Raw genomic sequence first — 55,337 nt, 5'->3', positions numbered from 1 at the left:
CTGTACGCAAGGCTTCCGAACCGATGGTGGTCGGATAGCTGGCCAGGCCATGGATATTGTCGACCAATGCCTGCTCGATGAAAGCCGGCGTCGGGTGCTTGGGTTCGCCCATGCCCAGGCTGATGGGCGCATACTCGGGATTGACCGTCACGCCAGCAAACAGCTGGCGCAGCTTTTCAAAGGGATATGGTTGCAGTTTAGCAAGAAGTGGATTCACGGAACGGACCAGGGCAAGAGTGGAAAGACGATGTTGCTCAGCGATTGCTAGGCGATTGCTTGGCGCGGCAGACTTGATGCCGGTCAAATAATGAGCCGCGTCTTTCATTATAGCCGTCCTCGCGGGGCCGCTGTGCAAGCCGCATCGGCGTGAGGGCTGCCCGGCTTGCCACGGCATGTCGCGGCGGGGAGTGCCATGCCATGGCGCGGCAAGGTAAAATACGCTATGTCTACCTTACTTCCCACCCTGCTTGCCATTGAAACCTCGTCCGAACTCGCCTCCTGCGCCTTGTTGCGCGGCGATGTCGTCCTGTCCCGCGCGTCGTCGGGCGTGCGCACCCATTCCCAGTCCATCTTGCCGATGGTGCAGGAATTGCTCGCTGAAGCGGGCGTGACCCTGGCCGACGTCGATGCCATCGCCTACGGCTCCGGCCCCGGCTCGTTTACGGGCGTGCGCACGGCTTGCGGCATCGCGCAAGGCCTGGCCTATGGCGCCAAGCTGCCTGTCGTGCCCGTCGTCACCCTCGACGCCATGGCGCTGGCGTGCCACCAGCAACATGGCGCGCAACGCATCGTGACCGTGCTCGACGCCCGCATGGGCGAAGTGTACTGGGCGCAATATGATTACCAGGATGGCTTGCAGATTGTTGCGCCGCCGGCCCTGAGCGCGCCGGCCGGCGTGGCGCCGCAAGGCGACGTGGCCGCTTGCGGCAACGGTTTTAGCGCCTACGCCGAAGCGCTGGCCCCGCTGCCATGCGCCGCCACGGCCGACGCCGCCATCATGCCGCACGCCGTGCAAGTGGCGCAGCTGGCGCGCATCGCGTTTGCGGCCGGCCAGTTCGTGACGGCGACCGAGGCGCAGCCTTTGTATTTGCGCAACAAGATCGCCTTTACCAGCGCGGAACGGCAAGAGATGCAACAGGCCAAGGCCGCGGCGGAGTCCGCGCAATGAGTGTGGCGGACCAGGACCGCGCTGCCGGCTGGGACTTGCTGCGCCTCGACTATCAGCCGATGGGCGAAGCGGACTTGACCGAGGTGCTGGCGCTGGAGCAGCGCGTGTATCCGCATCCCTGGACGCACGGCAACTTCGTCGATTCGCTCAAGAGCGGCTATCCGGCCTGGGTGCTGCGCGACGTGGATGGCACCTTGCTTGGCTACTTTTTGCTGATGCTGGTCGTCGATGAGGCGCACTTGCTCAACGTGGCCGTCGAAGGCGCCATCCAGGGCCAGGGACTGGGCCGCTTCCTGCTGAACCAGTCCTGCGCCTGCGCGCGCCAGCTGGGCATGGAATCGATGCTGCTGGAAGTGCGCCCGTCGAACGTGCGCGCGCTCGATATTTATCAGCGCTATGGATTTGAACAGATCGGCCGGCGCAAGGGATACTATCCGGCCAGTAACTCGCAACGTGAGGACGCCATCGTGATGCGTTATACCTTATGAGCCGCAGCGCCGTTTTCCTCGATGAAATGGGCGTCGGTCCCCTGTGGCGCTTGCGCCAGGGTGGCGCACCCGAGGCCGCTGAAGCGGCTGACGTTGCCGAGATCGTAGAGGAAGCAGCAGCGGCACCGGTGGCCGCCGTGGTTGAACCGGTCGCGCCGCGCGTACCCGCAGCTGAGGTTGTTGCTGAGGTGAAAGCCGTTGACGTTGCTGCGCCTGTCGCCGTCGCTCCCGCTCCTGCCACGCCTGCCGCTCCCGCCGCGTCCGACGACACGGCCTGGTTCGACGATGCGCCGCCACCGCCGCCCGCCAGACAGCTGAGCGATGCCGATATCGCCGCCCTCGACTGGGAAGGCTTGACGGCCGCCGTCGCCAAATGCGCGCGCTGCGACCTGTGCAAGACGCGCAAGGGCGTCGTCATGGGCCGCGGCGACCGCCAGGGCGATTGGCTGATGCTGGCCAGCAGCCCGTCGCGCCTGGAAGAGCGGGAAGGGCGCGCCTTGCCGGGCGAGCAGGGAAAATTGCTCGACAATATGCTCAAAGCCATCGCCGTCGATGCGGGCAGCGATGTGTACATCACGCACTTGCTGAAATGCCGTCCGCTCGACGAGGCGGGCCAGGAACGCCTGCCGACAGAAGCCGAGTCCGCCGCCTGCCGCCCGTATTTCGAGCGCGAACTGGCCCTGCTGCAGCCGCGCACCATTTTGACGCTCGGCTCGATGGCCGCCGCCGGCATCAATCCCGGCGAAAAACCCGTGCGCGGCACCGTGCGCAAGCTGGGCAAGGCCTCCGTCGTGGCCACCTTCCACCCAGAGCAACTGTTGCAGGACGGGACGGGCAAGGCCAAGGCGCGCGCCTGGGCCGATTTGTGTCTGGCGAAAAGCGCGCACGGTGGTTGATACGGCCGTCGCTACCTTCCAGGCCTGTTTCGAGCAGCGCTGGGGGCATCTGACGCACCCCCGCGTGCGGGCGCTGGCCTGGCTGCTCGACTCTCCCGACTTGCTGGACCCGTCCAGTTCCCACTGGGGCGGGCGCATCGCCAGCTTGCCTCCCGTCACGCCTGCCGTGGCCGCCTGGCTGGGGGCGCTGCAGGATGATCCGTCGCCGCTCGATGCGGCGTTGGGGCCGAAATTCTATTCCCGCCTGGGCCTGTACGCTGAAAAGCTGCTGGCCTTTTATTTTGAGCAACACGGCTTGCTGGCCGCGCATGGTTTGCAGGTGCAGGTGAACCGCAACGATACGGTGGGCGAGTTCGATTTCCTGCTGCGCGATGGGGCGGAGGGTGACGCGTTGCTGCACTGGGAATTCGCCACCAAGTTCTACCTGCTGGAAGGCGCGCCCGATCCCGGCGTCTTCAATCACTTGATCGGCCCGAACCTGGCCGATACCCTGGGCTTGAAGATGCGCAAGATACTCGACAAGCAGCTGGCCCTGTCCCGCCATCCGGCTGCGCAAACCCTGCTGGCGCAGCCCGTGCGCGCGGCGCAGGCGCTGGTCAAGGGCTGGCTGTTCTATGCACCGGGAGCCACGCCCGCCCTGGACGGTATTTCCGAAGAGCATGGACACGGCTTCTGGTGCACGCCGGCGCAATTGCCGGCGCGGCGCTATGTCGTGCTGCCGCGATTGCAATGGCTGGCGCCGTTCAAGGGCCGCGACGTGGAAGTGCTGGACGTGGAGGCCTTGCGGGCGCGCTTGTTTGATCTGGCGCAACCCGTGATGGTGGCAACGGTGGATACTATCGAAGGCTGGGAAGTAGAGCGCACGCGCGGTTTTGTCGTGCCGCATGACTGGACGCAGCAGGCTGCCGTGCGGCGGCTGGCTGGCATGCTGCCAGCGTAATGCCGGGGTCAGTCGCTTTGCGATCGGAATGCATCCCATTGGGATGCATTCCCCCGTCGGGACTCGGCGTCCCCGTCTGACCCCAGCCCTTGCTTGGGGTTAGTGTTGGGCTTAGTCATGTAGGTCGGATTAGCGGGGCCGCCGAGGCGCATAGCGCGTAATCCGACGCCACATTGTTTAATGCTTCTGCTCGCCAATCAGCGACAAGTTGTCGTGCTCAGCCTGGTTCAGCTTGTGCCTACGCATGATCATGTACATGGTGCCGGCGACGAACAGGCCGAACAGGGTGATGATGATGTTCAGCGGCAGGTGCAGGCGGATCATGATCGAATACACGGCCAGCATGGTCAGAATGGACAGGTTTTCATTGAAGTTCTGCACGGCAATGGAGTGGCCTGCGCTCATCAGCACGTGGCCGCGATGTTGCAACAAGGCATTCATGGGCACGACAAAGAAGCCGGACAGGGCGCCGATCAGTATCAGCAGCGGATAGGCGATCCATACGGAATGTACTTGCGTCATCATCATGACGATCACGCCCATGGCGATGCCCAGCGGAATGACGGTCAGCGATTTGCGCAGCGGAATGAAGCGGGCCGACAGCACGGCGCCGGCGGCCACGCCGATGGCCACCACGCCCACCAGGCTGGTTGCCTTGTCGAAGGGCATGTTCAAGGATTGCTTGGCCCATTCCAGCACGATCAGTTGCAAGGTGGCGCCGGCGCCCCAGAACAGGGTCGTCACGGCCAGGGTGATCTGGCCCAGCTTGTCTTTCCACAGGATGGAATAGCAATTGGCAAAATCGGTAATCAGTTTGATAGGATTGCGTTCCTGGTGCGGATACACGCAGCCCGTGTCGGGAATCTTCAGGTTGGCTAGGGTCGCCAGCACATAGATGCCGACCACCACGCACAGGGCCGCTTCCGTCTTGTTGGTGATGCCCGTGTCGATCAGGGGGAAGTCGAAGGACAGCAGCATGTCGGACACGTGGCCGCTGACGAGCGCGCCGCCCATGACGGTGCCGAGGATGATGGAGGTGACGGTCAAGCCTTCGATCCAGCCATTCGCCGCCACGAGCTTTTCCGGCGGCAGCAGTTCCGTCAGGATGCCGTACTTGGCGGGCGAGTACACGGCCGCGCCAAAACCGACGACGGCGTAGGCCAGCAGCGGGTGTACGTGGAAGAAGACGAGGGCGCAGCCGAAGATCTTGACCATGTTGGCGATGAACATGACCTTGCCTTTTGGCAATGCATCCGCGAAGGCGCCGACAAAAGCGGCCAACAGCACGTAAAACAGGACGAACGACAGTTTGAGCAGCGGCGTGATCCACGCCGGGGATTTCATGGACACCAATAAATCGACGGCGACAAAAAAGAGGGCGTTATCTGCCAGCGAGGAAAAGAACTGCGCCGCCATGATGGTATAAAAACCACGATTCATTCTGGATTGCCTGAAATCATATCTGGCTTGCTTTATACCACGAAAAAACGGCAAACCCCAAGTTTGGAAGGGGCCGCTTTGCATACTCTTGCCTAAGCGAACCTTAATTTTTCTGCCGTAGAAAAATACACATACATGTGAGCATTTTATAAATGATGTCCTCTGCATACGACCTTGGGCGTCTGCCGTGTCCGTGTACTGTGCATCCGGTAAAATACGGCTTTCCCACCCGCCGTGAACGACGCATATGCCCAGGCCCCTTCTCGCCACCATCCATCTCGATGCCATGCAACACAATCTGGCGCGCGCCCGTGCCGGCGCCCGCGGCGCCAATGTGTGGGCCGTCGTCAAGGCAAATGCCTATGGCCACGGCCTGGAACGGGCCATGCGGGGCTTTGCCGGGGCCGATGGCCTGGCGCTGGTCGAGGTCGACTACGCCGTGCGTTTGCGCGAACTGGGCTGGACCAAGCCCATCCTGCTGCTGGAAGGTTTTTTCGACGCCAGCGATTTGCCCGTCATGGCGCAATATGGCTTGAACGGCAGCGTGCATTGCGAGGAACAGATCGCCCTGCTGGCAGCGGCGCGCCTGCCGCACGCCATCGATGTGCACCTGAAAATGAATACGGGCATGAACCGCCTGGGCTTTACGCCAGACGCCGTGGCGGGGGCGTATGCGCGCCTGCGCGCCATGCCGCATATCGGCACGATCACCCTGATGACGCACTTCGCCAATGCGGACGAGGCGGCGCCCACGCGTTTGCCCCTGGAGCAGCAGATGCTGCGTTTCGAAGCCGGGGTAGCCAGCATTACGGCCAGCATCGGCGCCGGCGTCGGCACATCATTGCCGCGCAGCCTGTGCAATTCGGCCGGCCTGCTGCTGCACCACCTGGACAGCGACTGGGTGCGCCCCGGCATCATGCTGTACGGCGGCACGCCCAGCGGCGCTCCCGGCGGCACGTCCGCGCAGGCGTTCGGCTTGCTGCCCACCATGACCTTGCGCAGCAGCATCATCGGCATCCAGGATATCGCCGCCGGCGAAGTGGTGGGTTACGGCAGCCGCTACGAAGCGGCCGGCAATATCAAGGTGGGCGTGGTGGCGTGCGGCTATGCGGACGGCTACCCGCGCCATGCGCCCGAAGGCACGCCCGTGCTCGTCGACGGCGTGCGCACGGGCCTCATCGGCAGGGTGTCGATGGATATGCTGATGGTTGACCTGACGCACGTGCCCGGTGCAAAAGTCGGCAGTGCCGTCACCTTGTGGGGCCAGGGCATGCCGATCGACGAGGTGGCCCTGGCCGCCGGCACCATCGGCTACGAGCTGATGTGCGCACTGGCGCCCCGCGTGCCCGTGCTCGAAGCGGCACAGTGACGGCGGCCCGCCGTTTGTATATACTGTATATATAGACAGCAGTTTCACCTTACCCGGGCAAAGTACACCATGGCAAAAGTCAAGACCATCTACACGTGCAGCGATTGCGGCGCCATCAGCAACAAATGGATGGGGCAATGCACCTCGTGCAACCAGTGGAACACCATGGTGGAAACCCTGCCCGAGACGGGCGGTAACAACCGCTATTCGAATCCGCAGCACATGTCGCTGGCGCAGACGGCGCCCGTGCTCTCGCTCGACGATATCGACGCCATCGACGTGCCCCGCTTCGGCACGGGCATCGAGGAATTCGACCGCGTGCTGGGCGGCGGCATGGTGGCGGGCGGCGTCGTGCTGATCGGCGGCGACCCCGGCATCGGCAAGTCGACCCTGCTGCTGCAGGCGCTGGCCAACATGTCGCATCACAAGCGCGTGCTGTACGTCAGCGGCGAGGAATCGGGCGCGCAGATCGCCCTGCGCGCCAAGCGCCTCGTCATCGACGCCAAGGAACTCAAACTGCAGGCCGAGATCCAACTGGAAAAGATCCTGTCCACCTTGAACGACCTGAAGCCGGAAGTGGTGGTGATCGACTCCATCCAGACCGTGTATTCGGACGCCCTCAGCTCGGCGCCCGGTTCCGTGGCGCAAGTGCGCGAATGCGCGGCCCAGCTCACGCGCGCGGCCAAGCAGACGGGTGTGACCATCATTTTAGTCGGCCACGTGACGAAAGAGGGCGCGCTGGCCGGCCCCCGCGTGCTCGAACACATCGTCGACACGGTGCTGTACTTTGAGGGCGACGCCCATTCCAGCTTCCGCCTCGTGCGTGCCATCAAGAACCGTTTCGGCGCCGTCAATGAACTGGGCGTGTTCGCCATGACGGAAAAGGGCTTGAAAGGGGTGTCGAACCCGTCCGCGCTGTTCCTGTCGCAGCACGACAACCAGGTGCCCGGCTCGTGCGTGATGGTGACGCAGGAAGGCACGCGTCCGCTGCTGGTGGAAATCCAGGCCCTGGTCGACACCAGCCACTTGCCGAATGCGCGCCGCTTGTCCGTCGGCCTGGAGCAGAACCGCCTGGCCATGCTGCTGGCCGTGGCGCACCGCCACGCGGGCATCGCTGCCTTCGACCAGGATGTGTTCATCAACGCCGTCGGCGGTGTCAAAATTACGGAACCGGCGGCCGACCTGGCAGTGTTGCTGGCGATTAACTCGTCGATGCGCAACAAACCCTTGCCGCGGGGCCTGGTGGTGTTTGGCGAAGTGGGCCTGGCCGGTGAAATCCGTCCCGCGCCACGGGGCCAGGAGCGCTTGCGCGAAGCGGCCAAGCTGGGCTTTACCCTGGCCGTGGTGCCCAAGTCGAACTTGCCGAAACAGGTCATCGAGGGCCTCAAGGTCATCGGCGTCGAGCGCATCGATGAAGCATTCAACAAGCTACGAGACCACGAGTAAAAGTTGGTATGGTTTAAATGCCAAGCTTGAGACAAGTCAAACAAAATTTCCGTTTAGAACTATAATATTTGTCCGATGGATGCGCCTCGCGCATCCGCATCGACAATGCATAGATAGAGAAGCGGAATACAGTGTCAGTTGAGCAAAGGCAGGGCGCACGCAAGATATTGCGTGCCAAGGCAATGTTGGTAATGGATGGCGCGGGCCCCGTGGCGGCGCGCACCCTCGATGTGGGGCCGGGCGGCATGTCGGCCGTCATCGCGGAACCGGTGCCGACAGGCAAGAAAGGCAAGGTGCTGTTCGAGTTGTTTTACGATGGCGCGGCGCACATCATCGAGGCGCGCGTGTCCGTCTCGCACTGCATTTTCAGCAGTGCAGGTTTCAAGGTGGGACTCACTTTCCAGCAGCTGGACATGGCCGTCAGCAGCGCCATTTCGAAATTCATGCGCTGAGGCGCGTCCGCGATAAGCGGCAAGTGATTGCGCTAAAATGGTGCATATGGGTTTGCAGTCAGGAAAAACCTGTTCTGTTCGCTGTTTTGATATTCCGGTAATACTGCATAATTATCAACCAGAAGAGGGACCTTGCCGCGCCACGCGCGCCTGCCGTCCGTTTCCAGCGCAGCACGGTCACGACCTGAACCGTGTGCCATGACCTTACACCCGACGGGAACGCCTACCATGTTTAATTCGACCATCAACAGCAGGGCCTACACCAACAACACGCAGCAGACGACGCAGGGCAATATCTCGGCCGATGTGTATGCGAAGGTGGAGCGCCAGATGCAGTCGCAGAACACGGGCGTCGTCAAGCTCAACGCCAGTCTGGCGCGCGACCAGGCCAAGTTCTCCGGCCTGGGCCAGCTGCAATCGGCGCTGGCGAAATTCCAGACCGTGGCCAAGAACATGGCCGGCAGCGGCCTGGCCACGTCGGCCACGTCCAGCAGCAAGGATGTGCTGAGCGCCACCACCACCGACAAGGCGGTCAGCGGCAGCCATGAAATGAACGTCAAGCAACTGGCGCAGGGACAGACCTTGCTCAGCGGCGCGCAGAAATCCTCGAGCGCGGCGATTGGCACCGGTGCGCCCGCGCTGGTCAAGATCGAAGTGGGCTCGGCCGACGGCAAGCAATTTACGCCCGGCAGCGGCAAGATCATTGCGGTGACCATCGACAGCAGCAACAATAGCCTCGACGGCATCGCCGCCGCGCTCAAGCAGCAGGGCATCGACGCCAGCGTGGTGAAAGGTGCCGATGGCTACTCGCTGGCCATCAATGGCAAGAGCGGCGCCGACAGCAGCATGCGCATCAGCGTGTCCGGCGACGCGGCCGTCAGCAATCTGCTCAGCTATGCGCCCGGCGCCGGCAAGGGCATGCAGCAAACGGCCGCCGCGCAGGATGCGCTGCTGACCGTCGACGGCAAGGAAATCAAGAGCGCCACGAATACCCTGACGACGGCCGTCGAGGGCGCCACCATCGAATTGAAGAAAAAAGGCACGACCGATCTCGTCATCGCCAAGGACAGCAGCCAGATCGCCAGCAACGTGGCCAGCTTCGTCACGGCCTACAATGAACTCAACAGCAAGCTGCAGAGCCTGCAGCAGGGCGATTTGAAGTCCGACACGGCCCTGGGGCAAGTGCGCTCGCAGATGGAGCAGGTGCTGCGCACGGCCAGCACGGGCGTGCCTTCCTCGGTCTTGAGCAGCGCCGGCGTGACCCTGGGCAAGAGCGGCGAGCTGGTGCTCGACGATAAAAAGCTCAAGGCCGCCATCGCGGCCGATCCGGACGCCGTCAGCAAGATGTTCACGAATAACGGCAAGGGTGTGGCGGACCAGTTCGCCAGCAAGATCGGCGAGCTGACGGGCGAAACGAGCATCATCCGCAAGGAAGTGCAAACGGTCGGCAAGGACATCACGACGCTCACCAACAAGAAAGCCGTGCTGGCCAAGGCGCTGACGGCCCAGGCGCAGGCGCTGGTGAAAGCGTATTCCGCCCAGGAGCAGATGGGAACGAACTCGGCTTTGCCGGGCTATACCGGCAAGAATTCGCTCTTCGACTTCATGGCTTAAGAGCGCACCGCTAAAGCGCCCATGGCGGCGTTGCATCGCCTTGCAGCGTACTGCCTGCGGCGCTGCGCCTTGCCCTGGGCGCTGTATCGGCGCGCTTTCCAGTTGGCTAGATTCTGTCGCCCTGGGCAAAGAAGGCTGACGGCGAACTGCCGAAAGTCTTCTTGAACATGGCGGAAAAGGCCGACTGGCTGGCGTAGCCCAGTTCCTCGGCCACTTGCGACAGCGGCACGCCGCGCGCGATCAGGGGCGCCGCGTGCGCCAGGCGCACTTGCTGGCGCCACTGGCCAAAACTCATGCCCAATTCCCGTTCGAACAGCCGCGCCAGGGTGCGCTCCGAGGCGCCGACCTGCTGCGCCCAGTGTTCCAGGGTCTGGTTCAAGCCCGGTTTCTCGATCAGGCTGTCGCACAGGCTTTTCAGGCGCTTGTCGCCAGGCAAGGGCACGCGGATGGGGCGCGTGGCCGAGCGTTTCAATTCATCGAGGATCAATTCGGCCAGCAGCGCCTCGCGCGCCGGTTCCTGTCCGGGATCCAGCTGTTCCAGCGCCATGATCAGCTGGCGCAGCAAATTCGATACTTCCAGCACCTTGCAGTCGTGGCCCGCAAAGGGCGCGCGCGCGGCATGGATGCACAGGGGGCGCAAGCGGGTTTTTTCCAGTATCGTGACGGCATGCTCCACGTTGGGCGCGATCCAGATGGCGCGCATGGGCGGCAGCACCCAGCTGCTGTTGTTGGCAGTGATGCGCAGCACGCCTTCGAGCGCCATCGTGACCTGGCCCCAGGGGTGGGTATGCGGTAACAAGAATTCATCGGGTTGCAGGTCGCGCGCGATCATCGTCACGGGGATGGTCGCGCTGGGCGCTTCCCGTGGCGGACACATGCGGGTATGGTGGAGGATAGGTACACCCATCAGCTTGGCCTTAATTCGATAAATTATGTCGTTCTGTCGGAAAACAGACGATGGTATTTTGCATACACTTGAGCTTCACCAGTATAAGACAGGGTATGACATGATAACAACTAACTCGGCATCCGGACTTCCCACCTTGCGCGGCGATGCGCGCGTCATCGCCCTGGTGGGGCTGGCGCATGGCGTGTCGCACTTTTATCACCTGATCCTCGCGGCCCTGTTCGTCTGGCTGAAACCCGCCTTCGACCTGTCGTATGCGGAACTGGGCTTGCTGATGACGGTGTTCTTCATCATCTCGGGCGTGGGGCAGGCGCTGGCCGGCTTTGTCGTCGACCGCTTCGGCGCGCGTGCCGTGTTGTTTTCCGGCATTTTCTTGCTGGGCCTGTCGGCGCTGGCCCTGTCCGCCGCCCACAGCTATGCGGCGCTGATGCTGGGCGCCATGCTGGCCGGCATGGGCAACAGCGTGTTCCATCCGGCCGACTACACGATTCTCAACCAGCGCGTGTCGGCGGCCCGCGTGGCCTACGGCTTTTCCGTGCATGGCATCAGCGGCAATATCGGCTGGGCGCTGGCGCCCCTGTTCATGACGTATGTCGCCACCCATTACGACTGGAGAATCGCGCTGCAGTGCGCGGCCGTGCTGCCGTTCGGCGTGCTGCTGATCCTGTTCCTGAACCGCCACGCCATCCGTCCCGAGCCGGTCAAGAAGGCGGCGCCGGGCCAGCCGGCCGGCGGCGAAGGCACCCTGGACTTTTTGCGCCTGCCGGCCGTATGGATGTGCTTTGCCTTCTTCTTCATTACCGCCATCGCCCTGGGCGGCATCCAGAGCTTTGCCAGCGTGGCCCTCGTCAAGCTGTACGGCATGAGCCTGGCGCTGGCCACCAGCGCCTACACGGCGTATATGCTGGCCTCGGCCGTGGGCATGCTGGCCGGCGGCGTGGTGGGCGCGCGCAGCAAGCAGCCGGACCGCAACGTGGCGATCGCCTTTGCCGCCGCCGCGCTGCTGGCGGTGCTGCTGGCCATGGCCGTCGTGCCGGCCTGGGGCGCGGTGGTGCTGATGGGCGCCATCGGCCTGATGTCGGGCGTGGCGGGGCCGTCGCGCGACCTGATGATACGCGCGGCGGCGCCGAAGAATGCCACCGGGCGCGTGTATGGCGTCGTGTATTCGGGTCTCGACAGCGGCCTGGCCGTGGGCCCTTTGTTCTTTGGCGCGCTGATGGATGGCGACCATCCGGCCATGCTGTTCGTCTTCATCGGCCTGTTCCAGGCGCTGGCGATTGCCACGGCCGTGGGCGTGGGCGGCAAAACACGTGCCGCGGCGCTGCAAAAGGCATAGAATCGTTGCCATCTGCCACGAAAGGAATCCCCATGACCTTTGCCACCACCGACCTGTGCGACGACTATGCAGCCATGCTGGACGATGGCACCCTGGCCGTGCTGCCGCCCGTGTACCGGTCCTTCGGCCAGCGCGTGCGCTTTTGCGGCCCCGCCACCACCCTGCACGTGTTCGAAGACAATGCGCTTGTGCGCAGCACCCTGGAAACGCCGGGCCAGGGCCATGTGCTGGTGATCGACGGCGGCGGCAGCCTGCGCCGCGCGCTGGTGGGCGGCCAGCTGGGCGTGCTGGCCGAAAGCAATGGCTGGGCCGGCATCATCGTCGATGGCTGCATCCGCGACAGCGAGGAAATCAATGTCTGCCAGATCGGCGTGCGCGCCCTGGCCACGCATCCGCGCAAGAGCAACAAGACGGGCGCCGGCCAGCGCGACGTGCGCGTGCAGGTCAGCGGCGTGGCCGTGCATCCGGGCGACTGGATCTACGCCGATGCGGACGGCATCCTGGTGGCGCGGCAAGAGCTTGATTGAGCTGTCGCCTTCCGGAAGGGGCGAGGGCGCCTGAAGACGTTGCAAATTGCTCACATTAAATATATTTTTGTAAAGTTCTTGGATTTTCATCCTGGCTGGGATATGATTTCACTTAAGGTAACTTTAATGCCATTAAGGCAAGGAAATCAATACATGAAAATCGCCACCATCGCAGCCGTTGTCGCCCTGTTTGCTGCCGGCAGCGCCAGCGCCAGCCCCGTCAATCTGATTACGAATGGCAATTTTGAAACGGTTGCTTCCGGCTATACCTTCGACAGCGGCTTTAAAGTCGTCAACAGCGGTTCGTCGGCCATCACGGGCTGGACCGTGGGCGCCAGTTCCATCGACTTGATCCGCAATGCGTATAACGCCATCAACGGCTACAGCGTCGATTTGCTGGGCACGCCAGGTCCGGGTTTCCTGTCGCAAAATTTCAGCGTTGTTGCCGGCCAGACGTACAGCCTGACCTTTGACATGGCGCGCAATTCCGGCGGCCCCGCAGGCCAGGGCGTGAGCGTCAATTTCGGTGGCGTGGCGGGGGATTTCTACTCGACGGCCGCCGCCTCGAACACCTTGTACAGCAATACCCTGAGTTTCACGGCGGCCACCACCGGCCTGGCGACCCTGTCGTTTGCCAGCGCCGCCAAGGCCGGCACGCCGTTCGACAATTACTCGGGCGCCGTGATCGACAATGTTTCCGTGATGGCCGCCGTGCCGGAACCGGAAACCTACGCCATGCTGCTGGCCGGCCTGGGCCTGATGGGTTTCCTGCGCCGCCGCAAGGCCGCCAAGTAATTCCAGCTTTGCGCCACGTCAAAACCGCCTGCGGCCATGCCCAGGCGGTTTTTGTTTTTCAGAGACCGTGCGCGTACGCCGCGCCCGGCAACTGCAGCCACGGCAGTCAATTAGCGGGCGACGTCGGCATTTCCCCGCAACGGACAGGCGGCCGCCTGCGGCTCCATCCGCCGCGCCAGTTCTCCGCGCAACTGCGTCAAGCCGGCGATGCGCGCATCGATGTCGGCCAGCTTGCGCGCCAGCGCCGCGCGCAGCAGTTCCGCCATGGCGGGATCGCCTGCGCCGGCCAGCAGCGGCATGTCGGCCTCGATTTCCGCCAGCGTAAAACCCAGCTGCTGCGCCGTGCGCAGGTAGCGCAGCCAGTCGGCCGCCTCGGGCGGGTAGTCGCGGTAGCCATTCGCGCCGCGCCGCGCGCGCAGCAAGCCCCGTTTTTCATAGAAGCGCAGGGTATCGCGGCTCAAGCCCGTCGCCTGCGCCATCTCGCCGATCTGCATGGAAGTGTTCCTTCATAAAATGCTTGACCATGGAGTGTACTCCAGCCTTGAGAATGGATGCTTTCCATACACAGGAGTTGCCATGTTGTCCGTTTCCGCCTTCCGCCGCGTGGTGCGCGCCAGCGCCATTTACGATGTGCTCATGATTGCCCCGTTTACCACGCCGTGGACGTTTTTGCTGCTGCGCGAGCACTTGAGCGCCGTCAATGTGTCGCTGGGCGGCGTGCCGCTGCCGGTGTTCGAGCCGTTTCATGTGCTCATCGGCAGCTTGTTTGGCAGCGTGGTGATGGTCTGGTCGGTGCTGCGCATGCTCGACCCGCAGCCGCGCTTCGGCCGCTATGACGCGGCGGCCCGCTACCTGTTTTCCACCTGGATGGCGTGGGCCTTGCTGGTGACGGGCCAGCCCCTGCTGTGGCTGTTCCTCGTGCCGGAGCTGGCCTGGGGCCTGGCGCAAAGCCTGCCGGTGCACCGCGGCGAGGGGTGCGGGAAGGGCGCGCGCGCGAATCGCTGTTGAGATGACGATAACGAAATGCAATAATGGTCGTGCTCGCAGTGCAACAATGCCTGCAATGAACGACTCTAAGGGAATGATTATGCAGCAGGATGCGGCAGGAAAAAACATGGCTTTGCTCGATCCGGTGGTGGCGCCGCGCATCGCGGTGACGCGCCTGGTGACGGGCCTGCTGCAAGGCTTGCTGCTGTACTGGCTGTACAGCACGGCGCAAGACAAGGTGTGGCCCGCCACGGAAGCCTATCTGCTGGGTCCGTTGATGCTGATCAGCTTGCTGTTGCCCATCCTGCTGGTGTCCAGCCTGGGCCACATGTCCCTCAAGCGCATCGCCCTGTGGATGGCGGGCGCGGCCGTCGTGCTGGCCGTGCTGGCCTGGCACGACGTGGCGCGCGGCGCCGAGCACGTGATCTGGGGCAACTACAAGCCGGGCGCGCCGCTGCGCGTGATTTCGGCCCAGCTGTTCGGTTTTTGCGTGGTGGGGTTTTATATCGCCCACGCGCTGGTGCTGGCCAGCGCCCAGGATGGCCAGCGCATCGCCCGCTACCCGACCTACTTTGAAATCGCCTGGAAGCTGGGCATTCAATTGCTGTTTTCCCTGCTGTTCGTGCTGGGCCTGTGGCTGGTGCTGTGGCTGGGCGGGCAATTGTTTCTGCTGATTAAGCTCAGTTTCCTGAAAAAGCTGCTGGGCCAGGCCTGGTTCGTGATTCCCGTCATCTGCTTCGCGTTTTCCTTCGCCATCCACATCACGGACGTGCGCCCGTCCATCGTGCGCGGCATCCGCACCTTGCTGCTGGTACTGCTGTCGTGGCTGATGCCGATTGCCGCCGTGCTCGTTTCCGGTTTCCTGCTGACCTTGCCCTTCATCGGCTTCGAGCGCCTGTGGGCCACGCGCCATGCGGCGTCCGTGCTGCTGGGCATGGCCGGCGTGCTGGTGGTGCTGATCAATGCCGCCTTCCAGAATGGCGAAGTGGGCCATGGCGTGGCGCGCGGCATCCGCCTGGGCACGCGCCTGGCCTGCCTGCTGCTGCCGTGGGTGGTGGGCATCGCCATCTATGCGCTGACCTTGCGCGTGATGTCGCACGGCTGGACCTCCGACCGCCTGATCGCGGCCGCCTGCCTGCTGGTCGCCACCTGCTACGCCGCCGGCTATGCCTGGGCGGCCAGCAAGTATGGCGACTGGCTGCACCTGATCGCCAACGTCAACGTGGCCACCGCCTTTGTTACCCTGCTGGTGCTGTTCGCCCTGTTCTCGCCGCTGGCGGACCCGGCGCGCATTTCCGTGGCCAGCCAGATGGCGCGCCTGGACAGCGGCAAGATAGGCGTGGACAAGTTCGATTTCGAATACCTGCGCTTCCAGGGCGCCCGCTATGGCCAGGCGGCCTTGCAGGAATTGACGAAACGCACGACGGGCCCGGATGCGGCCATCGTGCGGGCGCGCGCCGAGGCCATGCTCAAGCGCCAGAACCGCCTCGACGAGACGGGCGCGCTGAGCGACGTGTCGATCAACCTGACCCTGCGCCCGGCCACGGCGAAGCTGCCGGACAGTTTCCTGCGCCAGGACTGGACGCAAGTGGGCCCAGCCTGGCGCCTGCCCGCCTGCCTGAAGCGGGCAGGGCCGCAGTGCGACGCCTACCTGCTCGATTTCGATGGCGACGGCAAGCAGGACGTGTTGCTGATCAGCAATGATCCGCGCGCCTCGTCGGTGTTGCTGGCGGAAAAAGACGACGGCAGCTGGACCGCGCGCGGGCAAATCCCCACCGATGCCCTGCGCTGCAAGCCCCTGCGCGAGAAGCTGCAAGCGGGCCAATTCCAGCTGGTGCCGCCGAAGGTGCGCGAGCTGGAAGTGGACGGCCAGCGCGTGCCGATGACCTTGTATACGCCGGAGGACGAGGTCAGCTGCCCGGACGAGACGGCGCCGGCCCCGTAAATGGCAGGAGGAGGGCGCGCAGCGGGGCGTGCAGCGCCGGACGACACCGCCAGCTTGCTCTGAAGGCAGCAACGTCGTGCACTGAATCATTCCGACTGTCCGCTATCGGCGGAAGCTGCGAATGACGATGGCCGGCCAGAGGCTGCCACTGAAGCGTTGAATCTGAAAGCGCTGGCCGAAGCACCCTTCTGGCGAGAACAGATCGGACGGAAGCGGATGTTGTTTGCTTCCCTTATCGAGGTGATTTGATTTTTCTACAATATGTTGCGCAATATATTGTATGATCGAATCTCACCGAGGGGGAAACATTAGAATGCGTTATCACTTATGTCTGCTTCAAACGCTGTCGGCGTTGTCCATCATGTGCGCACCGGGCGCTTTTGCCGAGGTACCGGGCATCTCGCGAGACGAAAAGGGTGCGGTCATCGCTTCCCTCAATAGCACCTTGAATGCAAACTACGCGTTTCCCGACATCGCAAAAAAAATTGCGCCGGTGCTTCAGGAGCATCTGACAAAGGGCGTTTATGATTCGGCGGCGACGCAGGCAGAGTTCGCGAGCAAGCTGACGGACGATCTCATCAAAGTCAGCGGCGACCTGCATTTTTTCGTGGGTGCCGACCCAAAATGGATCGCGGAATTCAAGGCAAAGGCCGATCCGGCGCTCAAGGCCAGTATACGAAAAGAAGAATCGCGCAGGCTGGAGGAGACCAATTTCGGTTTCGACGAGGTCGCCCGCCTGAAGGGAAATGTCGGTTATATACGCTTCAGCTATTTTGCCGATCCCGAGCTTGCCTATGATACGGCGGCGTCCGTTATGCGCTTCGTCGGCAATACGGATGCCGTTATCATCGATTTGCGCTATAACAATGGCGGACATCTGGAAATGGCGCAATTCCTGGCGAGCTATTTCTTCTCCAGCGAGAAAGACCAGCTGCTCTTTGACTATTATTATAATGAGGATGGCAAGCGTATCCAGCGCGGGCAATGGGTGCTGCCGGGCCTGCCGGGCAAGCGCATGGTGGACAAGCCCGTGTATATCCTGACCGGCTCCACGTCGTTTTCCTCCGCAGAATGGTTTTCCTATGCGATGAAGAAGCTCGGGCGAGCGACACTGATCGGGGAACGCACCGCCGGCGGTGCGCATCCGGTCGCACGCAAGCCGCTCAACGACGATTTCTTCGTGCAAGTACCGATCGGCCAGATCCAGGATCCCGTGGAGCATGGCGATTTCGAAGGAACCGGCGTGCAACCCGATATCGCCAGCCCCTCGATTCGCGCGCTGCCGCTGGCGCACAAGCTGGCGCTTGAAAATCTGGCGAAGACCGATGAGGCCAGGCGAACCGAACTGGCCTGGCTGCTCCCCGGCTTGACGGCAGCGATCGAGCGCCCGCACGCCGATGCCGGGCTGTTGGCGAAAGCGGCCGGAAAATATGAAGGCCGCCAGCTCGTCCTGGACAATGGCACGCTCTACTATCTCTGGCGCGAACGGCTCCGGGTCGCGCTTGAGCCGATCGGTCCCAACCTGTTCGCGGTGGAAGGCGTGTCGGATTTTCGATACCGCTTGAATGTTTCACGCGGGAAAGTGACGGAGCTGGAACGCGTGAACAAGGACGGCAGCATCCAGAGGTACAAGCGCCTTGACTAAAGAGACACTTCACCCGGCCGCGATCGATGACGCCGTGTTCCTCGGCCGCGCCGTCGAACGGCTGAGCGTCCTGATCGCCGAGCAATCCAAGACGGTCTTCGATACGATGGGGATCGTCATCCCGGTTCGCTCCTGTTCGCTGATGACTGTTCTGGCAACGCTCGGCTCGGCCTCCGCCTCGGATCTGGCGCGCGAACTCGGACATTCGCACCAGCTGGTCATGCAAAAGATACCCAAGCTGCTCCGCCTGGGCCTCATACGGTATCGGAACGATGACAACGATGCCCGGCGACGGCTATTTATGCCCACCGATGAAGGCTTGTCGCAGTTGGCGAAATTCGAGCAGTGCACGGTGCTGATACGGGCGGCCTATGCCGGCCTGTTTGCCGAGGTGGGAGACGTCAGGCAATTCGTGGACCGGGCCGCCGATGCGCTCAACGCGAGGCCGCTGGACAAGCGCATCAGTTCCCCGGACTGACGGAGACGGTGTCCACGCCTGCCTGGTTTGGTCAGGATGTCTGAAATGGCGCGGCCTGTATCGCCGCTGTAGCAGTCGTCCGACTGATACAGCATGTGCCTGTACGCGCTGCCTTGTGCCTTGTCGCTGGCGTGCCGCGCTTCTAGACTGGGGCCTTCTCCACGCTGCGACTGCCTGCCATGACCGAACTTCTGCCCCTGATGAGCTATTGCTTTGTGATGTCCGCCACCCCCGGTCCGAACAACGTCATGCTGGCCACCACCGGCGCCAATTTCGGCTATCGCGGCGCGCTGCCGGTGATCCTCGGCATCCAGGCCGGCATCTTTGTGCAGACCGTGCTCATGTGCGTGGGGCTGGGCAGCGTGTTCGTCGCGTACCCGATGGCGCAGCAGTTGCTGCGGATCGCGGGCGCGCTGTACCTGATGTTCCTGGCCTGGAAGCTGGCCGGCGCCTCGGTGGCGGGAAGCAGCGCGCCGAAGGCCGTGTCGTTTGCGCAGGCGGCGCTGTTTCAGGCGCTGAACCCGAAGAGCTGGCTCAAGGCTGTCACCATGGCGTCCGTCTTCATGCCTGCGCAGGGCAACATGCTCGCCAGCGCGCTGCTGGTGTCCGTGACCGGCACCGTGGTGGGCACGCCGTGCAACGCCATGTGGGCGCTGTTCGGCGTCTCGATCCGCGGCGTGCTGAAAGCGCCCCGCAACCAGCGCATCTTCAATCTGGCGATGGGGGCCGTCCTGCTGGTCCTCGCCGTGACGTTTTTACGCTAGACTGGCACCATGTTCGCCATCGACCGTTCCTCCCCCGTCGCCCTGTTCCAGCAGATCGAAGCCGCCTTGCGCCAGCAGATCGCGCAACGCGTCCTGCCTGGCGGGACCAGGCTGCCGTCGATCCGCCAGCTCGCCACGCAACTCGCGGTGAGCACCAACACCGTGGTGGTGGCGTATGACAGGCTGGTGGCCGCCGGCGTCATCGATACGCACGGCACGACGGGCTTCTTCGTCTGCACGCCAGCTGACGCCGGCAGCGCCATTCCCGACGAGGTGGCGCTGGAAGCGGGCCAGGAGCAGGAGCCGGTCTGGCTGAGCCAGCAAGTGAACGACCAGCGGCCGGGCGTGCTGCTGGCCAGCAGCGGCGCCTTGCCGCCCACCTGGCTGCAGGACGCGCTGCCGGCGGCCGCGGTGCAGCGTGGCCTGGCGCGCAGCGCGGCCGGCATGGCCTCGCGCTGTCCGCCGCAAGGGCTGGCCGAACTGCGCGAGCAGATCGCGCTGCTGTTGCGCGGCATCGGCATCGCCGCGGACGCCGGCCACATCCTCACCACGTTCGGCGGCACCCATGCCATCGACCTGATCTGCCGCACCTTCCTGCAGCCCGGCGATACGGTGCTGGTGGAAGACCCCGGATACTTCCTGATGTTCGGCAGGCTGCGCCAGGACGGCGTGCGCCTGGTGCCGATTAAGCGCCGTCCCGACGGCCTCGACCTGGACGAGCTGGACGCGGCCTGCCGCGCGCACCGTCCGCGCCTGCTGTTCGTGCAGACGGCCTTGCACAACCCCACCGGGTGGAGCAGCAGCGCCGCCAACCTGCACAAGGTGCTGATCCTGGCGCAGCAGCATGGCTTCCTGATCGCCGAAGACGACGTGCACGGCCATTTCCAGCCCGGCCACAGCACGCGGCTGGCATCGCTGTCCGGGCTGGACGGCGTGATCTACTATTCCAGCCTGTGCAAGGCGCTGAGCCCGGCCCTGCGCATGGGCTACCTGGCCGCGGCACCCGCCTTGCTCAAGCTGCTGATGCGCACCAAGATCCACGCCATCATGACTTTGCCTGCGTTGAACGAATATGTGTTGCTGGAAGTGCTCAAAGCCGGCAACCTGCGCAAGCACCTGGAGCGGCTGCAACGCAAGATCATGGTGGCGCGTAACGCCAGCACGCGGCAATTGAGCGCGGCCGGCGTGCTGTTCGAGCAGCCCGGCGACGCCGGCATTTTCCTGTGGGGCAGCATGCCCGAAGGGCTGGACGTGGACTTGCTGGTGCAGGACGCCTACCGCAACAAGATCCTGCTGATGCGCGGCGCCGCGTTCTCGGCTAACGACACGCCCGACCAGCACATCCGCTTCAACGTCGCCTTCAGCCAGCATCCCCGCGTGAGCGCCTACCTGGAAGAACGCCTGCGCGCGGTGGCTGGCGCACGCTCAAGCCTGGCCCGCGCCCGCGGCGCCGCCAGCATCGGGGGCAAGTCCTGAGCATGGTCTGCGCCTTTCTTCAGCATTTGTTGATATTCTAGAGGGGCTCTTTTTTCACCAGCGTGTCAATTTGGTGCGCCGCCACCCGTCGCCGGGACGGCGCACCGCTTGCCCATTCCACTTTCACCAGGGAAACAAGGAAGCGCCATGAACAAACAGATCATCCTCAACCTGCCCGTGAAGGACCTGGATAAATCCAGGGCCTTCTTTTCCGCCCTCGGCTTTACCTTCAATTCCCGCTTCAGCGGCGAAAACGCGGCCTTCATGAACATCGTCGACGACACCATCCAGGCCATGCTGACGACCGAAGCCTTCTTCCAGTCCCTGATCGGCAAGCCGGTGGCGAAGGCCAAGGAAGCCAATGAAGTGGTCATTTGCCTCAGTTGCGAAAGCCGGGAAGAGGTGGACAGCCTGATCGCCAAGGCCAGGGCCGCCGGTGGCCGCATCCCGCATCCGCCCGAAGACCATGGCTTCATGTATGACCAGGGCTTCGAGGATATCGATGGCCACCTGTGGAACCTGGTCTGGACGGCGCCGGAAGCCTGAAGCGCCGGGCAAGCGGAACAGGCGGGATCAGTTCTTCGTGCGCACCTGGCGCACGTGGTTTTCCAGTTCGCTGAACGACGGGCGTTCCGTGGCGGAAATGACCTTGCGGCCGAATTCCACGGCCAGCGCCGGGGCGTAGCCGTTCAGGCTGGCCAATAACGTCACTTTCACGCACTGGTACATCTTTGCCGTTTCATGGTGCTTGCGGCGCAGCAAGCTGGCCAGCGGCGCGATGAAGCCATACGCCAGCAGGATGCCGATGAAGGTGCCCACCAGCGCCTGCGCGATCAGCACGCCCAGCTCGGCCGGCGGCAAGCCGACGGAGGCCATCGTGTGCACCACGCCCATCACGGCGGCCACGATGCCGAAGGCGGGCATGGCGTCGGCCAGCTGCGAAATCGTCTGGATCGGCATTTCCGCATCTTCATGGTGCGTTTCGATCTCGTTATCCATCAGGTTTTCGATCTGGTAAGCATCCATATTGCCGGACACCATCAGGCGCAAATAATCGGTAATGAATTCCAGGATGTGCTCGTCGCCGAGCGTGTACGGGTATTTCACGAAGATGGGACTGCGGTACGGATCGTCGATATCGTCTTCGACCGACATCAAGCCTTCCTTGCGGATCTTGCTGAGGATTTCATACATCAGTCCCATCAGTTCCATATAGCGCGCCTTCGTGTATTGCGAACCGTGGAACAGGGTGGGAATGGCGGCGAACGTGGCGCGGATGGCCTTGGCGTCGTTGCCGACAAAGAAGGTGCCCAGCGCCGCGCCGCCGATCATCAGCAGTTCCAGCGGCTGGAACAGGGCCGCCAAATGGCCGCCCTGCATGGCGAAGCCGCCGAAGACGGAAAACAGCACGACGAGAAATCCGAGTATGACTAGCAAAACCTACTCCTTCATAATATTGCCATATCGCAATATTGTAGTTTAACCTGATTTGGCCGCCGTGGCCGCTTCCGGCTGCAACTGCTGGATGAGAAAATTGATAAAAGCGCGCACTTTGGCGGGCAACTGGTGGCGGCTCGGATAATAGGCATACAGGTCGGCCGGCGCCAGTGCGTAATCTTCCAGCACTATGCGCAGGCGGCCGCTGTCGAGGTAGCGCGCCAGGTCCCATTCCGAGCGCAGCAGGATGCCGTGGCCGTCCAGCGCCCAGCCCAGCACCACGTCGCCATCGTTGCTGGCTACCGTGCCGCGCACCTTCACCGTATGGGTGGCGCGGCCGCGGCTCAAACGCCAGATGCCGTAGGCGTCGTCATTCTGCCGGTGCACGATGCAGCGGTGTTGCGCCAAGTCGTCGGGCGTTTGCGGCGTGCCGTGCTCCTGCAGGTAGGCGGGCGAGGCGCACAGGAAACGCCGGTTCGACATGATGCGCCGCGCCGACAGGCGCGTGTCGGGCAAGTCGCCGAAGCGGATGCCCAGGTCGTACGCCTGCTCGACGAGGTTGATGGGGCTGTCCGTCAGTTGCAGCTGCACTTCCAGCTGCGGGTGGCGCAGGGCGAATTGCGACAGCAGGGGCGCGATCACCGTGCGGCCGAAACCCAGGGTGGCGTTGACGCGCAGCAAACCACGCGGTTCCGCGCTGCCGCTGGCCAAGGACTCTTCCATGGCGCGGATGTCGTCGAGGATTTGCCGCGCCTGCTGCAGATAGCTTTCGCCGTCGCCCGTCAGGCTGATGCGCCGCGTGCTGCGGTTCAGCAGCCGCACGCCCAGGCGCTGCTCCATCAACTGCAGGCGCTTGCTGACGGCGGGCGGCGTGATGCCCAGCTCGCGCGCCGTGGCCGACAGGCTGCCCAGCTTGGCCAGCAGCACAAAGAAGGCCATTTCCGTGGTGGCGTCGCTTTTCATTATTAACTTGAAGTGAAGAATGGTTTAAATTGCTATCGATTATACGGCTGCATATCGCGGTTAAGCTGGCGTCACCATTCAAGCACAGGAGAGCCGCATGAAAATCGTCGAAATCCGCGAAAAGACCATCCCCATCTCTTCCCCCATCCGCAACGCCTACATCGATTTCACGAAGATGACGTTAAGTCTGGTGGCCGTCGTCACGGATGTGATGCGCGACGGCAAGCCCGTCGTCGGCTACGGCTTCAATTCGAATGGCCGCTACGGCCAGGGCATGCTGATGCGCGAACGTTTCATCCCGCGCATCCTCGACGCCGATCCGGCCAGTCTCGTGACGGATGACGGCGCCAACCTCGACCCGCACAAGGTATGGGATTGCATGTACACCAATGAAAAGCCGGGCGGCCATGGCGAGCGCTCGGTAGCCATCGGCACCATCGACATGGCCATCTGGGACGCCGTGGCGAAGATCGAGAACAAGCCGCTGTTCCAGTTGCTGGCCGAACGCCACGGCACGGGCGTGCCCGACAAAAAGGTGTTCGTGTATGCGGCCGGCGGCTATTACTATCCGGGCCAGAGCCTGTCCGCCTTGCAGGACGAGATGCGCAGCTATATCGACCGCGGCTACACGGTGGTCAAGAAGAAGATCGGCGGCGCCTCGCTGGACGAGGACTTGCGCCGCATCGACGCCATCATGGAAGTGCTGCAGGATGGACAGAAGCTGTGCGTGGACGCGAACGGCCGTTTCGACCTCGATACGTCGATCGCCTACGCCAAGGCGCTGCGTGAATACGACCTGTTCTGGTACGAGGAGGCGGGCGACCCGCTCGACTTCGAGCTGCAAGCGACCCTGCGCAGCTATTATGACAAGCCGATGGCGACGGGCGAAAACCTGTTTTCCATGCAGGATGCGCGCAACCTGATCCGCTACGGCGGCATGCGCGCCGACCGCGACTGGCTGCAGTTCGACTGCGCCCTCAGCTACGGCCTGGTGGAATACCTGCGCACCTTGGACATGCTGCACCAGCACGGCTGGTCGCGCAGCCGCTGCATCCCGCACGGCGGCCACCAGATGTCGCTGAATATCGCGGCCGGCCTGGGCCTGGGCGGCAATGAATCGTATCCGGACTTATTCCAGCCGTTCGGCGGCTTTCCCGACGGCGTGCGCGTGGAAAACGGCCACATCACCATGCCGGACCTGGTCGGCATCGGCTTCGAGGGCAAGGCGAACCTGTATGCGGAAATGCGGGCGCTGAGCGGGCAATAGGGTTACTCGCTACGCTGCCAGAAGCGCAGCCGGTTGCCGAACGGGTCCGCCACTTCCAGGATGCGGCCCCAATCCTCGTCGCGGATGCCGGGCCGCGCATACGGGTAATCCTTCGCCTGCAGTTCCGCGTGCAGGGCGGCGATATCGTCGACGGGGATCAACAGCGCAGCACCTGGCGTGGCGTCGCCGTAGTGCTCGGACAGATGCAGCACGAGATCACCGCGCGTCACCTGAAGGTACAGCGGCGCCGTGGGCTCGAAGCGGTGTTCCCAGTCCAGGGTGAAACCGAGAAAACCGAGGTAGAACTCGCGTGTTTTTTCTTCGGAAAAGCTGCGCAGGATGGGGATGGGAGCATGCATGGCGGTGCTTTCAACAAGGTGGCGATGCCTTCATTCTAGCCTCAGGCCAGCGCCCGCCGTTTGATTTGCGCGGCGGGGCTGGCCTTCTCCCAGCGGAACAGCCACATGATGATCAGCTTGGTCGTGGCGCTGACGCAGGCCAGCAGCAGCAAGGGCCAGCCTGTCGATACCCCCATGACGCAGGCAAAGAGGATGGTGCTGGCATCCATCGCCAGGATGAACTGGCTCATTTTCAGGGACACGGCACCCGTCCTGCCCGAGCGCCAGATCAAGCGGATCTGGTGCGCGTAGCCCTGCGCCAGCAGCACGGTGACGGCAACGATCAGGCTTTGCGAGATCACGCGCTTTTCATCCGTAAAGGTGGGGCCGAACAGCAATCCCGCCACGCCCGCACCCAGCAGCAGCGCGCAGGCCAGCAGCGCATTGCGCGATGTCAAGCTGCGGCGGTCGCGGTGGATTTCATACAGGATGGCCAGCGCGATCAGCGAGGCGACCAGGCGGGGCCAGACGATGTAGTGGTTGAACGGCGTGATCGAATAGCCGTACACGAAAAACGCGCAATACGCGAGGAAGCTGACGGTGAACTGGTTGATGGACAGGATGTCCGTCGTCTGGCCGGCGCCGATGCCGGCATCGCGCTTGCGCCGCCAGATTTTTTGCAGCTGCGACCACAGGCCGTACAGGCTGACGACGATGAAGAGGGAATTGAGGCTGCCGGCGAGGGCGTACAGGGAAGGGGGCTGCAAGGTATCTCCTGGGAAAGCCAAGGCGCCGCTGCCGTGACAGGCTGCCTTGTCTATACATTTTATTTTGGCAATATGCTCTCATGAAATAAATTAGCAGGCAAGCAATGATTGCGCTGTCGCGTCCTGTTGCCGCAGCAGTTGCCTGAACGTACCTGTTCCTGCGCTTGGCCCTATAATTGCGGCATGACTTTCTTATCACTGCGTGCCCGCTCCGTGCTGGGCAGTATCGGCAAAATGGCCGTTTCCCTGATTCTCCTGTTGACCGCACTGTGGGGCGCGCTGGCGCTGTGGTACCAACTGTCCGGCGGCACGGCGGCGCAAGCCATCGGCGCGCTGCTGTGGGGCGCGCTGGGCGTGGCCAGCATCGCGCTGTGGTGGACGCGCGGCGATGTGCGCGTGTTGCTGCCGTATGCGGCCGGTTTTATCCTGCTGCTCCTGTGGTGGAGCCTGATCACGCCGAAGCAGCAGCGCGTGTGGGCCGACGACGTGGCGCGCAATGTGACGGGCACGCTCAAGGGCAATCTCGTGACCCTGGACAATGTGCGCAATTTCGACTGGCGCAGCGATGACGACTACACGGTCAAGTGGGAGCAGCGCAGCTACGACCTCGACGAACTGCGCACGGTGGATACGGCGCTGTCGTACTGGACGGGCCCCTATATCGCGCATACCCTGATCTCGTTCGGCTTTGCCGACGGGCGCTTTTTGACGTTTTCCATCGAGATCCGCAAGGAAAAGGGCGAGAGCTTTTCCGCCATCGGCGGCTTCTTCAAGCACTTCGAGATGAGCCTGATCGCCGCCGACGAGCGCGACATCCTGCGCGTGCGCACGAATGCGCGGGGCGAGGACATGCATCTGTACCGCGTGATGATGCCGAAAGCGGCCATGCGCTCGCTGTTCCTCGCCTACCTGGACGAGGCGCAATCGCTGAAAAACCAGCCGCAGTTCTACAACACGCTGACGGCCAACTGCACCACCATCGTCTTCGAGATGGTGCGCCGCATCGTGCCGGGCCTGCCGCTCGATTACCGGCTGATGGCCTCGGGCTACCTGGACCGCTACCTGTTCGACGTCAAGGGCCTGGTGCCCGGCCAGACCTTCCAGCAGCTGCGTACGGGGGGCCACGTCACGGCGCGCGCGCGGGCGGCCAACGACGACGCGGATTTTTCGCATGCGATCCGCCGCGGCATGCCGGGCTATGACGAAGCGGGCTTTCCGAAGCTGCAAATGCCCAGGCAGTAAGCGCCTGCTTTATACTGTCGCTATTCCGACCGGCCGCACATTGCGGCCGGTCTCACTTCATGACTAAATAATAAGAAGGCCCGCTATGCCATTTTCCTCACTGGGTCTGATTCCCGCCCTGGTCCGCGCCGTCGACAAGGCCGGCTATGCCGCGCCGACGGCCATCCAGGCGGCCGCCATTCCCGCCATCCTGCGCGGCAGCGACGTGCTGGGCGCGGCGCAGACGGGTTCCGGCAAGACGGCCGCCTACGCGCTGCCGCTGCTGCAGGCGCTGATGGCGCCCGTTTCCGGCCCGCGCCAGGTGCGCGCGCTGATCCTCGTGCCCACGCGCGAACTGGCGGCGCAGGTGGGGCAGACGGTGCACGCGCTGGCCAAGCCGCTGCCCGTCAAACTGAAGATTTCCGTGCTGTTCGGCGGCGTGTCGATCAATCCGCAGATGATGGACTTGCGCGGCGGCGCCGATATCGTCGTCGCCACGCCGGGCCGCCTGCTGGACCTGGTGCGCCAGAATGCCGTGAAACTGGGCGGCGTGTCGCTGTTCGTGCTCGACGAGGCCGACCGTCTGCTCGACATGGGTTTCAGCGAGGAAATCAACGCCATCCTGGCGCTGCTGCCCAAGCAGCGGCAAAACCTGTTCTTCTCCGCCACCTTCCCCGACAACGTGCAGGCGCTGGCCGACGGCCTGCTCCGGGAACCCGTGCGCATCGAGGTGGCATCCGAACCGCAGGACAAGCCCGACATCGTGCAGCGCGCCATCACGGTCGACGTGCCGCGCCGCACGCAGCTGCTGCGCTACCTGATCCTGCAGCAGCAGTGGGAGCGCGTGCTGGTGTTCGTCGCCACCAAGTACGCGGCCGAACACGTGGCCGACAAGCTGCAGCGCGCGGGCTTGCACGTGGGCGCCTTCCACGGCGAATTCAGCCAGGGCACGCGCAGCCAGCTGCTGGCCGACTTCAAGGCGTGCCGTTTGCAGGTGCTGGTCGCCACCGACGTGGCCGCGCGCGGCATCGACATCGCCGGCTTGCCGGCCGTCGTCAACTATGACTTGCCCCGTTCGGCCGTCGACTACACGCACCGCATCGGCCGCACGGGCCGCGCCGGCGAAAGCGGCACGGCCATCAGCTTCGTGACGGCCGATACGGAAGCGCATTTCCGCCTGATCGAAAACCGCAACGACTTGCGCATCGTGCGCGAAGTGGTGGCCGGTTTCGAGCCGACGGAATTGCCCGCGCCCGTGCATCCCGTCACCGATACGGTCAACGGCGGCGTAAAGGGCGCGCGCAAGAGCAAAAAGGACAAATTGCGTGAAGCGGCTGCCCTGGCGGCGAAAGCGGCCGAGGGCAATTAAATCCATCTTATGTGCGCTGGCCGCTTGAACGGCCACGTTTCCCGGACTAAGATTGTGTTTCTATAAAGCAAGGGGACGTGCATGCACAGGATCATCATCAAACGGGCGGCCGCTGCCGCCTGCCTCGCGGCGCTGGCCGCTTGCGCCGGCATGGGCGGCAACCATGGCACGTCCGGCGGCATGCAGATGCCGGGCAAGACGCCGGCCGATGCCGCCGTGGCCGCCACCTGGTACAACCCGCCCAGCGAATTTCCCGGCATTTGCCTGACCCAGTTCAAGGATGGCAGCCTGCGTTTCGACGGCGGCTTCGCCTTCTTCAATCCGGGCCGCTGGGCCTACGATGCGGCCACGTCCGAACTGCGTTTGCAGCTGGCGCCGACCCCATCTTTGGCCCTGTCGCACGCGCAAACGGTGCTGCACCAGAACCTGCTGAGGGTCGAGGCGACCAGGAATACGCTGGTGTACGCCGTGAAGGCCGATACGCAAGCCATCGGCCTGGGCGGCTTTGTGTTTTACCGCGACACGCCGTGTCCGGCACGGCGCGGATAAGTGCCATCAGGGAATATTTAGTCGTATAATTTCAAGACAAGCTGGCTGCCGCGCAAGACTAGACTGTCTCGCGCGGCGGACTCCCCCTCCAGGCAAGCTCCCGTATCGCCACGGCGATGAGAGGATGGTCCGATGGATGTGCACGACGAGCATGGTGTGCCGGGTACTGCGGTGCTGGCGGCGGACGCCGGGTCGCCGCCTGCGGCGCCGCCGCGCACCTTGCTGCTGGTCGATGACGAGCCGAATATCCTCGCTTCCCTGAAGCGCCTGCTGCGGCGCGACGGCTACCATATTTTGACGGCCGGCAGCGGCCAGGAAGGGCTGGACGTGCTGGCCAGCCATGCCGTCGACGTCATCGTGTCGGACCAGCGCATGCCCGGCATGCTGGGCGCCGACTTCCTGCGCAAGGCCAAGCTGCTGTGCCCGCAAACCATCCGCATCATGCTGTCGGGCTATACCGAGTTGCAAGCCGTCACGGACGCCGTCAACGAAGGCGCCATCTTCAAGTTTCTTACCAAACCCTGGGAAGACCATCAGTTGCGCGAGCATATCGCCGAAGCGTTTCGCCTGAAGGGCATCGACGACGACAATGTGCGCCTGAATGCGCAGTTGCGCGACGCCAACCAGGCGCTGGCGGCGGCGAATGCCGCCATGCAGGCGCTGGTGCGCCAGCAGCAGCATCAGATCAACCGCGATGAGGTCAGCCTGGGCATCGCGCGCGAAGTCCTGCAATTTTTGCCGCTGCCCGTGATCGGGCTCGACGACGAAGGCATGATCGCCTTCATCAATGCGGCGGCGGCCAACCTGTTCGAACGGGGCGCGGCCCTGCTGGGCAACGAGGCGGCGATCGTCCTGCCGCAGCTGTTCGACGGGCAGGGCACGCCCCGCCTGGCCGCCATCGATGGCCAGCCGTATGTCGTGGCGGTCCATCCGATGGGCCTGCATTCGCGCTCGCGCGGCAGCCTGGTCACCCTGAGTCGTCATGGAGCGGATACATGAGTGAAAGCGGACGCGAGATTTCCATGGAGCAGGCGCAGGAAGGCATGGTGCTGGCGCAAGCCTTGAACGACGCCAGCGGCGCCGTGCTGCTGGCCCAGGGCGCCACCCTGACGGCGGCGAACCTGACGGCCTTGCGCAGGCGCAATGTGGAGCGCTGCCACGTCGTCATGGACGAGGCGCCGGACCCCGCCGCGCAGGCGCATGCCGAGCAGGAACGCTTGCGCCGCCTGGAACGGCTGGCCGTGCTGTTCCGCGCCACGCCGCCCGATTCCGCCGGCGCGGAACTGCTGGGGCTGCTGCAGCGCTACCGGCAGGGGGGCACGCCATGACACGCCTCAGTTTTGAACACATCATCCGCCAGATACAGGAACTGCCTTCGCTGCCCGTGGTGGTGCTGGAACTGCTGTCGAGTATGGACCAGGACGACACGGACGTGCATGTGCTGGCGCAAAAGATCGAACTGGACCAGGCCCTGGCGGCAAAGACCTTGCGCATCGCCAACTCCTCGTTCTACGGCATGCAATCGAAGGTCACCAGCATTCCGCAAGCCGTTTCCGTGCTGGGCTTTCACAGCATCCGCACCGTCGTCACGGCCTGCGCCCTGACGGGCAGTTTCGCGCCCGTCAGCGGCGGCTTCGATTTCCAGGCGTTCTGGCGCCACTCGCTGGCCACGGCCATCGCCGCGCGCCTGCTGGCGCCGCACTTGCGCGTCAATCCCGAGACGGCGTTCACGGCGGGCCTGCTGCACGACCTGGGCACCCTGGTGCTGGTGACGCGCTTCCCGGCCGAGCACGCGCTCGTGCGCAGCTACCGCCAGGCGCATGACTGCCAGATGGCCGAGGCGGAACTGGCCGTCATCGGCATCGATCATGCGCAGGTGGGCAGCGCCCTGGCCGCCTACTGGAAGTTCCCCGAGGCGATACAACAAGCGGTGGCCGACCACCACGCCATCGAGCGGCTGGAGGCGGGCGGCTTGCCGCTGGCCGTGCACCTGGCCAATGCCGTCGCCCTGGGGCTCGACTTGGCCGGCGTCGACGATGCGCTGGTGCCGCCCCTGTCGCCCACGGGCTGGCGCAGCGTCGCCCTGGACGAGCCGGCCTGGCTGGCGCTGCTGCAACAGACGGAACACACTTTCGATGAAATGTCGCGGATCATGCTGGCATGAACAGGACAGAGGCCATGGAAACAGATGCAGGAAAGGCAATGCCCGCCACGCCGGAACGCCGCCAGGGAGACACCATCGCGCTGTCGGCGTTTTTCGACGGCCATCCCGTGGCCACGTTCGCCATCGACACGGACCATGTGATCACGCACTGGAACAGCGCCTGCGAACAGTTGCTGGGCTTTACGGCCGCCGAGATGGTCGGCACGCGCGACCACTGGAAGGCGTTTTATCCGCAGCCGCGCGCCTGCCTGGCCGACCTGCTGGTGGCCGACGATATCGCGCTCGGTGAAAATGACCTTTACCTGGGCAAGCTGAAGCGCTCTCCCGTGATCCCCGGCGCCTTTGAGGCCGAGGATTTCTTTGCCGATATCGGCCCCGACGGCCATTGGCTGCATTTCACGGCGGCGCCCCTGCGCGACCGCCAGGGCCGCCTGGTGGGCGCCATCGAAACCCTGCGCGACGTGAGCGAGCGGCGCCTGGCGGAACTGGCGCTGCGCAAGGCGCACGACAACCTGGAACACCTGGTGGCCAAGCGCACGGCCCAGCTGGCGGAAATGAACGAGCGCCTGGCCGACGATATCCGCCAGCGCCAGATCGCCGATCTGGAGTTGCGCGAGCGCAACCTGGCCCTGACGGAATTGAACAGCAAGCTGTCGCTGGCCCAGCAAAAGCTGCTGCAGTCGGAAAAGCTGGCCTCGATCGGCCAGCTGGCCGCCGGCGTGGCGCACGAGATCAACAATCCCATCGGCTATGTGTTTTCCAATGTCGGTACCCTGGAAGGCTATCTGGACGACCTGTTTTCCATGCTCGACGCCTATGAGGAAGCGGAGCCGGCCGTCGCCGACCCCGTGGTGGCGGCGCGCCTGCGCGCGCTGCGCGAACAGATCGACCTCGATTTCCTGCGCACCGACATTCCGATGCTGATGGGCGAGTCGAAGGAAGGCATTGCGCGCGTGCGCCGCATCGTGCAGGACTTGAAGGATTTTTCGCGCACGGATGCGCACCAGGAGTGGGTCTGGGCCGACTTGCGCCAGGGCATCGATACCACGCTCAATATCGTGAATAACGAGGTCAAGTACAAGGCCGACGTGGTGCGCGAATATGCCGACATTCCCGATATCGAATGCCAGCCTTCCGAACTGAACCAGGTGATCATGAACCTGGTCGTCAACGCGGCCCACGCCATGGGCGAGGCGCGCGGGCGCATCACCCTGCGCACGGGCAGCGACAACGCCACGGAAGTGTGGATCGAGGTCGAGGACACGGGCGGCGGCATCGCGCCCGAACACCTGTCGCGCATCTTCGACCCGTTCTTCACCACCAAGGCCGTCGGCAAGGGCACGGGGCTGGGCCTGTCGCTGGCCTACACGACGGTGCAGAAACACCATGGCCGCATCGACGTGCGCAGCGTCATCGGCCGCGGCACCACCTTCCGCATCACCTTGCCCGTGCGCCAGGCGCAGGCCGTCGCACCATGACCGAACAGGACAACATGAGCACCAGCACCGCGGCCGCGCCGCCGCCCACCATCCTGTGCGTCGACGACGAACCGAATATCCTGTCGTCGCTGCGCCGCCTGTTCCGCCCGCACGGCTACCGCGTGCTGACGGCCGAGAGCGGCGCGGCCGGCCTGGCTCTGCTGGAGAACGAGACGGTGGACCTGGTCATCTCCGACATGCGCATGCCGCACATGGACGGCGCGCAATTCCTGGCCCAGGTGCGCCAGCGCTGGCCCGGCACCATCCGCCTGCTGCTGACCGGCTATGCCGACATCCAGTCCATCCTCGACGCCATCAACCAGGGCGAGATCTACCGCTACGTGACCAAGCCCTGGGACGAGAACGATATCGTGCTGGTGGTGCGCCACGCGCTGGAACGGCGCGCGCTGGAGCAGGAAAAACGGCGCCTGGAAGCGCTGACGGCCAGCCAGAACGTGGAGCTGCAGGCGCTCAACGCCAGCCTGGAAGCGAAGGTGGCCACGCGCACGCAGCAGCTGAAACTGTCGCACGACGAGGTGCAGGCGGCCAACGAGCGCCTGAAGGCCACGTTCGTGACGACCATCAAGGTGTTTTCCAACCTGATCGAGATGCGCGGCGGCAAGCTGGCCGGCCATGCGCGGCGGGTGGCCGAGCTGTCGCGCAAGCTGGCGCAGGCGCTGGGCCTGGAAGGGCAGGAAGCGCGCGACGTGTTCATCGCGGCCCTGCTCAAGGATATCGGCAAGCTCAGCCTGAGCGACGACGTGCTGGAATTGCCGGCCAGCGCCTGGACGGGCGAACAGCTGGCCGCCTTCCGCAAGCATCCGCTGCGCGCCGAACAGCTGCTGATGGCGCTCGACGAGCTGCGCGCCGTTTCCGTGATCCTGCGCTCGCAGCTCGAACGCTTCGACGGCGGCGGCTTTCCCGATGGCCTGGTGGGCCTGGCCATTCCCATGGGCGCGCGCATCCTGGCGCTGGCGTCGGACTACGACGGCTTGCAGATCGGCGCCATGGTGCAGCGCAGCCTGCGCGCCGAGGAAGCGCGCACCCTGATCTACGACAGCGTCGGCAAGCGCTACGACCCGGCCGTGGTGGCCGCCTTCCGCGGCATCATGGAAGAGACGGAGCCGCCGGCGCGCGACCTGACCGTGCTGTCGGGCCAGCTGGAACCGGGCATGACGCTGTCGCGCGACCTGATCAGCCGCGACGGCCTGATGCTGCTGGCGGCCGAACACGTGCTGACGGCCCGCGTGATCGCCCAGCTGCTCGATTTCGAGGGCAAGAATGGCGGGCGCCTGAGCATCCGCGTGTATGCGCCCGTGAAGGAGGCCTAGGCGTTCGCGGCGCCCGGCGGCTGCAGCGGCAGGTGCACGGTAAAGCGCGTGCCGCGGCCCACTTCCGAGGCCACGTCGATGCGTCCGCCGTGCTTGTTGACGATGCCGTACGACAGCGACAGGCCCAGGCCCGTGCCGCTGCCGACGGCCTTGGTGGTGAAGAACGGTTCGAAGATGCGGTTCAGGTGCTCGGGCGCGATGCCGGCGCCCGTGTCGCCGATCTCCACCCACACCCAGTCGCCGGCGTGGCCGGTGCGGATGCTGATCACGCCGTCGCTGCTGATGGCCTGGCCCGCGTTGACGAGCAGGTTCATGAAGACCTGGTTCAGCTGCGAGGCCAGGCACAGTATCGGCGGCAGCTCGCCATAGTGTTTTTCGATGCGCGCCTTGTATTTCAATTCGTTGGCGACGATGTTCAGGGTGCTGTCCAGGCCCGCATGCAGGCTGGCCACTTGCCAGTCCGTCTCGCCCACGTGGGAAAAATCCTTCAGCGCCTGCACGATGTCGCGCACGCGTTTGAGGCCATCCATCGATTCGCGCACCAGGTCGCCGATGTCGTCCTGCAGGAAGGCCAGGTCGGCCTGCGCGCGCACCTGGGCCACTCTGTCGGCCAGGGCCGGGCCGTCGAGCGGCTCGCCCATTGCCGCTTCATACCGGGCGATGACGTCGAACAGGGTGCCGACATAGCCTTGCAGCGAACTCATGTTCGAATTGACGAAGCCGATCGGGTTATTGATTTCATGCGCGATGCCGGCCGCCAGCTGGCCGATGGACGCCATTTTTTCCGATTGCAGCAGCTGGTCGTGCGCTTCCTGCAACTTGCTGATCAGTAGTTGCTGCTCTTCGCCGCGTGCCTGCAGCATCGCTTCCATGCCCTTGCGTTCCGTGATATCCGTCAGCGAGCCGATCACCTCGAACGGCACGCCATGCTCGTCGCGCACCAGGCGCAGGCTGTCGTGCATCCACAGATAGCTGCCGTCGCGCACGCGGAAGCGGTATTCGTAGGCGCGCGCGCCTTCGACGAAGATCTGCGCCAGGCTGGAAAAAATGCCGGGCGCATCGTCGGGGTGGATGTGGTCGAACCAGAAATTGGGATCGGCCACCATCTCCTCGGGCTGGTAGCCCAGCACATTGAGGGCATTGTTGCTGACGAACGTCATCTTGAAGTCGCCGCTGGGCACGGTGCAATAGATGATGGAGGGGGTATTGTCGAGCAGATATTGCAGGCGCACGGCCGTGGCGGCCGAGGCGTCATCGCCAGGCGCCGCCGCATGCCGGCCGGTATCGGGAGTGGAAAGGTCGAAATCCTCGAACTGCATCGTCACACCTCGCTGCCTGCACGGCATAGCTGTCATCCTGGCTGAATTATGCCTGACTATGCCTGATTCTGCCGGCCTTTGGCCGCCATCGGCGCGCTCAGGGGGCCAGCGGCTGCTCGACGATCGCCATGCGCCGCGCGATGCGCTGCGCCGCCTGCGTGTCGCCCGCCTGTTCGGCGCGCAGGCGCTGCACGCCCAGCCAGGCCAGCAGCGGACGGCGCCAGCCCTGGTCCGAGGCGGTGGCGACGGCCGTATCGAGCAGCTCGGGCGTGGCGCGGCCCGAGCGCAGCAGCACGCCGGCCGCCACCAGCTGCGACAGCGGTTCCTTGATGGCCGCCACGGCGCTGGCGGCGGCTGTGTCCGAGCCGGCGCCGGCGGCCGCGCGCTGCGCTTCCGGCAGCAGGGCGACGTCGGACGTTTGCCCCTTGCCGGCCAGCCAGGCCGCATACGCGCGGTCGGCGGCTGTCGCATCGGCTTGCAGGGCGTCGAAGCCGGCGCAATCCTCGAAGGCCAGGCTGGCCACGCGCGCGGCGCAGCGCAGCAGTTCGATGCGCGCCACCAGTTCCAGCTTGCCCGTGCCGGCCACCTGGCTGCGGGCACGGCGGAATTCCGTCTGTTCGACGAGGGCGTTGCCATTCAGGTAAGCCGCTTGGAAGCGTTCGACGGAACTTTGCGCATTCATTTTCCAGTCCGGCACGGGCGGGCCGCTGGAACAGGCGGCGAGCGTCGTCACAAGCAGGGCAGGCAAGAGGAACTTGATATTTATCATGGCAGTTTGATCTCCGGATTGCGCTTGAACGGCCATTTGCGGTTGATTTCATTGACCAGCTGCTCGACCTTGCGCAGATTGCTTTCCACGTCGGCGCGCAGCGGGCCCAGGTCGGCCGTGGCCGCCCTGGCGTTGGCGCCCACGGCTTGCGCCTCGACCAGCACGGCGTCGACTTTTTTCAGGCTGTTGCGGGTGTCGGCCAGCAGCGCGTTCAGCTGCACGATGGTGGCCTGCGCATCCGTCATCACGCCTTTTTCGCCGAAGACGCGCGTATCGGCATTGGCCACCAGGCCATCCGTGCGGCGCGCCAGCTGGTCCGCCGTGACCAGCAGGGCGTTGGCCCGTTCGATCAGCAGGCGCGACTGCTTGTCGTCGCCCGTCAGCAAGCCCATGGCCCCGCCCGGACCGCTCAGCTTGCCGGTGACGGCCTGCACGTTGCGCATGGTGCCGTCGAGCGCGGAATCGCTGCCCGTCAGGTTGCCCAGGTTGTTGAGCAAATCCTTGGCGGCGGCCAGCAGGCGGGGGATTTCCGCCGCCATGTCGCCCACCAGCAAGTCGCGCGTGGCGTCGTCGGGCAGCGGCGGGTCCGTCAGGATGCCGCTGTAGGCGCGCAGCTTGGCGCCGCCCACGATGCCCCGTTCCAGGGTGAAGATGGAGCTGGTGCGCAGCCAGTGCGCGTCTTTGCGCGGCACGTCGATGATGACGCGCGCGCGCCCGTCCGGCGCCAGCTCGATGCGCTGCACGCGGCCGATGGGAAAGCCGGAAAAGGTCAGGTCGGCGCCCACGCCGACGCCGTCCGAATCGTCGGCCGTCAGCACCAGCGTCTGCGTGGCTTCGAAGGCGCCGCGCGCATACATCAGGTAGACGACGGAGCCGACCACCAGCACGAACATGAAGACGAGCAAAATGGCCGCCTTCAGTTCCGCGTGGCGCACGGGGGGCGGGGCGGGCAGGACGGCATCTTGCGCGACACCGGCGGGCGCCGTCACGTCGACCTGGTCGGGATTTTGGGGTTGGCTCATGGCTTCTGGCTCTCGTTTGGGTGGTTCGGGGATGGCTGGCGGCGGGCGGGGCATCAGTAGTAATTGCCCATCAGCGAAGCCACTTCGACCAGCAGGATGACGGAAAACAGGCGCAGCATTTCAGACAGCCCGTGCGCGGCCCACAGGCGGTTGCGCCGGCCGTGCGGCTCGTCCGGATAGTAGGACGAGGCCAGCGGGATCAGGGCCACGGCAAAGCTGAAGAAGATGACCTTGAGCATCAGGATCAGGGCCACGGCGGGATTGAAGATCTGCCCCACGACGCGCGTGTAGCCTTGCAGCGCCCACGGCGTAAAGCCGTAGATGGTGATGTAGGCGAGGATCAGCGAGGTGACGCAGCTGACGATGGCCAGCATCCACACGGCAAAGATGCCGGACATGACGCGTGGAAAGTATTCGCGGCGCAGCAGGTCGACGCCCTGGCGCTGCATGGTATCGAGCATGCCGGAAGAGCGCATTTGCGCAAACGCAATGCCGTCGGGCAGGGTCAGGCGCAGCGCGACGAACAGGGCGGCCGTCAGCGGGATCAGTTCCAGCACCAGCACGCGCACCACCATTTCCAGCGCATAGCGCGACAGGCCGTAGCTTTGCGCGCTGACGACGACGATGCGTATCAGCACCAGGCTGACGAGCGCGCAGGCGACGCTGAACCACACGAGATTGGGCGCCGTGTTCGTCACAAGGCGGTGTGCGAGGATGGGGCGGTTGTCGCGGTTGTAGCTCGACGGCGACAGGGCCAGCGAAAACACGAGGATGGCGAAATGCAGCATGCGCCACCAGCTGACCAGCCAGGCCATGGTGGCCCGGTGCAAACGGCGCAGGCTGATGATGAGGGAGACGGATAGGGTCATCATGGCATCTTAACATCAGCCCGCCCCGGCAAGCACGGCTAGCGTGCGGGCTGAAGTAGGTCGTAATAAATTATTGTGATTTCTGACTTCCATAACCGGCGCTCTGCGGCGTTACCCGCTGCTAGCAGTGCCTGCACTGCGTCGCAACGGGCGCCTTGCAGCGCATCCGGTTCTGTTCGTCATAACTTCACAATAATTTCCCACGACCTACTTACTCAAACAGGGCGAAGCCGGCCATGACGACCATCAGCACGGCGATGTATTGCATCGGAATCCAGAACAGGGTGTGGCGCTTGCGCAGGATGACTCTTTCCTGCGTGGCCGGGTCGATCAGTTCGCGTCCTGGCGCGTTGTTCAGGCGCACGCCCGCATACCAGCTGGCGGCTGCTGCCAGCAGGAAGGCCAGGGCCAGGGGCCAGGCGTGGTTCTTCGTGTATTCCTCGCCCAGGGTGGCGCCAAACAGCGCTTGCGCTGCCAGTACGACGATGAAACAGATCAAGGGGGCGAGTATGCCGAAGCCTTGCCAGATAAGCATAAAAATTCTCCAGTGGATTGAGGGAACCCGCGGCGGCGTGGCGGTGGCTGTGCCCGGCGGGGTTGCGGAGTTTATCAGACTTATCAAAAAGAAAGTTTCTTTTCGGCACTATTGTGCGCGGCTGTCATGCGGCGCTGGCGGTGGCCACGCTGGCGATGATCGCATCGGCCGCCGCGCGCACGCGGGCCGAGCGGTTCAGATCGGCATGCATGACGAGCCACACGTCGTAGCTTTCCGCCCGCTCGGGCCAGATGCGCACGAGCTGCGGGTCGATATCGCCCAGGTGGGTGGCCAGCTCGGCCACGCCCAGGCCCGCGCGCGTGGCTTCCTGCAGCATCGCCGCCGAGTTCACTTCCATGGCCACCCTGGCGTTGGCGACGGATTCGCCGGCGAGTTTTTCCGCGTGACGGGGCGCCACGGAATGGTGGTAGATGACGATGTCGTGGCCGGCCAGCGCCGTGCCGCGCACGGGTTCGCCCCGTTGCGCCAGGTAGCTTTTTGACGCGTACAGGCCCAGGCTGCGCTTGACCAGGTGGCGCGAGATCAGGTCCGGGTCGGTGGGGCGCACGCCGCGCACGGCCAGGTCCGCTTCGCGCCGCGTCAGGCTGGCCAGCTGCGGCGCCACGTGCAGCACGATGCGGATGTCCGGGTGCGCCGCGTGCAGCCGCTGCATGGCGCGGATGACGAAATGGCTGGCCATGGTGTCCGTGGTGGCCACGCGCACCAGGCCGGACAGGCGGTTGTCGACGCCCTGCATCTCGCGCTGCAGCTTGTCGGCCGCCCGTTCCATCGCTTCGGCCGCGTTCAAGGCCAGCTCGCCGGCCGGCGTGGGCACGTAGCCGGACGGCGTGCGCAGGAACAGGGTCGCGCCCAGCGAACTTTCCAGCGCGGCCAGGCGGCGCCCGCACGTCGCCTGGTCGATGCGCAGCAGGGCCGCCGCACCGCGCAGGGTGCCGGCCCGGCCGATGGCGAGAAAGATGCGCGCGTTATCCCAGTCCATAAGCCCAGTCCATGACGTGTTTCCCTGTCGTTATCTTGATGCATTTTTGCATCATGGTGCCGATTTTATGCCTGTTTACTGCATTCTTCAACACTCGCATAATGACTGCCCCCCTGTCCCTGCAAGGAAATAGCATGCCTGTCCCCACACCTCGCCGCGCCAGCGGCTTGATCCTGCTGACCCTGGCCTTCGGCTTCGTCATGGCCATGCTCGACGTCACGGCCGTCAACGTGGCGCTGTCCGATATCGCGCTGGACTTGAATATTCCGCTGACGGGCCTGGTGTGGGTGGTCGACGGCTACACCTTGACGTTTGCCGCGCTGCTGCTGGCCGGCGGCGCGCTGGCCGACCGCTACGGGCCGAAAGCCGTGTACCAGGGCGGCCTCGGCGTCTTCATCCTCGGCTCGGTGCTGTGCGGCGCCGCGCCCGACGGGCATTTCCTGACGGCGGCGCGCCTGCTGCAGGGCGCGGGCGCGGCCCTGTTCATGCCCAGTTCGCTCAGCCTGCTCACGCACAGCTTTGAAGACGAGCGCGAGCGCACGCGCATGCTCGGTGCATGGTCGGCCCTGGTGGGCGTGGCCGGCGCGTCCGGCCCCCTGATCGGCGGCATCCTCGTGCACCAGTTCGGCTGGCGCAGCGTATTCTGGGTGAATGTGCCGCTGGGCGTGCTGGCCATCGTCATGGCGCAGCTTCTCTTGGTGGCGCCGGCGCGCCAGCCGCGCAATCTGTCTCTGTTCAGCCATGCGCTGGGCGTGGCGGCGCTGGCGGGCCTGAGTTTCGTGCTGATCGAAGGTCCCGTGCTGGGCTGGCTGTCGCCGGGCGTGCTGGCGGCGGGGGCCTTGACGGTGCTGTCCGCCGGGCAATTGCTGCGGCGCGAGCGCAGCGGCAGCCATCCGCTGTTGCCGCGTGCACTGTTTCACAGCAGCAGCTTCGGCGCGGCCAATGGCGTGGGTTTCCTGATCAATTTCTGCGTGTTCGGCCAGCTGTTCTTGTTGAGCCTGTTCCTGCAGCAGTCGGGCGGCGCCGACGCCTTGCAGTCGGGCTTGCGCCTGCTGCCCATGATGGCGGCCTATACGGTGGGGAACTTTATGGCGGGAAGTATTGCGGCGCGTCATGGCACGCGCCTGCCCATGCTGCTAGGCTTGCTGGTGGGTGCCGTCATGGCCTTGCTGCTGATGGCCTTGCGTCCCGGCACGCCATATTTCCTGCTGGCGCTGGGCACGGCTGTCATGAACGTGGCCATCGGCATCGCCATTCCCGCCATGACGGCCACCGTGATGCGGGTGGCCGGCAAGCAGCATGCGAACAGCGCGGCGGCGGCCTTGAATGCGAACCGGCAAATCGGCGCGCTGGTGGGCGTGGCCCTGATCGGCAGCATCCTGCACATGGTGCAAGACTGGTCGCTGCGCCTGCCGCTGGCCTACGCGACGATTGCCATCGCGTATGGCCTGGCGGCGGGCCTCGTCTACCGCCACGTGCATTTGCCGAAGGCCGTGGCCGCCTGAAGGTTGGCCTGACGGGTTATTGCCCGCGCGTGCTGCGCCACTCCACCAGTTCTTCGATGGTCAGGATCGGCATGCCGTGCAGTTCGGCGAAGCGCTCGATATCGCCGCCGCGCATCATGGTGCCGTCCGGGTTCATCAATTCGCACAGCACGGCGGCCGGGTTCAGGCCCGCCATGCGCGACAGGTCGACGGAGCCTTCCGTGTGGCCACGGCGCTCGAGCACGCCGCCGGGCGCGGCGCGCAGGGGGAAGACGTGGCCAGGGCGCACCAGGTCGGCAGGCTTGGCGTTCGGCGCGATGGCGGCGCGGATGGTGGTGACGCGGTCGGCGGCCGACACGCCCGTCGTGACGCCGTCGCGCGCCTCGATGGAGACGGTAAACGGCGTGCCGTAGCGGCTGCCGTTGTCGGACGACATGGGCGGCAATTCCAGCGCGCTGACGACGTCCGTGGGCAGGCACAGGCAGACGATGCCGCTGCATTCGCGGATCAGCAGGGCCATGGTTTCGTTCGTCAATTTCTCGGCCGACAGGATCAGGTCGGCTTCGTTTTCACGGTCGAAATCGTCGAGCAGGATGACGGGGATGCCGGCGCGCATGGCGGCCAGGGCGGATTGGATGCGACCTTCCAGGTCGTTGGAAAGCAGGGTATAGCTGTTGACTAACATGGTGAAACGCTCCTCGCATAGGCGAAAAACGCTGCAGGGCAAGCGAATAGACGCAACTGGCCGCATCGCCGTGGCGATGGGACATCACACTACTGCACATCTTCTTTCATCCGGACTATACCGTCGGCCCCGGAATCACACCGGATCTGCTGACCTCGCCAGGCGGTGCCCGGAAAGCGCTCGCGGGCTTGACCGTTGCCGGTCTTACCGCCGGTGGGGAATCGCACCCCGCCCCGAAGACGTATTGTTGTGCCGGTCCACATGACCGGCGGCAACACTTTAGCACAATTGAAAAAATATGGCAGGGCACTGTTGAGTTTGTCATTCGACAAAGTTGCCTGGGAAAAGCAGTTTTTCCTAAGCTGTTTTTAATGGCGGAAACAGGATTTCAGTGTAAGGTATGCCTACTGAATCTTACCGTTGAGAATACATGAAGCTGAGTAAATTACGCCTGATCTCGGGCGCCGTCTTGCTGGCGTGCGCCTGCATGGCCCAGGCGGAAATCCGTTTGAGCGATCCCTTGCCGCTGGCACCAGAAGTGACCGTCGGAAAATTGCCGAACGGCTTGACCTATTACATCAAGAAAAATGCCCGTCCCGCGCAGAAAGTGGAATTGCGCCTGGTGGTGAAAGCTGGTTCCATCCTGGAAGATGACGACCAGCAAGGCCTGGCCCACTTCACGGAACACATGGCCTTCAATGGCTCCACGCATTTCAAGCGCAATGAGCTGATTTCCTATTTGCAATCGATCGGCGTGAAGTTCGGCGCCGACTTGAACGCCTACACGAGCTTCGATGAAACCGTTTACGTGCTGCCGATTCCGACGAACAAGAAGGAAAACCTGGAAAAGGGTTTTCTCGTGCTGGAAGACTGGGCGCACGGCTTGAAATTCAATCCGGCCGACATCAACAGCGAGCGCGGCATCGTGCTGGAAGAGGCGCGCCTGGGCAAGGGCGCCAGCGACCGCATGAACAAGGTGCTGTATCCGAAGCTGCTGAACGGTTCGCGCTATGCGCAGCGCATGCCGATCGGCAAGGAATCCGTGCTGAAAACCTTCAAGCCGGAAGCCATCAAGCGTTTCTACAAGGATTGGTACCGTCCCGACCTGATGGCCGTGGTGGTGGTCGGCGACGTGGAGCCGAAACAGGCTGAAAAACTGATCCAGCAGCATTTCGGCAAGCTGAAAAACCCGGCGAAACCGCGTCCGCGCCTGTATGCGGAAGTGCCGCAGCGCGCGCAGACGGAAGCGCTGGTGATCACGGACAAGGAAGCGCCGGACGACGCGGTGTTCATCCGCTACCCGATCCGCGCCGCGCAGGAGCCCGTCACCATTGCCGACTACCGCCGCCAGATGATCGAAAACCTGTATGGCCAAATGCTCAGCGCGCGCATGCAGGAATTGACGCAGCAGGCGAACCCGCCGTTCATCCAGGGCGGCAGCAGCATGGGCAAGCTGGTGCGCGGTTATGAATCGTTCAGCGCGTATGCCTTGCTGGGCAAGGGCGGCGTGCAGCCGGCCGTCGATGCGCTGGTGCAGGAAGATGAGCGGGCGCGCCGCTTCGGTTTCAGCCAGGATGAGCTGGACCGCGCGCGCAAGAACATGCTGCGCAATTACGAGCGCGCGTACAGCGAACGCGACAAGTCCGATTCGAGCGGTTTCGTGGCCGAATATTCGCGCAACTTCCTGGAGCAGGAAGCCATCCCCGGCATCGCCAATGAATTGCTGTACGCGCAGGAACTCTTGCCGCAGGTGACCTTGCAGGAAATCAACGAGACGGTGGCCAAGGTGATTCCCGACCAGCAAAAGAAACTGGTGGTCTTCATGGGCGCCGAGCCGAAAGCGGGCGATGCGGCCTCGGTTGTGCCGACGCAGCAGCAATTGCTCGATGCCGTGGCGAAAGCCGAGCAGCAAACCATCGAGCCGCGCACGGAAAAAGTGCTGGCCAGCAAGCTGATGGACGGCCCGCCGGCCGGCGGTAGCATCGTCGCGGAAAAGTTGAACAGCGCCATCGGCGTGACGGAGCTGACCCTGGGCAATGGCGTGCGCGTGCTGCTCAAACCGACGGACTTCAAGAATGACCAGGTGCTGATGGGTTCGACCCGCTTCGGCGGCCAGTCGCTGTTCGGCGACACCGATATCTACAACGCCCGCTACGCCAGCGCCGTGGTCGGCAGCATGGGTTTGAAAGACCTGGCGCCGCTGGACTTGCAAAAAGTGTTGGCCGGCAAGACGGTCAACGTGGGTGCTTCGCTGGGCGAGCTGAGCGAAGGCTTTGGCGGCTCGGCCAGCAGCGCCGACGTGGAAGCCATGCTGCAACTGGTGTATTTGTATTTCCACGACGTGCGCAAGGATGCGGGCCTGTACCAATCCTTCATCGGCAAGCAGCAGGACCTGGCGAAAAACAGCATGGCGCAGCCGGAAGCCGTGTTTTACGATGCCATCCAGCACGCCATGTATGGCGACAACCCGCGCGTCGATGGCGTGCCGCGCGTGGCCGACTTCGACAAGGTGGGCCTGGACCGCTCGCTGGACATCTTCCGCCAGCGCTTTTCCAGCGCGCGCGGCATGACCTTCATCTTCGCGGGCAGCTTCGAGCTCGACAAGATCAAGCCGCTGATCGCCAGCTACCTGGGCACCTTGCCCGTGGCCGACGTGCCGCATGCCTACCGCGACGTGGGCATGCGCCCGGTGACGGGCGTGGTCAAGAAGGATATCTACATGGGCAGCGAGCCGAAGAGCACGATTTCCATCACCTTCAATGGCGACGTGGCGTATTCGGACGAGCAAAAGCTGACCCTGCAGGCGCTGGGCGAGGTGCTGAACCTGAAAGTCATCGAAGTGCTGCGCGAAAAGATGAGCATGATCTATGGCGGCGGTTTTGAAACCTCGATGGGCCAGCATCCGTACGGCCATTATTCCGTGGCCTTGAACTTGCCGACGGGACCGGAAAACGTGGACAAGGTGATCGCCGCCGCGTTTGCCGAAATCAACAAGATGAAGACGGACGGGCCATCCGCGGCGGACCTGGAAAAGGTCAAGCTGAACTGGATCACGCGCCAGCAGAAATCCTTGCGGGAAAATAATTACTGGATGAACCAATTGATGGGTTCGGTAACGCAGGGACGCGACCCCGCGCAGATCCTGCGCTACGAGCAGCGCGTGCGCGCCCTCACGCCGCAAGCCGTCAAACTGGCGGCGCAGCGCTACCTGGACATGGATAACTATGTGCAGGTGGTGCTGTATCCGGAACGTAAAAATGTTGCAGTGAAGTAATCTTCATGCTGGCGTTGCCGGGGCGCCAGTGTGCCGAAGCTGTTAAAATGCTGCTAATGGATGTGATCGCAATTTAACAAGCAAGGAAATACGATGGCTAAGAAAGAAGAACTCGATCCGGAAACCCTGGAATTGATCAACTGGTGTATCGAAGTCGAAGGCTTCCTCGTGGCCGGCGGCGCCACCGTGGCGCAGGCGCAGGACCACATTGAAGAGCAGGTCGAGTGGTTCACCGACCAGTTCTACGACGGTTTGACGCCGGAAGAGGCGGCCAAGGAAGCCTTGGCCTGAGCTGTCAGTCAGACTTCAGCAAGACATATGCGGGCGGTGCCTGCCGGGCATCAGCCTGGTAGCGCCGCCCGCTTTGCTTTTCTGAAAAGATTTCCATATGGAAATTGTTTATAATTCCACATTTTATTCTTTACCCAGGCTCCCATGACTCTCCGTTCGCGCATTCTCCTCCTGTGTTTCAGCACCTTGCTGGGCATCGTCCTCATCGCTTCCTTCTCCCTGTATTCGCTGCGCCAGACCATGATGGCGGAAAGGGTCGAGCAATTGACGGTGCTGGTGGAATTGGCCAATGCCTCGGTGGAAAAGGCGTATGCGCTGGAACAGTCTGGCAAGCTCACGCGTGAGCAGGCCCAGCAGCAGGCCAAGCTGGCCATCGGCAGCTTCGTCAAGGACGAAATGTATTATTTCGTGCGCGATTTCAGCACGGACTTGCTGTACGTACATCCCAATCCTGCGCGCATCGGCACGCCGCAAAAGAACATGAAACAGTCGGGCGACCGCTACCGCGTGGCCCTGGCCAGCAGCCGCATCGGCCTGGTGCAGGCGGACGGTACGCGTCCCGGCGTGAAGGACCCGGTGGCAAAAATGTATGCCGTGGTGAAATTTGCGCCGTGGGATTGGCTGATCGGCACGGGCACGTATATCGATGACATCAACCACAAGTTCTGGGCCCAGGCGGGCGTGCTGCTGGCCATCGGCGGCGCGCTGATGCTGGTGGTGGGCGCCCTGGCGGCCCTGATGCTGCGCCGCATCCTGGGCCAGCTCGGTGGCGAACCCGACTATGCTGCGGCCATCGTGGCGCAAATCGCCCAGGGCGACCTGACGACGCAGATCGATACGCGTCCCGGCGATACATCCAGTCTGTTGATGGCGATCAAGGCCATGCGCGATAACCTGGCGCACCTGGTGAGCCAGGTGCGCAACGATGCGGAATCCATTTCCACGGCGTCGGGCGAGATCGCTTCCGGCAACCACGACCTGTCGGCGCGCACGGAGCAGCAGGCGGGCTCGCTGGAAGAAACGGCATCGACCATGGAAGAAATGACCTCGACCGTGCGCCAGAATGCGGACAATGCGCGCCAGGCCAACCAGCTGGCCATTTCTGCCTCGCAAGTGGCGACGCAGGCGGGCGGCGTGGTGAGCCAGGTGGTCGACACCATGGGCGCCATCAATGCCTCGTCGAAGAAGATCGGCGACATCATCGCCGTCATCGACGGCATCGCCTTCCAGACGAATATCCTGGCCCTGAATGCGGCCGTGGAAGCGGCGCGCGCGGGCGAGCAGGGCCGGGGCTTCGCCGTCGTCGCCAGCGAGGTGCGCAACCTGGCGCAGCGCTCGGCCGCGGCCGCCAAGGAAATCAAGCAGCTGATCGACAGTTCCGCCGAGCAAGTGGGCGCCGGTGAAAAACTGGTGGCGCTGGCGGGCGAGACGATGGAAAAAGTCGTTTCCAGCGTGCAGCATGTGACCGATATCGTGGCCGAGATTTCCTCGGCCAGCGCCGAGCAGAGCGCCGGCATCGAACAGATCAACCAGGCCATCGTCGAGATGGACAACATGACGCAGCAAAACTCGGCCCTCGTCGAGCAGGCGTCGGCGGCGGCGCAAGCGATGAACGAGCAGGCGGCGGGGCTGGCGCAGATCGTCAGCGTGTTCAAGGTGGGCGCAACGGCGCCGGCGGCGGCAGCGCTACAGCGCAGCGTGCCTGCGGCGCGCCGCCTGGCGCGCTAAGCGCTTTTTTCTGTCATTGGGGAACTTAACTCCGGCTCACCTGTCCAACTTTCTTCGTCCGCAAGGGATGCACAGAAGAGGTGAGCATGACAGACGGTTTTTCCTATCACGCGGCGTTCGCCCGCAACCTGGGCTGGGTCACGCAAGCGGAGCAGGACAGCTTGCGCGGCAAGCGCGTGGCCATCGCCGGCATGGGCGGCGTGGGCGGCGTGCACTTGCTGACCCTGGCGCGGCTCGGCATCGGCGCCTTTCACATCGCCGATTTCGACACCTTCGATATCGCCAACTTCAACCGCCAGGCCGGCGCCATGGTGTCCACCCTGGGCCAGCCCAAGGTGGCGGTGTTGGCGCAGATGGCGCGCGATATCAATCCCGAACTTGATATTAAACAATTTCCAGACGGCATACACGACAGCAACCTGGCCGAGTTCTTCGCCGGTGTCGACCTGTATGTGGACGGCCTGGATTTCTTCGCCTTTCCCGCGCGCCAGGCCACTTTCGCCACTTGCGCCCGCCTGGGCATCCCCGCCATCACGGCCGCGCCGCTGGGCATGGGCACGGCCGTGCTCAGCTTCCTGCCGGGCGGCATGACGTTCGAAGAATATTTTGGCTGGGGCGACTTGCCCGAGGAAGAAAAAGCCCTGCGCTTTCTCGTCGGGCTGGCGCCGGCCGGCTTGCATGCTCCCTACCTGGTCGACCCGTCGGCCATCAACCTGAAGGAGCGGCGCGGCCCGTCGACCATCATGGGCTGCCAGCTGTGCGCGGGCGCGGCCGCCACGGAAGCCTTGAAGATCCTGTTAAAGCGGGGCAAGGTGATGGAGGCGCCGCACGGCATGCATTTCGACGCCTACCGCAACAAGCTCGTGCATACCTGGCGTCCCGGCGGCCACCGTCATCCGCTGCAACGGCTGACGATGGCCATCATCCAGCGGCGCCGCGCCGCGCAGGGGGCATAAATGGCGCAAGCACTGCCAATCGATCCCGTGCTGGAAAACATCCTCGAGCAGGCGCGTTGGGCGCCCAGCGGCGACAACACGCAGCCGTGGCGCTTTGAAGTCGTGGCGCCGCGCCATGTCGTCGTGCACGGTTTCGATACGCGCAGCCACTGCGTGTACGACCTCGACGGCCATCCCAGCCAGCTGTCGCTGGGCGCCTTGCTCGAAAGCATGGCACTGGCGGCCAGCAGCCATGGCTTGCGCATGGAAGCGCGCCGGCGCCTGTCCATGCCCGACACCCTGCCTACCTTCGATGTGCGCCTGGTCGACAGCCCCGGCATGCTGCCCGATCCGCTGGCGGCCTTCTTGCCGCAGCGCAGCGTGCAGCGGCGCCGGCTCAGCACGCGCAGCTTGCGCGCCAGCGAAAAGGCGGCGCTGGCGGCCAGCTTGCCGCCCGGCTACGGCGTGCAGTGGTTCGAAAGCGGGCGCGCGCGCCTCGCTTGCGCGCGGCTGATGTTCGACAATGCGAAGCTGCGCCTGACCATGCCCGAAGCGCACAAGGTGCACCGCGACGTGATCGAGTGGGGCGCGCGCTACAGCACCGACCGCATTCCGGAGCAGGCGCTGGGCGTCGACGCGATGACGGCGCGTTTGATGCGCTGGGTCATGCACAGCTGGCGCCGCGTGGATTTTTTCAATACCTGGCTGGCGGGCACCGTCGCGCCGCGCCTGCAGATGGACTTGCTGCCGGGCTTGTATTGCGCCGCGCATTTCGTGCTGCTGGCCGACGCGTCGCCGCGCCACATCGACGATTACGTGGCGGCCGGGCGCGCCATGCAACGCTTCTGGCTGACGGCCACGCAACTGGGCTTGCAATTGCAGCCGGAACTGACGCCGCTGATCTTTGCCCGCTATGTGCGCGAACGGCGCGCCTTTTCGCGCACCGATGGACTGCAGGAGCTGGCGCAGGAACTGGCCGTGCGGTGCCAGGCCGTGCTGGGGGCGGCGGCGTTGGATCGGGCCGTGTTTCTCGGGCGCATAGGCGCCGGCCCGGCGCCCAGTGCGCGCTCGCTGCGCCGTCCGCTGCAAGACTTGCTGGTGGCGCCAACGGCGGGGCAGTGAGGCGCGCGTGACGCCATGCGCGCCTAGCGGTCTCGTCAGCGCCGCCGCCGAGGCGCCAGGCAGGCCAGCGCCAGCAGGCCGGCCGCCAGCAACGGCAAGGTGCCCGGCAGCGCCATTGGCGTGACGCCTGGCACATAGGCAAGTTCGGAACTGTTCAGCATGTTCAACACCAGCGTGTAGCTGCCGGCCGCCAGTCTGTCCGTGACGGCGCCATACTGCCCGCCGCACGTCGTGCCGACGCCCGTGCCCGTGGGCGTGCCGCAGCCGCTGGGATCGTAGGTGAACACGCTGCCGCTGGTGAGCGGCGTTTGCGCGTAGCCCGTATTGAGGCTGGCCGCATCGGCCAGTTCGGTGCCGCCCAGGATGCCGGAGCCGAGCTTGCCGTCGGGCGCCCAGCTGAAGACGATCTGGCCATGTTCATCGATAATGCTAAACGTCATCGCCATATTCGTCGTGGCCGCCGAGCCCGTGCCGGCCAGCGCGTCCAGGTACAGCTGCATGAAGGGCAGGGCCTGGAAGTCGAAGGCCAGGGTCGCGCCCGGTTGGCCGACGACGAAATTGACGGTCATCGCGGTGCTGGAACCGTTGCGCCCCGAGGCGTCGGCGCTGCCGCCGCCCGTCAGGAAGGTTTCTGCCGCGTTCACGGTATGCGTGCTGGTCGAGCCCGGTGGGAAAGGCGGAATTTGCGAGGCGACGATTTGCGCCTCGCCGCGCGCATACGAAGCGTTGCCCATGCCTTGCGGGGTAAAGTCGTTTTCTCCCTTGGTGACGGCGCCGCGTTTCGCCTGCGGCGCGTCGATCTCGTTGCTGCCGCCATTGATGACGCTGCTGCCATTGAGCGTGGCGGTGGTGCGCGACAGGTCGATGTTGCTGAGCAGACTGACGGAGCCGGAGGGATTGCTGATGACCAGGCCAAAGACGCTGGTGTACGAATAGCCGTAGGCGGCGGCGCTGGCAGTGCCGCTGCTGGCCAGCAATAGCAAGCTCAGCAGGAGCATGGGCAATCGGGTACAAGAAAATATAGTCATGAAAATCCTCATCTCCTGGTCGGCCGCGTTGTAAGGAAAACCGACAGGCTTGCCACATGAAAAAGGCGAGGAGATTCCCTCGCCTGTGCATCCCCCTGTTGCCTGGTTCAGGCGCTAACCTTGCGGCGGCTGGCATAGCCCAGGCCTGCCAGACCCAGGCCCAGCAGCGCCAGGGTGCCCGGTTCCGGCGCCTGCTTGACCAGGTCCACGCTCTCCACCGCATTCAAGGTCAAGGTGTAGTTGCCGGCCGCGAGGGCATTGCTGACGGCGTTGAAGTTGCCGCCGCAAGTCGTGCCCACGCCGGTGCCGCTAGGCGTGCCGCAACCGGTGGGGTTATACGTAAACAGGTTGCCGCGCGTCAGGAAGTTGGTCGCCAGGCCGGTGTTCAGGTTGGCTGCATCGGCGTTCTCCGTGCCACCGAAGATGCCGGAGCCGACGACGCCATCGGGCGTCCAGTTGAAGACGGTCGCGCCGGTCGAGTCGGTGATGGTGATGGTCATCACCAGGTTGGCCGTCGCGGTGGACAGTTGTCCCACTGTGCTTTGCAGGAAGACTTGCATGAATGGCGAGGAGAAGAAGTCAAAGCTCAGCGTTGCCGTGGGCGAACCGACGACGAAGTTGACGGAGAAGCCCGTGGTCGAGCCGTTGCGGCCGGACGCGTCGGCCGTGCCGGCTGGGCCGGCCAGGTGGGCCTCGGCCACGTTCACCGCCTGCGTGGAGGTGGAGCCGGGCGGGAACGAGGGAAACTGCGTGCTGACGATCTGCGCATCGCCGCGCGAAAAGTTGCCCGAGGCGCCTTGCTGCGTGAAGTCGTTCTCGCCCTTGGTCACGGCACCGACGGCGGCGCGGGGCGAGTCGAGCAGACCGGGACCGCCATTGATGACGCTGACGCCATTCAGGGTGGCCGTGGCGCGCGAGATCGTGGTGCTGTTCAGGGCGGTGATCGAGCCCGTGGCGGCGACGATCTGCAAGCCGAAGATGTTGTTGTAGGCGTAGCCATAGGCACCCGCCTGTGCGCTACCGGCGGCGCACAACATGGCCAGTGCGGCCGCGGCCGGAAGCAGTTTCAGTTTCGAGAGTTTCATTGTATTCACCTCGTGGTTGAGTGAGTCTGGAAGTGTTGCCTGAGCCCTGTCTGCAGGTGCTCATGGCCAGACTTAAGCGACTTCCATGCCAACGCATGAGGCTCTTTTGAAATCAAGGACTTGGCGTGCTTTTGTTGACGTGGTGCAGGTGCTGCGGGACGCGCTGTAAGAAAAGCCGACGCCGCCCGTCAAGGCTGACCGCCTTGCGGCGGAGGATCCAGCAGGGCGTGCATATGGGGCAGCAAGCGTTGCCCAGGCACATAGTCGCGCATGGCCGTGGCCAGCTGGCGCGCCGCCAGCCTGGCCCGGCCATCGTCGAGCATGCGCGTGGCGGCATGGCGCAGGGCGGTTTCCTGGAAGCGGTCGGCGCGCAGCAGCAGGCCTGCGCCGGTCTCCGCGATGCCGTGCATGTTGAGGAATTGGTCGAGGTTGCCGGCGATGCCGATGACGGGCACGCCTGCCGTCAGCGCCTGCTGGCTGGTGGGGCTGCCGCCGTTGCAGATCACCAGGCTGGCGCGCCGGGCCGCCGCGTCGCCCGGCAAGAAGGGCGCGACATGGGCATTCGGCGGCACGGCATCGACGCGGCTGGTGCCGGCCGTGGCCGCCAATACGGTGACGGGCAGGGGCGCCAGCGCGCGCAGCACGCGCGGCAGCAATTGCCCCTGGCCGGAGCTGCCCAGGGTGACGTAGATGATGGGCCGTCCGCTGCTCAGTTCCGGGCGCTGCCACCAGTCCGGCAAGTCGAGCGGCGGTGCCCAGATGACGGGCCCCAGGTAGTCGTGCGTGGACGGCATGGCGTGCGGCGGGAACAGTTGCGGAATATCCGCGTACAAGGTGCGGTCCGCATCCGTATAGATGCGCCGCAGGTCGCTGCCCAGCGAGGGCAGGCCATGGCGGCGGCGCACGCGGTTCAGCGGCACGGCATGCGCGGCGAAGGCCAGCGGGCGGATCAGGCGGAACAGGGGCGCTGCCAGCCAGATGGGCAGCAGGCTGGTCAGGGGCAGGCTGGGCACCGTGTAGTGCTGGCGCACCCAGGGACTCCAGTAGGCATTGCTGACGGTAAGGTAGGGAATGCGCTGCAGGCGCGCGCTGACGGACAGCGACAGGCGGAAGTCGCCGATCACGAGATCGGGCTGGACGGCATTGAGCAGGCGCAAGTCGTCTTCCACATAGGCGTGCAGGGTGCTTTCCGTGTAGACAGGCTTGCCGTGCGCCAGCGCCTGCAGGAATTGTAGCGATGAAATACTGTCGATGCGCCAGCGGCGAAAGGGCGCTTGCTTGAAGCAAAAGTCATAGCCATCGGCGCAGGCAAAATGCACCTCATATTTGTCTTCGTCGAGTCCCTGGGCCAGGCTCAGGGGGCGGCCGACATGGGCCAGGGTCACTGCCTCGGCCATAAAGAGGATTTTCTTGCGCGCCATGGGGATCGCTTGCACTCGCAGGAGAGAGACCTGCCAGGTTGGAGTGGCGCCGCGCCGTTTAGTTCCCGCAGCGGCTTGCCACTGGCGGGCGCCAGGATTTGGCCGCATCGGCTAGAGTGGGACAAAGGAGGTCACATGCAAACACAATTCCGTCCTGCCCCGTTGCGCGCGCACAGCACGCCCGAACCCGATATGCCGCCACCGCCGGAAGGCGACCCCGTCACGCCGCCGCAAACGCCGCCCCACATCGAGCCCGTGCCCGTCGAGGAGCCGACGCCGCCGCCACCGCCCGTGAAAATGCACTGACGGGGCGCGGTGCGCCGCCGGCATGGCGGTGGCGGGGAGGGGCGCGCCGCGTTTATTTCCGATCGGAAATGGACTGCCCGGCGGCTGCCAGCGCCACGCCATTTAAACAACAAAAACGCCAATAAATGTTGCCGAGTGGATACAAATCAAGCTCTAACTGTCGAGTGTCATGCGGCCGTCACGATTCTGTTCTTATAATGAGACATCATAAAAATTCTTGTACAGGAGACCATCGTGGGCAATTCCTTGCATAACAAAATTTACCTGGGCCGGCGCCCTGTGATCACCAGCAAAAACCTCGTGGCGCTGGCCCTGGCGGGCGCCGTGGCGGGTTGCGGCCTGGCATGGCTGCTGCTGCGCAGCTACAAATAACGGTCGTCGCGCCCGTGTTTCCGCCGCCTGGCCGCCTGGCGGGCGGCGGTAGATTCACGTTGCCTGTTGCCGATGCGCAGCGGGGCGCGTACCATGGGGGCCGAACACCTGGCCTTTTATGGAAAAGTAATGAAGAACGAGAAATTAACGACCGATGAATATGACGCGCTGGAGCAAGTTGCACGCGGCATCAAGACCGAGCGCCCCAGCGCTTGCGTTGCCCGCAATGCCAAGCGCCTGTCCGGCCTGAAGCTGCTCAGCTATGCGCGCGATGGCCGTCTGTCCATCACGGATAAAGCGCAACAACTGCTGTTCCTGCGCCGCTGCATCATGGGGCTGCGCGCCGTGGCCGCCGATCCGCTGACCAAGCTGGACACGGAAGTGGCTTACTTCCTGGGCAAGAAAGCCCACATCGTGGCGCGCGCCGAAGGCGAGGGCCATGACATTTCCGACAAGGGCCGCGACTCGCTGGCCGATATCGACACCCTGGGACTGTAACAAGCTGTCCCTGCCGCCGGCCCCTGGGGCCGGTTTTCACATCTTCCCTCACTTTTAATTTCCCCCTTTGGAGAACACTTTGGACAGCGCGATGAACTGGTCGGCCCACGAACTGACGATGACGGTCTTGATGACGCCCGATATGGCCAATTTTTCCGGTAACGTGCACGGTGGCACCATCCTGAAATACCTCGACAGCGTTGCCTATGCCTGCGCCAGCCGCTATTCGGGCAGCTACGTGGTCACCCTGTCGGTGGACCAGGTGATGTTCCTGCAGCCTATCCACGTGGGCGAGCTGGTGACGTTCCTCGCGTCGATCAATTACACGGGCACGACATCGATGGAAGTGGGTATCCGCGTGGTGACGGAAAACATCCAGCAGCGCCTGGTGCGCCACGCCAACAGCTGCTATTTCACGATGGTGGCCGTGGATGCCAATCGCAAGCCCGTGGCCGTGCCGCCGCTGGCGCTGGAGACGCCGGAGCAGCAGGTGCGTTTCGAGCAGGCCAAGCTGCGCAAGCTGTCGCGCCAGAAAGTGTCGAAGAAATAAAGCGTTGCGGGCATAAAAAAACGGCCGCCAGAGCGATCTGGCGGCCGTTTTTTATTGCTTGCCGCCCGTTGGCGGCATGGCGTCGTGATTAACGGTCGCCGTAGCTGCGGCGTGCGCCGTCGGTGCTGCGCGGGTTCGAACCCTTGTAGCCGCCGCCGGTGCTAGGAGCGCCGTCTTTACGCGGTGCGCCTGGCTTGCTGAACGTGCGTTGGCCTGGCTTCGCGCCGCCACGGTTGTCGCCTGGTTTCCAGCCGCCTGGACGGGCGCTCGAACGTGGTGCCGATGCCGTTTTCTTTGGCTCGAAACCTTCGATGACATTGACCGGGATCAATTGCTTGGTGAAGCGTTCGATGCGCTTGACGTTCATGCCTTCAGCGTGGTTCACCAGCGAGATGGCCAGGCCATTGCGGCCAGCGCGGCCGGTACGGCCGATGCGGTGGACGTAGTCTTCCGGGAACTTCGGCAGATCGTAGTTGAACACGTGGGTGATCGTTGGCACGTCGATGCCGCGGGCGGCAACGTCGGTGGCAACCAGCACTTTGACCTGGCCGCGGCGCATGCCGTCCAGGGTGCGGTTACGCGCGCCCTGATGCATGTCGCCGTGCAAGGCGGCAGCCGAGAAACCGGCGATGTTCAGACGGTCGGCGATGGTGTCGGCGTCACGCTTGGTGGCGGTGAATACAACAGCCTGGTCCAGGGTTTCGTCGCGCAGCAGGTGGTCCAGCAGGCGATTCTTGTGCGACAGGTCGTCGACGAAGTGGACGCGCTGCGTGATGTTTTCATGCTTGTTGCTCGAGCTTGCCACCTGGATGACCAGCGGGTTCTTCGTGATGCGGCGGGCCATGTTGCCGACCACGCCGTCCAGCGTTGCCGAGAACAGCATGGTCTGGCGGCCTTCCGGCGTCGCTTCGACGATTTTTTCGATGTCGTCGATGAAACCCATGTCCAGCATGCGGTCGGCTTCGTCCAGCACCAGAATTTCCAGTTGCGAGAAGTCGATCTTGCCCGAGTCCATGTGGTCGATCAGACGGCCAGGGGTCGCGACCAGAATCTCAGGATTCTTGGCCAGCAATTGCATCTGTTTAGGGTAAGGCATGCCGCCCAGGATCGACACAGCCTTGATGCGGCGGATGCCGGTGCTGTACTTGTCGGTGTTGGTGGTCACTTGCAGGGCCAGTTCGCGCGTTGGCGTCAGCACCAGCATTTTTGGCTGGGCAGCCTTGAAGCGTGGACGCTCGCCGCGGGCGCGCGATGCTTGCATTTCCTGGTTTGGCGTCTTGCCGGCGGCGCTTTGTTCGGCGCTGGCCAGTTTGTGCAGCGATGGCAGCATGAAAGCTGCCGTCTTGCCCGAACCGGTCTGCGACGAGACCAGCAGGTCACGGCCCTCGATCGCGGCGGGAATCGCTTGCGACTGTACCGCGGTTGGCGCGGTGTAGCCCGATTCGGTCAGAGCGGCGATGATGGACGGATGCAGGCCTAAGGATTCA

General features: G+C 64.2%; 56 protein-coding genes and 1 riboswitch (2 of these 57 only partly in view). Of the genes, 37 read left to right on the top strand and 19 right to left on the bottom strand.

Annotation, left to right across the window (positions count from 1 at the left end):
* Window positions 1–217, bottom strand: the 5' end (the start) of a protein-coding gene (gene dapC / locus BZG29_RS20305) for a succinyldiaminopimelate transaminase (protein WP_077406882.1). Its footprint begins 1,013 nt before the window's first position; only the first 217 of its 1,230 coding nucleotides appear in the window; it begins with the start codon at window positions 215–217; its stop codon lies beyond the left edge, outside the window.
* Between the two features lie 225 nt (window positions 218–442).
* Here dapC and tsaB point away from each other — a divergent pair, with 225 nt between their 5' ends.
* Genes tsaB through BZG29_RS20285 form a run of 4 tightly spaced genes read left to right on the top strand, consistent with a single transcriptional unit; the run spans window position 443 to window position 3,492 of the window.
* Complete coding sequence (gene tsaB, locus BZG29_RS20300; protein ID WP_077406879.1) at window positions 443–1,168, top strand: tRNA (adenosine(37)-N6)-threonylcarbamoyltransferase complex dimerization subunit type 1 TsaB; 726 nt, start codon at window positions 443–445, stop codon at window positions 1,166–1,168.
* Window positions 1,165–1,656 (top strand): ribosomal protein S18-alanine N-acetyltransferase, encoded by a 492-nt coding sequence (rimI, locus tag BZG29_RS20295; RefSeq protein ID WP_077406876.1) that lies wholly within the window; start codon window positions 1,165–1,167, stop codon window positions 1,654–1,656. Before tsaB ends, rimI begins: the two co-directional genes overlap by 4 nt.
* A complete protein-coding gene (locus BZG29_RS20290) occupies window positions 1,653–2,552 on the top strand; it encodes a uracil-DNA glycosylase (RefSeq protein ID WP_077406873.1) in 900 nt (299 codons plus the stop codon). Before rimI ends, BZG29_RS20290 begins: the two co-directional genes overlap by 4 nt.
* The gene (locus BZG29_RS20285; protein WP_077406871.1) at window positions 2,545–3,492 is read left to right on the top strand and encodes a DUF1853 family protein; all 948 of its coding nucleotides are present in this window, start codon (window positions 2,545–2,547) and stop codon (window positions 3,490–3,492) included. Before BZG29_RS20290 ends, BZG29_RS20285 begins: the two co-directional genes overlap by 8 nt.
* Window positions 3,493–3,669: 177 nt before the next feature.
* Here the strand turns inward: BZG29_RS20285 and lplT are convergent, their stop codons facing one another.
* The gene (lplT, locus tag BZG29_RS20280) at window positions 3,670–4,932 is read right to left on the bottom strand and encodes a lysophospholipid transporter LplT (protein WP_035820370.1); all 1,263 of its coding nucleotides are present in this window, start codon (window positions 4,930–4,932) and stop codon (window positions 3,670–3,672) included.
* Window positions 4,933–5,179: 247 nt separating this feature from the next.
* Between lplT and alr the strand changes: the two genes are divergently transcribed.
* The 4 genes from alr to fliD all read left to right on the top strand — a co-directional run bounded on the left by alr (window position 5,180) and on the right by fliD (window position 9,813).
* A complete protein-coding gene (gene alr, locus BZG29_RS20275; protein ID WP_077406868.1) occupies window positions 5,180–6,301 on the top strand; it encodes an alanine racemase in 1,122 nt (373 codons plus the stop codon).
* Between the two features lie 69 nt (window positions 6,302–6,370).
* A complete protein-coding gene (gene radA, locus BZG29_RS20270) occupies window positions 6,371–7,747 on the top strand; it encodes a DNA repair protein RadA (protein WP_070255485.1) in 1,377 nt (458 codons plus the stop codon).
* A 191-nt stretch (window positions 7,748–7,938) separates the two neighbouring features.
* On the top strand, window positions 7,939–8,199 hold the full coding sequence (locus BZG29_RS20265; RefSeq protein WP_253192660.1) for a PilZ domain-containing protein: 261 nt from the start codon (window positions 7,939–7,941) through the stop codon (window positions 8,197–8,199).
* Between the two features lie 228 nt (window positions 8,200–8,427).
* Window positions 8,428–9,813: a flagellar filament capping protein FliD gene (gene fliD / locus BZG29_RS20260; RefSeq protein WP_077406863.1), complete on the top strand. Its 1,386-nt coding sequence runs from the start codon at window positions 8,428–8,430 to the stop codon at window positions 9,811–9,813.
* Window positions 9,814–9,919: 106 nt separating this feature from the next.
* On the opposite strand, the gene BZG29_RS20255 is transcribed toward fliD, so the two are convergent.
* A complete protein-coding gene (locus BZG29_RS20255) occupies window positions 9,920–10,720 on the bottom strand; it encodes a helix-turn-helix transcriptional regulator (protein WP_171985077.1) in 801 nt (266 codons plus the stop codon).
* A gap of 100 nt (window positions 10,721–10,820) precedes the next feature.
* Between BZG29_RS20255 and BZG29_RS20250 the strand changes: the two genes are divergently transcribed.
* The 3 genes from BZG29_RS20250 to BZG29_RS20240 all read left to right on the top strand — a co-directional run bounded on the left by BZG29_RS20250 (window position 10,821) and on the right by BZG29_RS20240 (window position 13,378).
* The gene (locus BZG29_RS20250) at window positions 10,821–12,056 is read left to right on the top strand and encodes an MFS transporter (protein WP_077406858.1); all 1,236 of its coding nucleotides are present in this window, start codon (window positions 10,821–10,823) and stop codon (window positions 12,054–12,056) included.
* Window positions 12,057–12,088: 32 nt separating this feature from the next.
* Entirely contained in the window at window positions 12,089–12,583 is a 495-nt protein-coding gene (gene rraA / locus BZG29_RS20245; protein WP_077406855.1) for a ribonuclease E activity regulator RraA, read from the top strand.
* A 153-nt stretch (window positions 12,584–12,736) separates the two neighbouring features.
* The gene (locus BZG29_RS20240) at window positions 12,737–13,378 is read left to right on the top strand and encodes a choice-of-anchor C family protein (RefSeq protein WP_077406852.1); all 642 of its coding nucleotides are present in this window, start codon (window positions 12,737–12,739) and stop codon (window positions 13,376–13,378) included.
* A 110-nt stretch (window positions 13,379–13,488) separates the two neighbouring features.
* Here the strand turns inward: BZG29_RS20240 and BZG29_RS20235 are convergent, their stop codons facing one another.
* Window positions 13,489–13,872 carry a MerR family transcriptional regulator gene (locus BZG29_RS20235; RefSeq protein ID WP_077406849.1) on the bottom strand — a complete coding sequence of 128 codons (384 nt, stop codon included), beginning with the start codon at window positions 13,870–13,872 and terminating at the stop codon, window positions 13,489–13,491.
* An 82-nt stretch (window positions 13,873–13,954) separates the two neighbouring features.
* On the opposite strand from BZG29_RS20235, the gene BZG29_RS20230 reads away from it, so the two are divergent.
* From BZG29_RS20230 to BZG29_RS20200, 7 genes are all read left to right on the top strand, one after another.
* Window positions 13,955–14,386 (top strand): hypothetical protein, encoded by a 432-nt coding sequence (locus BZG29_RS20230; protein ID WP_077406846.1) that lies wholly within the window; start codon window positions 13,955–13,957, stop codon window positions 14,384–14,386.
* Window positions 14,387–14,492: 106 nt separating this feature from the next.
* Window positions 14,493–16,310, top strand: coding sequence for a DUF4153 domain-containing protein (locus BZG29_RS20225; RefSeq protein ID WP_150131009.1), 1,818 nt, complete (start codon window positions 14,493–14,495; stop codon window positions 16,308–16,310).
* Between the two features lie 313 nt (window positions 16,311–16,623).
* Complete coding sequence (locus BZG29_RS20220) at window positions 16,624–17,955, top strand: S41 family peptidase (RefSeq protein WP_171985076.1); 1,332 nt, start codon at window positions 16,624–16,626, stop codon at window positions 17,953–17,955.
* Window positions 17,948–18,433: a MarR family transcriptional regulator gene (locus BZG29_RS20215; RefSeq protein ID WP_216350320.1), complete on the top strand. Its 486-nt coding sequence runs from the start codon at window positions 17,948–17,950 to the stop codon at window positions 18,431–18,433. The genes BZG29_RS20220 and BZG29_RS20215 overlap by 8 nt, the downstream gene beginning before the upstream one ends.
* A 179-nt stretch (window positions 18,434–18,612) precedes the next feature.
* Entirely contained in the window at window positions 18,613–19,197 is a 585-nt protein-coding gene (locus BZG29_RS20210; RefSeq protein WP_077406840.1) for a LysE family translocator, read from the top strand.
* A 9-nt stretch (window positions 19,198–19,206) separates the two neighbouring features.
* On the top strand, window positions 19,207–20,673 hold the full coding sequence (locus tag BZG29_RS20205; RefSeq protein WP_077406837.1) for a PLP-dependent aminotransferase family protein: 1,467 nt from the start codon (window positions 19,207–19,209) through the stop codon (window positions 20,671–20,673).
* A gap of 147 nt (window positions 20,674–20,820) precedes the next feature.
* Window positions 20,821–21,219, top strand: a complete 399-nt coding sequence (locus tag BZG29_RS20200; protein ID WP_077406834.1) for a VOC family protein — start codon at window positions 20,821–20,823, stop codon at window positions 21,217–21,219.
* Window positions 21,220–21,246: 27 nt separating this feature from the next.
* Here BZG29_RS20200 and motA read toward each other — a convergent pair whose 3' ends face one another.
* Both motA and BZG29_RS20190 read right to left on the bottom strand, forming a co-directional pair.
* Window positions 21,247–22,110 carry a flagellar motor stator protein MotA gene (motA, locus tag BZG29_RS20195; RefSeq protein WP_077406831.1) on the bottom strand — a complete coding sequence of 288 codons (864 nt, stop codon included), beginning with the start codon at window positions 22,108–22,110 and terminating at the stop codon, window positions 21,247–21,249.
* Window positions 22,111–22,152: 42 nt separating this feature from the next.
* Window positions 22,153–23,073: a LysR family transcriptional regulator gene (locus BZG29_RS20190; protein WP_077406828.1), complete on the bottom strand. Its 921-nt coding sequence runs from the start codon at window positions 23,071–23,073 to the stop codon at window positions 22,153–22,155.
* A gap of 97 nt (window positions 23,074–23,170) precedes the next feature.
* On the opposite strand from BZG29_RS20190, the gene BZG29_RS20185 reads away from it, so the two are divergent.
* Window positions 23,171–24,340, top strand: coding sequence for a mandelate racemase/muconate lactonizing enzyme family protein (locus BZG29_RS20185; protein ID WP_077406825.1), 1,170 nt, complete (start codon window positions 23,171–23,173; stop codon window positions 24,338–24,340).
* 2 nt (window positions 24,341–24,342) lie between these two features.
* Here the strand turns inward: BZG29_RS20185 and BZG29_RS20180 are convergent, their stop codons facing one another.
* Together BZG29_RS20180 and BZG29_RS20175 are read right to left on the bottom strand one after the other, a co-directional pair.
* Window positions 24,343–24,699 (bottom strand): glyoxalase superfamily protein, encoded by a 357-nt coding sequence (locus BZG29_RS20180; RefSeq protein WP_077406822.1) that lies wholly within the window; start codon window positions 24,697–24,699, stop codon window positions 24,343–24,345.
* A gap of 41 nt (window positions 24,700–24,740) precedes the next feature.
* On the bottom strand, window positions 24,741–25,445 hold the full coding sequence (locus tag BZG29_RS20175) for a hypothetical protein (protein WP_077406819.1): 705 nt from the start codon (window positions 25,443–25,445) through the stop codon (window positions 24,741–24,743).
* A gap of 183 nt (window positions 25,446–25,628) precedes the next feature.
* Here BZG29_RS20175 and BZG29_RS20170 point away from each other — a divergent pair, with 183 nt between their 5' ends.
* The 8 genes from BZG29_RS20170 to BZG29_RS20135 all read left to right on the top strand — a co-directional run bounded on the left by BZG29_RS20170 (window position 25,629) and on the right by BZG29_RS20135 (window position 33,557).
* Window positions 25,629–26,687 (top strand): DUF4105 domain-containing protein, encoded by a 1,059-nt coding sequence (locus BZG29_RS20170; RefSeq protein ID WP_171985075.1) that lies wholly within the window; start codon window positions 25,629–25,631, stop codon window positions 26,685–26,687.
* A gap of 85 nt (window positions 26,688–26,772) precedes the next feature.
* The gene (locus tag BZG29_RS20165; RefSeq protein WP_077406813.1) at window positions 26,773–28,035 is read left to right on the top strand and encodes a DEAD/DEAH box helicase; all 1,263 of its coding nucleotides are present in this window, start codon (window positions 26,773–26,775) and stop codon (window positions 28,033–28,035) included.
* A gap of 81 nt (window positions 28,036–28,116) precedes the next feature.
* A complete protein-coding gene (locus tag BZG29_RS20160) occupies window positions 28,117–28,584 on the top strand; it encodes a hypothetical protein (protein WP_077406810.1) in 468 nt (155 codons plus the stop codon).
* 132 nt (window positions 28,585–28,716) lie between these two features.
* Entirely contained in the window at window positions 28,717–29,583 is an 867-nt protein-coding gene (locus BZG29_RS20155) for a response regulator (RefSeq protein WP_077406807.1), read from the top strand.
* Window positions 29,580–29,912, top strand: a complete 333-nt coding sequence (locus tag BZG29_RS20150) for a hypothetical protein (protein WP_077406805.1) — start codon at window positions 29,580–29,582, stop codon at window positions 29,910–29,912. Before BZG29_RS20155 ends, BZG29_RS20150 begins: the two co-directional genes overlap by 4 nt.
* The gene (locus BZG29_RS20145; protein ID WP_077406803.1) at window positions 29,909–30,748 is read left to right on the top strand and encodes an HDOD domain-containing protein; all 840 of its coding nucleotides are present in this window, start codon (window positions 29,909–29,911) and stop codon (window positions 30,746–30,748) included. The genes BZG29_RS20150 and BZG29_RS20145 overlap by 4 nt, the downstream gene beginning before the upstream one ends.
* A 14-nt stretch (window positions 30,749–30,762) precedes the next feature.
* A complete protein-coding gene (locus tag BZG29_RS20140) occupies window positions 30,763–32,226 on the top strand; it encodes an ATP-binding protein (RefSeq protein WP_077406800.1) in 1,464 nt (487 codons plus the stop codon).
* A 14-nt stretch (window positions 32,227–32,240) separates the two neighbouring features.
* The gene (locus BZG29_RS20135) at window positions 32,241–33,557 is read left to right on the top strand and encodes an HD domain-containing phosphohydrolase (protein WP_077409207.1); all 1,317 of its coding nucleotides are present in this window, start codon (window positions 32,241–32,243) and stop codon (window positions 33,555–33,557) included.
* On the opposite strand, the gene BZG29_RS20130 is transcribed toward BZG29_RS20135, so the two are convergent.
* From BZG29_RS20130 to BZG29_RS20105, 6 genes are all read right to left on the bottom strand, one after another.
* A complete protein-coding gene (locus BZG29_RS20130; protein WP_077406797.1) occupies window positions 33,554–34,876 on the bottom strand; it encodes an ATP-binding protein in 1,323 nt (440 codons plus the stop codon). The genes BZG29_RS20135 and BZG29_RS20130 overlap by 4 nt on opposite strands.
* A 97-nt stretch (window positions 34,877–34,973) precedes the next feature.
* On the bottom strand, window positions 34,974–35,645 hold the full coding sequence (locus tag BZG29_RS20125) for a hypothetical protein (protein WP_077406794.1): 672 nt from the start codon (window positions 35,643–35,645) through the stop codon (window positions 34,974–34,976).
* Window positions 35,642–36,667 (bottom strand): MlaD family protein, encoded by a 1,026-nt coding sequence (locus BZG29_RS20120; protein ID WP_077406791.1) that lies wholly within the window; start codon window positions 36,665–36,667, stop codon window positions 35,642–35,644. The genes BZG29_RS20125 and BZG29_RS20120 overlap by 4 nt, the downstream gene beginning before the upstream one ends.
* 53 nt (window positions 36,668–36,720) lie before the next feature.
* Window positions 36,721–37,536: an ABC transporter permease gene (locus BZG29_RS20115; RefSeq protein WP_077409206.1), complete on the bottom strand. Its 816-nt coding sequence runs from the start codon at window positions 37,534–37,536 to the stop codon at window positions 36,721–36,723.
* Window positions 37,537–37,747: 211 nt separating this feature from the next.
* Complete coding sequence (locus BZG29_RS20110; RefSeq protein ID WP_077406788.1) at window positions 37,748–38,071, bottom strand: hypothetical protein; 324 nt, start codon at window positions 38,069–38,071, stop codon at window positions 37,748–37,750.
* 124 nt (window positions 38,072–38,195) lie between these two features.
* Window positions 38,196–39,071 carry a LysR family transcriptional regulator gene (locus BZG29_RS20105; protein WP_077406785.1) on the bottom strand — a complete coding sequence of 292 codons (876 nt, stop codon included), beginning with the start codon at window positions 39,069–39,071 and terminating at the stop codon, window positions 38,196–38,198.
* Window positions 39,072–39,205: 134 nt separating this feature from the next.
* Between BZG29_RS20105 and BZG29_RS20100 the strand changes: the two genes are divergently transcribed.
* Complete coding sequence (locus tag BZG29_RS20100; protein ID WP_077406782.1) at window positions 39,206–40,576, top strand: MFS transporter; 1,371 nt, start codon at window positions 39,206–39,208, stop codon at window positions 40,574–40,576.
* 16 nt (window positions 40,577–40,592) lie between these two features.
* Here the strand turns inward: BZG29_RS20100 and ribB are convergent, their stop codons facing one another.
* Complete coding sequence (ribB, locus tag BZG29_RS20095) at window positions 40,593–41,240, bottom strand: 3,4-dihydroxy-2-butanone-4-phosphate synthase (protein WP_077406779.1); 648 nt, start codon at window positions 41,238–41,240, stop codon at window positions 40,593–40,595.
* A 94-nt stretch (window positions 41,241–41,334) separates the two neighbouring features.
* A riboswitch (FMN riboswitch) is annotated at window positions 41,335–41,485 on the bottom strand.
* Window positions 41,486–41,670: 185 nt separating this feature from the next.
* Here ribB and BZG29_RS20090 point away from each other — a divergent pair.
* The 5 genes from BZG29_RS20090 to BZG29_RS20070 all read left to right on the top strand — a co-directional run bounded on the left by BZG29_RS20090 (window position 41,671) and on the right by BZG29_RS20070 (window position 48,590).
* A complete protein-coding gene (locus BZG29_RS20090) occupies window positions 41,671–44,514 on the top strand; it encodes an insulinase family protein (RefSeq protein WP_077406776.1) in 2,844 nt (947 codons plus the stop codon).
* Window positions 44,515–44,607: 93 nt separating this feature from the next.
* On the top strand, window positions 44,608–44,805 hold the full coding sequence (locus tag BZG29_RS20085; RefSeq protein WP_010399555.1) for a hypothetical protein: 198 nt from the start codon (window positions 44,608–44,610) through the stop codon (window positions 44,803–44,805).
* Window positions 44,806–44,949: 144 nt separating this feature from the next.
* The gene (locus BZG29_RS20080; protein ID WP_077406773.1) at window positions 44,950–46,533 is read left to right on the top strand and encodes a methyl-accepting chemotaxis protein; all 1,584 of its coding nucleotides are present in this window, start codon (window positions 44,950–44,952) and stop codon (window positions 46,531–46,533) included.
* A gap of 86 nt (window positions 46,534–46,619) precedes the next feature.
* Entirely contained in the window at window positions 46,620–47,489 is an 870-nt protein-coding gene (locus tag BZG29_RS20075; protein WP_077406770.1) for a ThiF family adenylyltransferase, read from the top strand.
* Window positions 47,490–48,590, top strand: a complete 1,101-nt coding sequence (locus tag BZG29_RS20070) for a nitroreductase family protein (protein WP_077406767.1) — start codon at window positions 47,490–47,492, stop codon at window positions 48,588–48,590.
* 35 nt (window positions 48,591–48,625) lie between these two features.
* Here the strand turns inward: BZG29_RS20070 and BZG29_RS20065 are convergent, their stop codons facing one another.
* From BZG29_RS20065 to BZG29_RS20055, 3 genes are all read right to left on the bottom strand, one after another.
* On the bottom strand, window positions 48,626–49,618 hold the full coding sequence (locus tag BZG29_RS20065) for an EDSAP-1 family PEP-CTERM protein (RefSeq protein ID WP_077406764.1): 993 nt from the start codon (window positions 49,616–49,618) through the stop codon (window positions 48,626–48,628).
* Between the two features lie 107 nt (window positions 49,619–49,725).
* On the bottom strand, window positions 49,726–50,703 hold the full coding sequence (locus tag BZG29_RS20060) for an EDSAP-1 family PEP-CTERM protein (protein WP_077406761.1): 978 nt from the start codon (window positions 50,701–50,703) through the stop codon (window positions 49,726–49,728).
* Window positions 50,704–50,891: 188 nt separating this feature from the next.
* Window positions 50,892–52,124, bottom strand: a complete 1,233-nt coding sequence (locus BZG29_RS20055) for a glycosyltransferase (RefSeq protein ID WP_077406758.1) — start codon at window positions 52,122–52,124, stop codon at window positions 50,892–50,894.
* A gap of 135 nt (window positions 52,125–52,259) precedes the next feature.
* Here BZG29_RS20055 and BZG29_RS28230 point away from each other — a divergent pair, with 135 nt between their 5' ends.
* From BZG29_RS28230 to BZG29_RS20045, 4 genes are all read left to right on the top strand, one after another.
* Window positions 52,260–52,430 (top strand): hypothetical protein, encoded by a 171-nt coding sequence (locus BZG29_RS28230; protein ID WP_171985074.1) that lies wholly within the window; start codon window positions 52,260–52,262, stop codon window positions 52,428–52,430.
* 246 nt (window positions 52,431–52,676) lie between these two features.
* Window positions 52,677–52,802, top strand: coding sequence for a hypothetical protein (locus tag BZG29_RS28700; RefSeq protein ID WP_257218939.1), 126 nt, complete (start codon window positions 52,677–52,679; stop codon window positions 52,800–52,802).
* Between the two features lie 129 nt (window positions 52,803–52,931).
* Window positions 52,932–53,300, top strand: a complete 369-nt coding sequence (locus tag BZG29_RS20050) for a hypothetical protein (protein WP_077406755.1) — start codon at window positions 52,932–52,934, stop codon at window positions 53,298–53,300.
* Window positions 53,301–53,391: 91 nt separating this feature from the next.
* A complete protein-coding gene (locus BZG29_RS20045; RefSeq protein WP_071326331.1) occupies window positions 53,392–53,850 on the top strand; it encodes an acyl-CoA thioesterase in 459 nt (152 codons plus the stop codon).
* Window positions 53,851–53,938: 88 nt separating this feature from the next.
* Here BZG29_RS20045 and BZG29_RS20040 read toward each other — a convergent pair whose 3' ends face one another.
* Window positions 53,939–55,337, bottom strand: partial view of a DEAD/DEAH box helicase gene (locus BZG29_RS20040; protein ID WP_077406752.1) — the 3' portion only. The gene runs 8 nt beyond the window's last position; the window shows 1,399 of its 1,407 coding nt (coding positions 9–1,407); the start codon falls outside the window, past its right edge; it ends in the stop codon at window positions 53,939–53,941.

Origin of the sequence: Janthinobacterium sp. LM6 (assembly GCF_002002885.1) — a bacterium.
GTDB lineage: Bacteria > Pseudomonadota > Gammaproteobacteria > Burkholderiales > Burkholderiaceae_D > Janthinobacterium > Janthinobacterium kumbetense.
The sequence above is the reverse complement of the archived record's forward strand: the minus strand, read 5'-3'. Positions and strand labels throughout refer to the sequence as shown.

Bases quoted from the DNA above. Each gene is read 5' to 3' on its own strand.
- tsaB (WP_077406879.1), top strand. From the start codon at position 443: ATGTCTACCTTACTTCCCACCCTGCTTGCCATTGAAACCTCGTCCGAA.
- rimI (WP_077406876.1), top strand. From the start codon at position 1,165: ATGAGTGTGGCGGACCAGGACCGCGCTGCCGGCTGGGACTTGCTGCGC.
- BZG29_RS20290 (WP_077406873.1), top strand. From the start codon at position 1,653: ATGAGCCGCAGCGCCGTTTTCCTCGATGAAATGGGCGTCGGTCCCCTG.
- lplT (WP_035820370.1), bottom strand. From the start codon at position 4,932: ATGAATCGTGGTTTTTATACCATCATGGCGGCGCAGTTCTTTTCCTCG.
- alr (WP_077406868.1), top strand. From the start codon at position 5,180: ATGCCCAGGCCCCTTCTCGCCACCATCCATCTCGATGCCATGCAACAC.
- radA (WP_070255485.1), top strand. From the start codon at position 6,371: ATGGCAAAAGTCAAGACCATCTACACGTGCAGCGATTGCGGCGCCATC.
- BZG29_RS20265 (WP_253192660.1), top strand. From the start codon at position 7,939: ATGGATGGCGCGGGCCCCGTGGCGGCGCGCACCCTCGATGTGGGGCCG.
- fliD (WP_077406863.1), top strand. From the start codon at position 8,428: ATGTTTAATTCGACCATCAACAGCAGGGCCTACACCAACAACACGCAG.
- BZG29_RS20255 (WP_171985077.1), bottom strand. From the start codon at position 10,720: ATGGGTGTACCTATCCTCCACCATACCCGCATGTGTCCGCCACGGGAA.
- BZG29_RS20250 (WP_077406858.1), top strand. From the start codon at position 10,821: ATGATAACAACTAACTCGGCATCCGGACTTCCCACCTTGCGCGGCGAT.
- rraA (WP_077406855.1), top strand. From the start codon at position 12,089: ATGACCTTTGCCACCACCGACCTGTGCGACGACTATGCAGCCATGCTG.
- BZG29_RS20240 (WP_077406852.1), top strand. From the start codon at position 12,737: ATGAAAATCGCCACCATCGCAGCCGTTGTCGCCCTGTTTGCTGCCGGC.
- BZG29_RS20235 (WP_077406849.1), bottom strand. From the start codon at position 13,872: ATGCAGATCGGCGAGATGGCGCAGGCGACGGGCTTGAGCCGCGATACC.
- BZG29_RS20230 (WP_077406846.1), top strand. From the start codon at position 13,955: ATGTTGTCCGTTTCCGCCTTCCGCCGCGTGGTGCGCGCCAGCGCCATT.
- BZG29_RS20225 (WP_150131009.1), top strand. From the start codon at position 14,493: ATGGCTTTGCTCGATCCGGTGGTGGCGCCGCGCATCGCGGTGACGCGC.
- BZG29_RS20220 (WP_171985076.1), top strand. From the start codon at position 16,624: ATGCGTTATCACTTATGTCTGCTTCAAACGCTGTCGGCGTTGTCCATC.
- BZG29_RS20210 (WP_077406840.1), top strand. From the start codon at position 18,613: ATGACCGAACTTCTGCCCCTGATGAGCTATTGCTTTGTGATGTCCGCC.
- BZG29_RS20205 (WP_077406837.1), top strand. From the start codon at position 19,207: ATGTTCGCCATCGACCGTTCCTCCCCCGTCGCCCTGTTCCAGCAGATC.
- BZG29_RS20200 (WP_077406834.1), top strand. From the start codon at position 20,821: ATGAACAAACAGATCATCCTCAACCTGCCCGTGAAGGACCTGGATAAA.
- BZG29_RS20190 (WP_077406828.1), bottom strand. From the start codon at position 23,073: ATGAAAAGCGACGCCACCACGGAAATGGCCTTCTTTGTGCTGCTGGCC.
- BZG29_RS20185 (WP_077406825.1), top strand. From the start codon at position 23,171: ATGAAAATCGTCGAAATCCGCGAAAAGACCATCCCCATCTCTTCCCCC.
- BZG29_RS20180 (WP_077406822.1), bottom strand. From the start codon at position 24,699: ATGCATGCTCCCATCCCCATCCTGCGCAGCTTTTCCGAAGAAAAAACA.
- BZG29_RS20170 (WP_171985075.1), top strand. From the start codon at position 25,629: ATGACTTTCTTATCACTGCGTGCCCGCTCCGTGCTGGGCAGTATCGGC.
- BZG29_RS20165 (WP_077406813.1), top strand. From the start codon at position 26,773: ATGCCATTTTCCTCACTGGGTCTGATTCCCGCCCTGGTCCGCGCCGTC.
- BZG29_RS20160 (WP_077406810.1), top strand. From the start codon at position 28,117: ATGCACAGGATCATCATCAAACGGGCGGCCGCTGCCGCCTGCCTCGCG.
- BZG29_RS20155 (WP_077406807.1), top strand. From the start codon at position 28,717: ATGGATGTGCACGACGAGCATGGTGTGCCGGGTACTGCGGTGCTGGCG.
- BZG29_RS20150 (WP_077406805.1), top strand. From the start codon at position 29,580: ATGAGTGAAAGCGGACGCGAGATTTCCATGGAGCAGGCGCAGGAAGGC.
- BZG29_RS20145 (WP_077406803.1), top strand. From the start codon at position 29,909: ATGACACGCCTCAGTTTTGAACACATCATCCGCCAGATACAGGAACTG.
- BZG29_RS20140 (WP_077406800.1), top strand. From the start codon at position 30,763: ATGGAAACAGATGCAGGAAAGGCAATGCCCGCCACGCCGGAACGCCGC.
- BZG29_RS20135 (WP_077409207.1), top strand. From the start codon at position 32,241: ATGAGCACCAGCACCGCGGCCGCGCCGCCGCCCACCATCCTGTGCGTC.
- BZG29_RS20130 (WP_077406797.1), bottom strand. From the start codon at position 34,876: ATGCAGTTCGAGGATTTCGACCTTTCCACTCCCGATACCGGCCGGCAT.
- BZG29_RS20125 (WP_077406794.1), bottom strand. From the start codon at position 35,645: ATGATAAATATCAAGTTCCTCTTGCCTGCCCTGCTTGTGACGACGCTC.
- BZG29_RS20120 (WP_077406791.1), bottom strand. From the start codon at position 36,667: ATGAGCCAACCCCAAAATCCCGACCAGGTCGACGTGACGGCGCCCGCC.
- BZG29_RS20115 (WP_077409206.1), bottom strand. From the start codon at position 37,536: ATGACCCTATCCGTCTCCCTCATCATCAGCCTGCGCCGTTTGCACCGG.
- BZG29_RS20110 (WP_077406788.1), bottom strand. From the start codon at position 38,071: ATGCTTATCTGGCAAGGCTTCGGCATACTCGCCCCCTTGATCTGTTTC.
- BZG29_RS20105 (WP_077406785.1), bottom strand. From the start codon at position 39,071: ATGGACTGGGATAACGCGCGCATCTTTCTCGCCATCGGCCGGGCCGGC.
- BZG29_RS20100 (WP_077406782.1), top strand. From the start codon at position 39,206: ATGCCTGTCCCCACACCTCGCCGCGCCAGCGGCTTGATCCTGCTGACC.
- ribB (WP_077406779.1), bottom strand. From the start codon at position 41,240: ATGTTAGTCAACAGCTATACCCTGCTTTCCAACGACCTGGAAGGTCGC.
- BZG29_RS20090 (WP_077406776.1), top strand. From the start codon at position 41,671: ATGAAGCTGAGTAAATTACGCCTGATCTCGGGCGCCGTCTTGCTGGCG.
- BZG29_RS20085 (WP_010399555.1), top strand. From the start codon at position 44,608: ATGGCTAAGAAAGAAGAACTCGATCCGGAAACCCTGGAATTGATCAAC.
- BZG29_RS20080 (WP_077406773.1), top strand. From the start codon at position 44,950: ATGACTCTCCGTTCGCGCATTCTCCTCCTGTGTTTCAGCACCTTGCTG.
- BZG29_RS20075 (WP_077406770.1), top strand. From the start codon at position 46,620: ATGACAGACGGTTTTTCCTATCACGCGGCGTTCGCCCGCAACCTGGGC.
- BZG29_RS20070 (WP_077406767.1), top strand. From the start codon at position 47,490: ATGGCGCAAGCACTGCCAATCGATCCCGTGCTGGAAAACATCCTCGAG.
- BZG29_RS20065 (WP_077406764.1), bottom strand. From the start codon at position 49,618: ATGACTATATTTTCTTGTACCCGATTGCCCATGCTCCTGCTGAGCTTG.
- BZG29_RS20060 (WP_077406761.1), bottom strand. From the start codon at position 50,703: ATGAAACTCTCGAAACTGAAACTGCTTCCGGCCGCGGCCGCACTGGCC.
- BZG29_RS20055 (WP_077406758.1), bottom strand. From the start codon at position 52,124: ATGGCGCGCAAGAAAATCCTCTTTATGGCCGAGGCAGTGACCCTGGCC.
- BZG29_RS28230 (WP_171985074.1), top strand. From the start codon at position 52,260: ATGCAAACACAATTCCGTCCTGCCCCGTTGCGCGCGCACAGCACGCCC.
- BZG29_RS20050 (WP_077406755.1), top strand. From the start codon at position 52,932: ATGAAGAACGAGAAATTAACGACCGATGAATATGACGCGCTGGAGCAA.
- BZG29_RS20045 (WP_071326331.1), top strand. From the start codon at position 53,392: ATGAACTGGTCGGCCCACGAACTGACGATGACGGTCTTGATGACGCCC.